Origin of the sequence: Kosakonia sp. 1610, assembly GCF_050435845.1 — a bacterium.
Taxonomy (GTDB): domain Bacteria; phylum Pseudomonadota; class Gammaproteobacteria; order Enterobacterales; family Enterobacteriaceae; genus Kosakonia; species Kosakonia cowanii.
Map to the genome: position 1 here is coordinate 400,651 of NZ_JBNDKZ010000002.1, position 57,671 is coordinate 458,321.

The 57,671-nt window shown below is 55.6% G+C and carries 48 protein-coding genes, 5 tRNA genes and 5 pseudogenes; 21 read left to right on the forward strand and 37 right to left on the reverse strand.

What is annotated here, in order from left to right; translation table 11 throughout:
* Window positions 1-77: 77 nt before the first annotated feature.
* From galE to gpmA, 5 genes are all read left to right on the forward strand, one after another.
* Window positions 78-1,094 (forward strand): UDP-glucose 4-epimerase GalE, encoded by a 1,017-nt coding sequence (gene galE, locus ABIC80_RS09835; RefSeq protein WP_042712011.1) that lies wholly within the window; start codon window positions 78-80, stop codon window positions 1,092-1,094.
* An 11-nt stretch (window positions 1,095-1,105) separates the two neighbouring features.
* Window positions 1,106-2,152, forward strand: a complete 1,047-nt coding sequence (galT, locus tag ABIC80_RS09840) for a galactose-1-phosphate uridylyltransferase (protein WP_094420446.1) — start codon at window positions 1,106-1,108, stop codon at window positions 2,150-2,152.
* Between the two features lie 2 nt (window positions 2,153-2,154).
* Complete coding sequence (gene galK, locus ABIC80_RS09845) at window positions 2,155-3,303, forward strand: galactokinase (RefSeq protein ID WP_429176888.1); 1,149 nt, start codon at window positions 2,155-2,157, stop codon at window positions 3,301-3,303.
* On the forward strand, window positions 3,297-4,337 hold the full coding sequence (galM, locus tag ABIC80_RS09850) for a galactose-1-epimerase (RefSeq protein ID WP_429176890.1): 1,041 nt from the start codon (window positions 3,297-3,299) through the stop codon (window positions 4,335-4,337). Before galK ends, galM begins: the two co-directional genes overlap by 7 nt.
* A 207-nt stretch (window positions 4,338-4,544) precedes the next feature.
* The gene (gpmA, locus tag ABIC80_RS09855; RefSeq protein WP_023479514.1) at window positions 4,545-5,297 is read left to right on the forward strand and encodes a 2,3-diphosphoglycerate-dependent phosphoglycerate mutase; all 753 of its coding nucleotides are present in this window, start codon (window positions 4,545-4,547) and stop codon (window positions 5,295-5,297) included.
* A gap of 195 nt (window positions 5,298-5,492) precedes the next feature.
* Here gpmA and aroG read toward each other — a convergent pair whose 3' ends face one another.
* A complete protein-coding gene (gene aroG, locus ABIC80_RS09860; protein ID WP_242389719.1) occupies window positions 5,493-6,545 on the reverse strand; it encodes a 3-deoxy-7-phosphoheptulonate synthase AroG in 1,053 nt (350 codons plus the stop codon).
* Between the two features lie 318 nt (window positions 6,546-6,863).
* On the opposite strand from aroG, the gene ABIC80_RS09865 reads away from it, so the two are divergent.
* Window positions 6,864-7,247 (forward strand): YbgS-like family protein, encoded by a 384-nt coding sequence (locus tag ABIC80_RS09865; RefSeq protein WP_279792718.1) that lies wholly within the window; start codon window positions 6,864-6,866, stop codon window positions 7,245-7,247.
* Between the two features lie 115 nt (window positions 7,248-7,362).
* Entirely contained in the window at window positions 7,363-8,295 is a 933-nt protein-coding gene (gene zitB, locus ABIC80_RS09870; RefSeq protein WP_429176893.1) for a CDF family zinc transporter ZitB, read from the forward strand.
* Here the strand turns inward: zitB and pnuC are convergent.
* The 26 genes from pnuC to sdhC form a co-directional block, all read right to left on the reverse strand.
* The gene (gene pnuC / locus ABIC80_RS09875; RefSeq protein WP_076769566.1) at window positions 8,292-9,011 is read right to left on the reverse strand and encodes a nicotinamide riboside transporter PnuC; all 720 of its coding nucleotides are present in this window, start codon (window positions 9,009-9,011) and stop codon (window positions 8,292-8,294) included. The genes zitB and pnuC overlap by 4 nt on opposite strands.
* 45 nt (window positions 9,012-9,056) lie before the next feature.
* The gene (gene nadA, locus ABIC80_RS09880) at window positions 9,057-10,100 is read right to left on the reverse strand and encodes a quinolinate synthase NadA (protein WP_429176896.1); all 1,044 of its coding nucleotides are present in this window, start codon (window positions 10,098-10,100) and stop codon (window positions 9,057-9,059) included.
* A 542-nt stretch (window positions 10,101-10,642) separates the two neighbouring features.
* Window positions 10,643-10,718 (reverse strand) — tRNA-Lys (locus ABIC80_RS09885).
* 112 nt (window positions 10,719-10,830) lie between these two features.
* A tRNA-Lys gene (locus ABIC80_RS09890) sits at window positions 10,831-10,906 on the reverse strand.
* Window positions 10,907-11,048: 142 nt separating this feature from the next.
* Window positions 11,049-11,124, reverse strand: a tRNA-Lys gene (locus tag ABIC80_RS09895).
* A gap of 2 nt (window positions 11,125-11,126) precedes the next feature.
* A tRNA-Val gene (locus ABIC80_RS09900) sits at window positions 11,127-11,202 on the reverse strand.
* 124 nt (window positions 11,203-11,326) lie between these two features.
* Window positions 11,327-11,402: transfer RNA gene (locus ABIC80_RS09905), tRNA-Lys, on the reverse strand.
* Between the two features lie 164 nt (window positions 11,403-11,566).
* Entirely contained in the window at window positions 11,567-12,373 is an 807-nt protein-coding gene (cpoB, locus tag ABIC80_RS09910) for a cell division protein CpoB (RefSeq protein ID WP_094420453.1), read from the reverse strand.
* 9 nt (window positions 12,374-12,382) lie between these two features.
* Window positions 12,383-12,898: a peptidoglycan-associated lipoprotein Pal gene (gene pal, locus ABIC80_RS09915; protein ID WP_007373922.1), complete on the reverse strand. Its 516-nt coding sequence runs from the start codon at window positions 12,896-12,898 to the stop codon at window positions 12,383-12,385.
* Window positions 12,899-12,928: 30 nt separating this feature from the next.
* Window positions 12,929-14,221, reverse strand: coding sequence for a Tol-Pal system beta propeller repeat protein TolB (gene tolB, locus ABIC80_RS09920; protein ID WP_023478234.1), 1,293 nt, complete (start codon window positions 14,219-14,221; stop codon window positions 12,929-12,931).
* A gap of 130 nt (window positions 14,222-14,351) precedes the next feature.
* The gene (tolA, locus tag ABIC80_RS09925) at window positions 14,352-15,677 is read right to left on the reverse strand and encodes a cell envelope integrity protein TolA (protein ID WP_034811770.1); all 1,326 of its coding nucleotides are present in this window, start codon (window positions 15,675-15,677) and stop codon (window positions 14,352-14,354) included.
* A 39-nt stretch (window positions 15,678-15,716) separates the two neighbouring features.
* Entirely contained in the window at window positions 15,717-16,145 is a 429-nt protein-coding gene (gene tolR, locus ABIC80_RS09930; protein ID WP_042713646.1) for a colicin uptake protein TolR, read from the reverse strand.
* Between the two features lie 3 nt (window positions 16,146-16,148).
* Window positions 16,149-16,841: a Tol-Pal system protein TolQ gene (tolQ, locus tag ABIC80_RS09935; protein ID WP_023478229.1), complete on the reverse strand. Its 693-nt coding sequence runs from the start codon at window positions 16,839-16,841 to the stop codon at window positions 16,149-16,151.
* A complete protein-coding gene (gene ybgC / locus ABIC80_RS09940) occupies window positions 16,838-17,242 on the reverse strand; it encodes a tol-pal system-associated acyl-CoA thioesterase (RefSeq protein ID WP_429176899.1) in 405 nt (134 codons plus the stop codon). The genes tolQ and ybgC overlap by 4 nt, the downstream gene beginning before the upstream one ends.
* A 148-nt stretch (window positions 17,243-17,390) precedes the next feature.
* Window positions 17,391-17,684 (reverse strand): cyd operon protein YbgE, encoded by a 294-nt coding sequence (gene ybgE, locus ABIC80_RS09945; RefSeq protein ID WP_023478215.1) that lies wholly within the window; start codon window positions 17,682-17,684, stop codon window positions 17,391-17,393.
* Window positions 17,684-17,797, reverse strand: coding sequence for a cytochrome bd-I oxidase subunit CydX (gene cydX, locus ABIC80_RS09950; protein ID WP_071789428.1), 114 nt, complete (start codon window positions 17,795-17,797; stop codon window positions 17,684-17,686). Before cydX ends, ybgE begins: the two co-directional genes overlap by 1 nt.
* A 14-nt stretch (window positions 17,798-17,811) precedes the next feature.
* Complete coding sequence (gene cydB, locus ABIC80_RS09955) at window positions 17,812-18,951, reverse strand: cytochrome d ubiquinol oxidase subunit II (protein WP_094420456.1); 1,140 nt, start codon at window positions 18,949-18,951, stop codon at window positions 17,812-17,814.
* A gap of 15 nt (window positions 18,952-18,966) precedes the next feature.
* Window positions 18,967-20,535, reverse strand: coding sequence for a cytochrome ubiquinol oxidase subunit I (gene cydA / locus ABIC80_RS09960; protein WP_042712263.1), 1,569 nt, complete (start codon window positions 20,533-20,535; stop codon window positions 18,967-18,969).
* A gap of 811 nt (window positions 20,536-21,346) precedes the next feature.
* Window positions 21,347-22,216: a succinate--CoA ligase subunit alpha gene (sucD, locus tag ABIC80_RS09965; protein WP_042712262.1), complete on the reverse strand. Its 870-nt coding sequence runs from the start codon at window positions 22,214-22,216 to the stop codon at window positions 21,347-21,349.
* Window positions 22,216-23,382, reverse strand: a complete 1,167-nt coding sequence (gene sucC, locus ABIC80_RS09970) for an ADP-forming succinate--CoA ligase subunit beta (RefSeq protein WP_034811760.1) — start codon at window positions 23,380-23,382, stop codon at window positions 22,216-22,218. The genes sucD and sucC overlap by 1 nt, the downstream gene beginning before the upstream one ends.
* A 123-nt stretch (window positions 23,383-23,505) precedes the next feature.
* Window positions 23,506-24,732, reverse strand: a complete 1,227-nt coding sequence (odhB, locus tag ABIC80_RS09975) for a 2-oxoglutarate dehydrogenase complex dihydrolipoyllysine-residue succinyltransferase (protein WP_023478231.1) — start codon at window positions 24,730-24,732, stop codon at window positions 23,506-23,508.
* A 14-nt stretch (window positions 24,733-24,746) separates the two neighbouring features.
* On the reverse strand, window positions 24,747-27,554 hold the full coding sequence (sucA, locus tag ABIC80_RS09980) for a 2-oxoglutarate dehydrogenase E1 component (protein ID WP_042712261.1): 2,808 nt from the start codon (window positions 27,552-27,554) through the stop codon (window positions 24,747-24,749).
* A gap of 362 nt (window positions 27,555-27,916) precedes the next feature.
* A complete protein-coding gene (locus tag ABIC80_RS09985) occupies window positions 27,917-28,633 on the reverse strand; it encodes a succinate dehydrogenase iron-sulfur subunit (protein ID WP_094420457.1) in 717 nt (238 codons plus the stop codon).
* 16 nt (window positions 28,634-28,649) lie between these two features.
* Complete coding sequence (gene sdhA / locus ABIC80_RS09990; RefSeq protein WP_034811756.1) at window positions 28,650-30,416, reverse strand: succinate dehydrogenase flavoprotein subunit; 1,767 nt, start codon at window positions 30,414-30,416, stop codon at window positions 28,650-28,652.
* Window positions 30,416-30,763, reverse strand: coding sequence for a succinate dehydrogenase membrane anchor subunit (gene sdhD / locus ABIC80_RS09995; RefSeq protein ID WP_042712792.1), 348 nt, complete (start codon window positions 30,761-30,763; stop codon window positions 30,416-30,418). Before sdhD ends, sdhA begins: the two co-directional genes overlap by 1 nt.
* Window positions 30,757-31,161 (reverse strand): succinate dehydrogenase cytochrome b556 subunit, encoded by a 405-nt coding sequence (gene sdhC / locus ABIC80_RS10000; RefSeq protein ID WP_042712793.1) that lies wholly within the window; start codon window positions 31,159-31,161, stop codon window positions 30,757-30,759. The genes sdhD and sdhC overlap by 7 nt, the downstream gene beginning before the upstream one ends.
* A gap of 324 nt (window positions 31,162-31,485) precedes the next feature.
* Here sdhC and ABIC80_RS10005 point away from each other — a divergent pair, with 324 nt between their 5' ends.
* The gene (locus ABIC80_RS10005) at window positions 31,486-31,593 is read left to right on the forward strand and encodes a hypothetical protein (RefSeq protein ID WP_420028337.1); all 108 of its coding nucleotides are present in this window, start codon (window positions 31,486-31,488) and stop codon (window positions 31,591-31,593) included.
* A gap of 203 nt (window positions 31,594-31,796) precedes the next feature.
* Window positions 31,797-33,083, forward strand: a complete 1,287-nt coding sequence (locus tag ABIC80_RS10010) for a citrate synthase (RefSeq protein WP_042712794.1) — start codon at window positions 31,797-31,799, stop codon at window positions 33,081-33,083.
* A 224-nt stretch (window positions 33,084-33,307) separates the two neighbouring features.
* Here the strand turns inward: ABIC80_RS10010 and nei are convergent, their stop codons facing one another.
* From nei to ABIC80_RS10050, 8 genes are all read right to left on the reverse strand, one after another.
* Window positions 33,308-34,099, reverse strand: coding sequence for an endonuclease VIII (gene nei / locus ABIC80_RS10015; RefSeq protein WP_429176902.1), 792 nt, complete (start codon window positions 34,097-34,099; stop codon window positions 33,308-33,310).
* 12 nt (window positions 34,100-34,111) lie between these two features.
* The gene (gene pxpA / locus ABIC80_RS10020) at window positions 34,112-34,852 is read right to left on the reverse strand and encodes a 5-oxoprolinase subunit PxpA (RefSeq protein ID WP_305206584.1); all 741 of its coding nucleotides are present in this window, start codon (window positions 34,850-34,852) and stop codon (window positions 34,112-34,114) included.
* Complete coding sequence (gene pxpC / locus ABIC80_RS10025; RefSeq protein WP_429176905.1) at window positions 34,842-35,774, reverse strand: 5-oxoprolinase subunit PxpC; 933 nt, start codon at window positions 35,772-35,774, stop codon at window positions 34,842-34,844. Before pxpC ends, pxpA begins: the two co-directional genes overlap by 11 nt.
* Window positions 35,768-36,424 (reverse strand): 5-oxoprolinase subunit PxpB, encoded by a 657-nt coding sequence (gene pxpB, locus ABIC80_RS10030; RefSeq protein ID WP_429176907.1) that lies wholly within the window; start codon window positions 36,422-36,424, stop codon window positions 35,768-35,770. The genes pxpC and pxpB overlap by 7 nt, the downstream gene beginning before the upstream one ends.
* An 11-nt stretch (window positions 36,425-36,435) precedes the next feature.
* Window positions 36,436-37,179, reverse strand: coding sequence for a type 2 GTP cyclohydrolase I (locus ABIC80_RS10035; RefSeq protein ID WP_429176910.1), 744 nt, complete (start codon window positions 37,177-37,179; stop codon window positions 36,436-36,438).
* A gap of 8 nt (window positions 37,180-37,187) precedes the next feature.
* Window positions 37,188-38,600: a deoxyribodipyrimidine photo-lyase gene (gene phrB, locus ABIC80_RS10040; protein WP_200581441.1), complete on the reverse strand. Its 1,413-nt coding sequence runs from the start codon at window positions 38,598-38,600 to the stop codon at window positions 37,188-37,190.
* 7 nt (window positions 38,601-38,607) lie between these two features.
* A complete protein-coding gene (locus tag ABIC80_RS10045) occupies window positions 38,608-39,561 on the reverse strand; it encodes a YbgA family protein (protein WP_034811748.1) in 954 nt (317 codons plus the stop codon).
* 102 nt (window positions 39,562-39,663) lie between these two features.
* Window positions 39,664-39,870 (reverse strand): YbfA family protein, encoded by a 207-nt coding sequence (locus ABIC80_RS10050; protein WP_054803727.1) that lies wholly within the window; start codon window positions 39,868-39,870, stop codon window positions 39,664-39,666.
* An 872-nt stretch (window positions 39,871-40,742) separates the two neighbouring features.
* Here ABIC80_RS10050 and kdpF point away from each other — a divergent pair.
* From kdpF to ABIC80_RS10090, 8 genes and pseudogenes are all read left to right on the forward strand, one after another.
* On the forward strand, window positions 40,743-40,832 hold the full coding sequence (gene kdpF / locus ABIC80_RS10055) for a K(+)-transporting ATPase subunit F (RefSeq protein ID WP_042713160.1): 90 nt from the start codon (window positions 40,743-40,745) through the stop codon (window positions 40,830-40,832).
* Window positions 40,832-42,508: a potassium-transporting ATPase subunit KdpA gene (kdpA, locus tag ABIC80_RS10060; protein WP_288883674.1), complete on the forward strand. Its 1,677-nt coding sequence runs from the start codon at window positions 40,832-40,834 to the stop codon at window positions 42,506-42,508. The genes kdpF and kdpA overlap by 1 nt, the downstream gene beginning before the upstream one ends.
* A gap of 20 nt (window positions 42,509-42,528) precedes the next feature.
* Window positions 42,529-44,577, forward strand: a complete 2,049-nt coding sequence (gene kdpB, locus ABIC80_RS10065; RefSeq protein WP_139568543.1) for a potassium-transporting ATPase subunit KdpB — start codon at window positions 42,529-42,531, stop codon at window positions 44,575-44,577.
* A 12-nt stretch (window positions 44,578-44,589) separates the two neighbouring features.
* Complete coding sequence (kdpC, locus tag ABIC80_RS10070; RefSeq protein WP_429176913.1) at window positions 44,590-45,165, forward strand: potassium-transporting ATPase subunit KdpC; 576 nt, start codon at window positions 44,590-44,592, stop codon at window positions 45,163-45,165.
* A 3-nt stretch (window positions 45,166-45,168) separates the two neighbouring features.
* Window positions 45,169-47,856, forward strand: coding sequence for a two-component system sensor histidine kinase KdpD (kdpD, locus tag ABIC80_RS10075; RefSeq protein ID WP_429176916.1), 2,688 nt, complete (start codon window positions 45,169-45,171; stop codon window positions 47,854-47,856).
* Complete coding sequence (gene kdpE / locus ABIC80_RS10080) at window positions 47,853-48,530, forward strand: two-component system response regulator KdpE (protein WP_094420469.1); 678 nt, start codon at window positions 47,853-47,855, stop codon at window positions 48,528-48,530. Before kdpD ends, kdpE begins: the two co-directional genes overlap by 4 nt.
* Window positions 48,531-48,669: 139 nt before the next feature.
* Window positions 48,670-49,321: pseudogene (locus ABIC80_RS10085) on the forward strand (replication endonuclease); the annotation flags it as partial.
* 408 nt (window positions 49,322-49,729) lie between these two features.
* Window positions 49,730-51,337 (forward strand): protein kinase family protein, encoded by a 1,608-nt coding sequence (locus ABIC80_RS10090; protein ID WP_429176918.1) that lies wholly within the window; start codon window positions 49,730-49,732, stop codon window positions 51,335-51,337.
* Window positions 51,338-51,733: 396 nt separating this feature from the next.
* Here ABIC80_RS10090 and ABIC80_RS10095 read toward each other — a convergent pair.
* A pseudogene (locus ABIC80_RS10095) lies at window positions 51,734-52,444 on the reverse strand (phage portal protein); the annotation flags it as partial.
* Between ABIC80_RS10095 and ABIC80_RS10100 the strand changes: the two are divergent.
* The 4 genes and pseudogenes from ABIC80_RS10100 to ABIC80_RS10115 all read left to right on the forward strand — a co-directional run.
* Window positions 52,426-52,797: pseudogene (locus ABIC80_RS10100) on the forward strand (phage tail protein); the annotation flags it as partial. The pseudogenes ABIC80_RS10095 and ABIC80_RS10100 sit on opposite strands and share 19 nt — an antisense overlap.
* Window positions 52,794-53,962: pseudogene (locus ABIC80_RS10105) on the forward strand (phage late control D family protein). The pseudogenes ABIC80_RS10100 and ABIC80_RS10105, both read left to right, overlap by 4 nt.
* 76 nt (window positions 53,963-54,038) lie before the next feature.
* Window positions 54,039-54,259 (forward strand): annotated as a pseudogene (locus tag ABIC80_RS10110) (DNA-binding transcriptional regulator).
* 236 nt (window positions 54,260-54,495) lie between these two features.
* On the forward strand, window positions 54,496-55,728 hold the full coding sequence (locus ABIC80_RS10115; RefSeq protein ID WP_429176919.1) for a hypothetical protein: 1,233 nt from the start codon (window positions 54,496-54,498) through the stop codon (window positions 55,726-55,728).
* 282 nt (window positions 55,729-56,010) lie between these two features.
* On the opposite strand, the gene pgm is transcribed toward ABIC80_RS10115, so the two are convergent.
* Window positions 56,011-57,651, reverse strand: a complete 1,641-nt coding sequence (pgm, locus tag ABIC80_RS10120) for a phosphoglucomutase (alpha-D-glucose-1,6-bisphosphate-dependent) (RefSeq protein WP_023479953.1) — start codon at window positions 57,649-57,651, stop codon at window positions 56,011-56,013.
* Window positions 57,652-57,671 lie beyond the last annotated feature (20 nt).

Sequence of the window (57,671 nt, forward strand, 5' to 3'; positions counted from 1 at the left end):
ATTTTATCCCATGTCACACTTTTTACCGCTCTGTTATGCTAAGGTTAATTCATATCAAATGCTTGATGGAGTCAAATATGCGAGTTCTGGTTACTGGTGGTAGCGGTTACATAGGAAGCCACACCTGCGTGCAACTGCTGCAAAACGGTCATGACGTTATCATCCTCGACAACCTCTGCAACAGTAAGCGCAGCGTGCTTAACCAGATTGAGCGCTTTGGCGGTAAACGGGCGCTCTTCGTTGAGGGCGATATTCGCGATGAGGCGCTGCTGGCCGAGATCCTGCACGATCACGCCATCGAAGCGGTGATCCACTTTGCCGGGCTGAAGGCCGTCGGCGAATCCGTTGCCAAGCCGCTGGAGTATTACGACAACAACGTTAACGGCACGCTGCGCCTGATTAATGCTATGCGCGCCGCCAACGTGAAGAATTTTATCTTTAGCTCCTCGGCAACCGTTTATGGCGACCAGCCGAAAATCCCTTATGCCGAAAGCTTCCCGACCGGCACCCCGCAAAGCCCGTATGGCAAAAGCAAACTGATGGTTGAGCAGATCCTCACCGACCTGCAGAAAGCGCAGCCGGAGTGGAGCATCGCGCTGCTGCGCTACTTCAACCCGGTAGGCGCGCATCCGTCAGGTGAGATGGGTGAAGATCCGCAGGGGATTCCAAACAACCTGATGCCCTATATCGCGCAAGTGGCGGTGGGCCGCCGCGAATCGCTGGCGGTGTTCGGCAATGACTACCCGACAGAAGATGGCACCGGCGTGCGCGACTATATCCACGTGATGGATCTGGCCGACGGTCACGTTGCCGCCATGCAGCAGTTGGCAGGCAAACCGGGCGTGCATATTTATAACCTCGGCGCTGGCGTCGGCAGCAGCGTGCTTGATGTGATTAACGCCTTCAGCAAAGCCTGCGGCAAACCGATTGCCTGGCACTTCGCGCCGCGCCGCGACGGCGATCTCCCGGCTTACTGGGCGGATGCTACTAAAGCCGATAAAGAGCTGAACTGGCGCGTAACACGCACCCTTGATGAAATGGCAGAAGATACCTGGCGCTGGCAGTCACGCCATCCGCAGGGCTATCCCGATTAACAGGAGTGGTAATGTCGCAATTTAACCCGGTCGATCACCCGCATCGCCGCTACAATCCGCTGACGGATCAGTGGATTCTGGTCTCTCCGCACCGTGCGAAACGCCCCTGGCAAGGGGCGCAGGAGACGCCGTCTAAACAGACGCTGCCTGCGCACGATCCGGACTGTTTCCTCTGTCCGGGCAATACCCGTGTCACCGGGGATAAAAACCCCGACTACACCAGCACCTATGTCTTTACCAACGACTTTGCGGCGCTGATGACCGACACGCCGGATGCGCCAGAGAGTAACGACCCGCTGATGCGCAGCCAGAGCGCGCGCGGCACCAGCCGGGTTATCTGCTTCTCGCCGGATCACAGCAAAACGCTGCCGGAGCTGAGCGTAGCGGCACTGGAAGAGGTAGTAAAAACCTGGCAGCAGCAGACCGCTGAGCTGGGGAAAACCTACCCGTGGATCCAGGTGTTTGAGAACAAAGGCGCGGCGATGGGCTGCTCCAACCCGCATCCGCACGGACAGGTATGGGCCAACAGCTTCCTGCCGAATGAAGCCGAGCGCGAAGATCGCCTGCAAAAAGCCTACTTTGCCGAACACCACTCGCCGATGCTGCTCGATTATGTGCAGCGCGAGCTGAAAGATGGCAGCCGCACGGTGGTTGAAACCGAGCACTGGCTGGCGGTGGTGCCCTACTGGGCCGCCTGGCCGTTTGAAACGCTGCTGCTGCCAAAAGCCGCCGTTCAGCGCATTACCGGGTTAACCGACGCGCAGCGCAGCGATCTTGCGCTGGCACTGAAAAAACTGACCAGCCGCTACGACAACCTGTTCCAGTGCTCATTCCCCTACTCAATGGGCTGGCACGGCGCGCCGTTTAATGGCGAAGATAACGCCCACTGGCAGCTGCATGCGCACTTCTATCCGCCGCTGCTGCGCTCCGCCACGGTGCGTAAATTTATGGTCGGCTACGAGATGCTCGGCGAAACCCAGCGCGATCTCACGGCAGAACAAGCGGCCGAACGCCTGCGCGCGGTCAGTGATATCCATTTTCGCGAATCCGGAGAATAACAATGAGCCTGAAAGAGACAACAGACGCGCTGTTTGCTGAGACATTCGGCTACCCTGCCACCCACACCATCCAGGCCCCGGGCCGCGTCAACCTGATTGGCGAACATACCGATTACAACGACGGCTTTGTGCTGCCCTGCGCCATCGATTACCAGACGGTAATCAGCTGCAAAGCACGCGACGACCGCACCGTGCGCGTGGTCGCGGCCGATTACGACAACCAGCGCGATGAGTTTTCGCTGGATGCGCCGATTGTGGCCCACGACAGCCAGCAGTGGTCCAACTATGTGCGCGGCGTGGTGAAACATCTGCAACAGCGCGATGCCAGCTTTGGCGGCGCGGATCTGGTGATTAGCGGCAATGTGCCGCAGGGCGCGGGCTTAAGCTCATCGGCCTCGCTGGAAGTGGCGGTCGGTACCGTCTTCCAGCAGCTTTACCATCTGCCGCTGGACGGGGCGCAGATCGCGCTCAACGGCCAGGAAGCGGAGAACCAGTTTGTTGGCTGTAACTGCGGCATCATGGATCAGCTGATCTCTGCGCTTGGCAAGAAAGGCAGTGCGCTGCTGATCGACTGCCGCTCGCTCGGCACCAAAGCGGTTTCCATGCCGGAAGGCGTGGCGATTGTCATTATTAACAGCAACTTCAAACGTACGCTGGTGGGCAGCGAATACAACACCCGCCGCCAGCAGTGCGAAACCGGCGCGCGCTTCTTCCAGCAAAAAGCGCTGCGTGATGTCAGCCTCGATCAGTTCAACACTGTGGCGAATGAGCTGGATCCGCTGGTTGCGAAACGTGTGCGCCATGTGCTGACCGAAAACGCCCGCACCGTGGAAGCAGCTACCGCGCTGGAGAAAGGCGACCTGCAACGCATGGGCGAATTGATGGCGGAATCCCACGCCTCTATGCGCGACGATTTCGAAATCACCGTGCCGCAAATCGATACGCTGGTAGAGATCGTCAAAGCGACCATTGGTGATAAAGGCGGCGTGCGCATGACCGGCGGCGGCTTTGGCGGCTGCATCGTTGCGCTGGTGCCGGAAGCGCTGGTGCCGGAGGTCAAACAGGCGGTTGAGAGCCAGTACGAAGCGAAAACCGGCATCAAAGAGACCTTCTACGTGTGTAAACCTTCTCAGGGGGCAGGACAGTGCTAAATGAAACGCCTGCGGTAGCACCCGATGGGCTGCCGGTACGACTGATCACCCTGCGCAACGGCGCGGGGATGGTGGTGAGCTTAATGGACTGGGGCGCGACGCTGCTCTCTGCGCGCGTACCGATGAAAGATGGCAGCGTGCGCGAAGCCCTGCTCGGCTGCGCGACGCCGGAACACTACTGGGAGCAGACCGCCTATCTCGGTGCGTCTATTGGCCGGTATGCGAACCGCATTGCCAGGAGCCGCTTTACCCTTGATGGCGAGACCTGGTCCCTGACCCCAAGCCAGGGCGAAAACCAGCTGCATGGCGGCCCCGAAGGGTTTGATAAACGCCGCTGGCGCATTGAGCGCCAGAACGACAGCGAAGTGCTCTTCTCCCTCACCTCGCCGGATGGCGATCAAGGCTATCCGGGAACGGTTAACGCCACGGCGCACTTCCGTCTTGGTGATGATCATCGCATCACGATTGAGTACCGGGCGACCACCGACAAGCCCTGCCCGGTCAACCTGACCAATCACGCCTATTTTAACCTTGATGGCGCGCAGGGCGATGTCCGCAACCATACGCTGCAGCTGCTGGCCGATGCCTATCTGCCGGTGGATGAGATGGGTATTCCGACCGGCGATCTGAAAAAGGTGGCGCTGACCAGTTTTGATTTCCGTACGCCAAAAACCGTGGCGGAAGAGTTCCTCAGCGATGAGGATCAGCGCGTGGTGAAGGGTTACGATCACGCCTTTTTACTGCAGGCGCAGGGGGATGTGACTACACCTGCGGCGCACCTGTGGTCGACGGATAAGCAGCTGCAAATGTCGGTCTATACCAGCGCGCCTGCGCTGCAGTTCTACTCCGGTAACTACCTGGAAGGGACGCCTGCGCGCGGCGGGAAAACCTACAGCGCGTGGCAGGGCCTGGCGCTGGAGAGCGAGTTTTTACCCGACAGCCCGAACCGCCCGGACTTCCCGCAGCCGGATTGTACGCTGCAGCCTGGCGACGAATATGTCAGCCAGACGGAGTATCACATTATTCCGCTCTGAGCATGAGCCCTCCTGCGGGAGGGCTTTTTTTTGCCCTTTTTGCTGAAATATGCGCCACTTATCCTCAAAACAATAACCCTCGATTCACAAGCAGCTTACACTCTGCGCCTATTTTCGCTATGGTTAAGGGTAATCGTTGCCGGGTAGTGCGCTTCGGCAATACAATGAGAATCGTTATCATTAAATCAGGCTCACAGGAGTAAGTGTATGGCTGTTACTAAGCTGGTTCTGGTTCGTCATGGCGAAAGCCAGTGGAACAACGAAAACCGCTTCACCGGTTGGTACGATGTTGATCTGTCAGAGAAAGGCGTTGGCGAAGCGAAAGCGGCAGGCAAACTGCTGAAAGCTGAAGGCTACGCGTTTGATTTTGCTTATACCTCTGTGCTGAAACGTGCCATCCACACGCTGTGGAACGTTCTGGACGAACTGGATCAGGCATGGTTGCCGGTTGAGAAGAGCTGGAAACTGAACGAACGTCACTACGGTGCGCTGCAGGGTCTGAACAAAGCAGAAACCGCTGAGAAATATGGCGACGATCAGGTTAAACAGTGGCGTCGCGGCTTCGCCGTTACCCCACCGGCGCTGACCAAAGATGATGAGCGTTTCCCGGGCCACGATCCGCGCTACGCGAAACTGACCGAACAAGAGCTGCCGCTGACCGAAAGCCTGGCGCTGACCATCGATCGCGTGATCCCTTACTGGAATGAAACCATTCTGCCGCGTCTGAAAAGCGGTGAGCGCGTGATTATTGCCGCACACGGTAACTCCCTGCGTGCGCTGGTGAAATACCTCGACAACATGAGCGAAGAAGCGATCCTCGAACTGAACATTCCGACCGGCGTACCGCTGGTGTATGAGTTCGACGAAAACTTCAAACCGATTAAGCACTACTATCTGGGTAACGCGGATGAGATCGCCGCGAAAGCTGCTGCGGTAGCAAACCAGGGTAAAGCGAAATAATAAAAAAAAGCCGGATACGTTGATGCCCGGCTTTTGAGTCTAAGGCCCGGTACGCTTCGCGCTGCCGGGCTTTTTGCTGCGTTAAATTGCCGGATGGCGCGTAAACGCTTATCCGGCCTACGCGGTTTCAGCGGCTTCGTTACCGTAGGCCGGATAAGGCGTAGCCGCCATCCGGCATACAAAATAGAGGACCCGTTAACCGCGGCGCGCTTTAACGGCTTGCGCTAACTGGCGCAGCACCGCGTCGGTATCTTCCCAGCCGATACAAGCATCGGTCACGCTTTTGCCGTAAACCAGCGCATCGCCGCTCTCAAGGCTCTGGTTGCCTTCCACCAGGTGGCTCTCAATCATCACGCCCATAATCGCCTTGTCACCGCCCGCGATCTGCTGGCAAACATCGGCGCTCACCTCCATCTGCTTTTTAAACTGCTTGCTGGAGTTTGCATGGCTGAAATCAATCATCACCTGCGCCGGTAAGCCCGCTTTTTCCAGCCCTGCTTTCACGTCGGCGACATGCTTCGCGCTGTAGTTCGGCTCTTTGCCGCCGCGCAGAATAATGTGGCAATCGCCGTTGCCCGCCGTGTTGACGATGGCGGAGTGACCCCATTTAGTCACGGAGAGGAAGCAGTGCGGTGCGCCTGCGGCGTTGATGGCGTCAATCGCCACTTTGATGGTGCCGTCGGTGCCATTCTTAAAACCAACCGGGCACGAGAGGCCGGAAGCCAGCTCACGGTGCACCTGGGATTCGGTGGTGCGCGCGCCAATCGCGCCCCAGCTCATCAAATCCGCCATATATTGCGGGGTGATCATATCGAGGAACTCACCTGCCGCCGGCAGCCCGCTGTCGTTGATCTCCAGCAGCAGTTTGCGCGCAATGCGCAGGCCGTCATTGATGCGGAAGCTGTTATCCATATGCGGATCGTTAATCAGCCCCTTCCAGCCAACGGTGGTGCGCGGTTTTTCGAAATAGACGCGCATCACGATTTCCAGTTCGCCCTTCAGTTCGTCACGCAGTGCCAGCAGGCGCGAAGCATACTCTTTTGCCGCCACGGGATCGTGAATGGAACAGGGGCCGATGACCACTAACAGGCGGTCGTCGTTGCCGCGCAGGATTTGATGAATTGCCCGGCGCGCCTGGGAGACCGTTCTGGCAGCGGTTTCGGTAGCGGGGAATTTTTCAAGCAGCGCGACAGGAGGGAGTAACTCATTGATCTCTTTGATGCGTAAATCGTCGTTCTGATAAGTCATGATCTTTCCAGTGTGAACATGTTTTTTAGAAGAAAAGCAATCTGACCAATCTATCTCGCTCGCGCCGTAGTGTAAACGCGAACTTACACTACGCCCGGATAATTCCTGGAATCCAGCGAAAGTGGTGGGAAAAGTAGCAAGTCGCCACATCCGGACTACACTTTTTAACTGTAAATACCTTTGTTTTACATTTTTTCGTTATTCCATGCTGCTACTTATGGCACGTATGGCATCTTTCACCACTGAGCGTGCGATGGGTTCGCGCATATTCTGCCGGCGTCCCGCGCGGCATTAGACGACCAGCACAGGAGCATCATGATGAAAATGAATAAATTAGCGACGCTTTTACTGACCACCACACTGACTCTGGCAGGCGGCGCAGCGTATGCGGCGGACGCATCCTCTTCCAGCTCCAGCAACGGCGATGCAAACGCGGCAGCGAATGCAGGCCAGGTTGCGCCTGACGCTAAACAGAATGTAGCGCCAGGCAATGTTGATAACAGCAACATTAATACCGGCAATACCAACACTAATTCCACCTCTACGCAGATGGAGCACAAATCTGGCCATATGAGCAAAGAGGAAGTGCATAAAAACACCATGTGTAAAGATGGTCGTTGCCCGGACGTGAATAAAAAAGTTGAAACCGGTAGCGGCGACAACAGCAAAGTGAACACCAAAACTGATGGCACCACCCAGTAAGGCGTGATGCTGAAGTGAAGAGGGAGAGCTGAGGCTCTCCTTTTTTTATTCCTTAAAACTCAAAATCTGCAATGATGTAGGCGTTTTCTCAACGGTCAAAAGGATAGATCCCATCATGGCGCACGATCACTCGCATGGCTCATCGGATGCCAATGCCCGCCGTCTGCTACTGGCCTTTACGGTCACCGCTGTTTTTATGGTTATTGAGGTGGTGGGCGGGATTATTTCCGGCTCGCTGGCGCTGCTGGCCGACGCCGGGCATATGCTCACGGATGCCGCCGCCCTGCTCTTCGCTCTGCTGGCGGTGTGGTTTGCCCGCCAACCGCCGAGCGCCAAACGCACCTTCGGCTGGCTACGTCTGACGACGCTCGCCGCTTTTATTAACGCCCTCGCGCTGGTGCTGATAACAATCTGGATTGTCTGGGAAGCGATCCTGCGCTTTAGCCACCCGCAGCCGGTCGCCGGAATGACGATGATGGCGATTGCTATCGCTGGCCTTATAGCCAACCTGCTCTCCTTCTGGCTGCTGCATCGCGGTAGCGAAGAGAAGAACCTCAACGTGCGCGCCGCTGCGCTGCATGTGCTGGGCGATCTGCTTGGCTCCGTTGGCGCCATTGTCGCGGCGGTGGTGATTATGGTGACCAACTGGACGCCCATCGACCCGATTCTTTCGGTGCTGGTTTCTGCGCTGGTGCTGAAGAGCGCGTGGCGCTTGATGAAGGAGAGCGTCAATGAACTGCTGGAGGGGGTTCCCGCTTCGCTGGATATCGGTGCGTTACAACGCCATTTGCGCCGAGCGATTCCGGAAATCCGCGATGTGCACCATGTGCACGTCTGGCAGGTGGGTGAAAAACCGCTGATGACGCTGCATGTGCAGGTGATCCCGCCGCGCGATCACGATAAGTTGCTCGGCGAGATCCACCACTTCCTGGCGCACCATTATGAGATTGCTCATGCGACGGTGCAGATGGAGTATCAGCCCTGTAGCGGCTCAGACTGCCGTCTGGGCGACGTCACGGCCGATCCTCATCACGGACATCATCATTAATGTGAAAGCGCGCGAGAGCCACGCTCACGCGCGCTGTTAATCCACATCCGGCTGCCGTTCAGGGCAATAAAGGTGAGGATCATATACTCAAGCGACATCGCCCACACGCCCTGACGTGCAAAAATCACCACGCTTATCACGTTGATAATCACCCACAGCAGCCAATTTTCGACATATTTGCGCGTCATCAGGATCATCGCCACGATAGAAAGAACCATCATGCAGGAGTCCCAGAACGGGAAAGCATCAGGCTGCAGCGTTGGCATCGCCACGTTCAGCCCGACGGCCTGCATGATGTTGACGGCGATACGCGTCAGGAAGGCGAAGACCGGGTTGATAAACAGCGTCATCAGACCAATCGCCACCACGCAGGCGGCAAGCCAGCCGAGGGCTTTGCTGCGCGGCAACCAGCGTATTTGCAGCTCGGCCTCATTCTGCGAAGTCTGGCGCGACCAGGCATACCAGCCATAGATATTGGCGGCGAAGAAGAAGAGTTGCAGCAGCAGGCTGGCGTAGAGCTGAATCTGGAAGAAGATGATGGCGAAGAGCGTGACGTTAATCAGACCAAAGGCGTAATTGCTGATTTTCTCAAGGCTGGCGAGCCAGATACAGAGTAAACCCGCCAGCGTGCCTGCGGCTTCAATCCATGAAAGGTCATATCCCCCGGCACCGATCGGAATGTGCACGAGGATGTTTTGCGTACTAAAAAAGTCCATTCTTTCCCCAGAGCGTAGTGTTACGCATTGATGTCTATGAAAACGTTAAGGTCGAAGTGTAGCCGCAAAATCGAGCATGCGGTTAAGCGGCAGCAGCGCGCGTTCGCGCAGGCTGGCCTCCACTTCTATCTCATGCGCCGTTCCGCCCTGCTCCAGCCCGTCGGCAATGGCTTTCAGACCGTTCATCGCCATCCACGGGCAGTGAGCGCAGCTGCGGCACGTCGCCCCTTCGCCAGCCGTTGGCGCCTCGATCAGCGCTTTATGCGGCACAGCCTGCTGCATTTTATAGAAGATCCCGCGGTCGGTGGCGACAATCAGTTGCGAGTGAGGCAGCGTTTTTGCGGCCTGGATCAACTGGCTGGTCGAACCGACCGCATCGGCTAACTCTACCACCGCTTGTGGCGATTCAGGATGCACCAGTATTGCGGCGTCCGGATAGAGCGCCTTCATGCGACGCAGCGCCTGGGTTTTGAATTCATCATGGACGATGCACGCCCCCTGCCAGCAAAGTACGTCCGCGCCCGTTTGTTTCTGGACGTAATTGCCGAGATGGCGATCCGGTGCCCAGATAATTTTTTCGCCGAGGCTATCGACGTGCTCAATCAACTCGACCGCAATGCTTGAAGTGACCACCCAGTCGGCGCGGGCTTTTACCGCCGCCGAGGTGTTGGCATAAACCACCACAGTGCGATCTGGGTGTGCGTCGCAGAAAGCGTTGAACGGCTCGATGGGGCAACCAAGATCGAGCGAGCATTCGGCCTCAAGCGTCGGCATCAGGATCGTTTTTTCCGGGCTGAGGATTTTTGCCGTTTCCCCCATAAAACGCACGCCGGCTACCAGCAGCGTTGAGGCGGAATGTCGCGCACCAAAGCGCGCCATCTCCAGCGAGTCGGAGATGCAGCCGCCGGTCTCTTCCGCCAGCTGCTGGATCTCCGGGTCGGTGTAGTAGTGGGCGACCATCACCGCATTACGCTCTTTCAGCAAGCGTTTGATTTTATCGCGATAAAAGGCTTTTTCCGCAGGGTTCAGCGGCACGGGTTTGGCAGGAAAGGGATAGATTGCGGCTTCAGGATCAAACATTACGCTCATGATGCTCACTCGTTTTGCGTGCTTAACATGATAACCCCAACAGCGGCCTGATATGGATTATTAAGCAGCTGGTGTTTTATATACTAAACAAGATACCCGATCGCAGAGATATTGTCGCGGTGAATTTATTCACAGTGGAAAATGGATAGTGTGGATATTTTCCTGCTGGCGCTGCGCTTAGCAGGCCTGGGAAAACCAGGCGCGGAGAGATGTTGTAGGCCGGATAAGGCGTAGCCGCCATCCGGGAGTGCGTTCAGGGCCAAAACAGATTGCCTGCTGGCGCTGCGCTTAGCAGGCCTGGGAAAACCGGGTGCGGAGAGGTGTTGTAGGCCGGATAAGGCATAGCCGCCATCCGGCAGTGGGCTCAGGTCCAAAACAGAATGCCTGCTGGCGCTGCGCTTAGCAGGCCTGGGAAAACCAGGCGCGGAGAGGTGTTGTAGGCCGGATAAGGCGTAGCCGCCATCCGGCACGAAGAGCGCACGGATTTTTCAAATCGCAGATAGCAGATAGCAAAAAAGCGCCTTTAGGGCGCTTTTTTACATTGGTGGGTCGTGCAGGATTCGAACCTGCGACCAATTGATTAAAAGTCAACTGCTCTACCAACTGAGCTAACGACCCTTTGCAGGGATTCTTCGAAGTGGTGTGTCGTGCAGGAGGATTCGGCTTTCACCTCACCGTTGCTGACGCAACGTTATCCTTCACGTCTGACACCTTCACCAATTATCGAAATTGGTGGGTCGTGCAGGATTCGAACCTGCGACCAATTGATTAAAAGTCAACTGCTCTACCAACTGAGCTAACGACCCATACAGGGTAGCGACTTCGAAGATAAATCTTTAGAACCACTGAATTCGTGGCAATTGTGCAGGATGAGTCGGCTTTCGCCGGCGGGCCGTTGCTGACGCAACGTTATCCTTCACGTTAAAACGCTTCACCAATTATCAAAATTGGTGGGTCGTGCAGGATTCGAACCTGCGACCAATTGATTAAAAGTCAACTGCTCTACCAACTGAGCTAACGACCCGGTGGTGGGTGATGACGGGATCGAACCGCCGACCCCCTCCTTGTAAGGGAGGTGCTCTCCCAGCTGAGCTAATCACCCGATACTGCGCTGGATACTGCTAAGTGGTGGGTCGTGCAGGATGACTTGGCTTTCGCCTCGCCCTACGGGCCGTTGCTGTCGCAACGTTATCCTTCACGCTAAAACGCTTCACCAAACTTAATAGTGGTGGGTCGTGCAGGATTCGAACCTGCGACCAATTGATTAAAAGTCAACTGCTCTACCAACTGAGCTAACGACCCACTTTTGCGCTGCTTCCGGGTTAAGAGATATCCCGTGGCAACGGCGGCATATATTACTGATTTAAGAACTCAGCGCAACAACAATTTCGACGCGCACTGTTTAACTGCTTATGATTCATGCGACAAGACCAGAAAAACCGCGTTTTCTGGTCATGCGCTATGCATTACATCGAAGCAAGGCGTTTTTGCGCCTGTTTCGCACCATCGGTACCAGGGTATTTGCTAACCACCTGCTGGTAAACCGCTTTGGCTTTCGCAGTATCGCCCTTGTCTTGCATAATCACGCCGACTTTAAACATCGCATCTGGCGCTTTCGGCGACTTCGGGAAGTTCTTCACTACCGATGCGAAGTAGTAAGCCGCATCGTCTTTCTTACCCTTGTTGTAATTCAACTGACCGAGCCAGTAGTTGGCGTTCGGCACATAGGTTGAATCCGGGTACTTTTTGACGAAGTTCTGAAACGCAGCCAGCGCATCATCCTGGCGGGATTTATCCTGCACCAGGGCGATAGCCGCGTTGTAGTCGGTATTGGCATCGCCGCTTTGTACCGGTGCGCCTGAAGCTGCCGCACCGTTATTTGCGCCCGCATCCGCGGCCGGAGCCTGCGCTGCCGCACCGCTCTGATCGCCGGAAGCCTGCTGCGTCTGCCCTGCTGCTGCACCGCTGCTCAGATTGCCGATCTGCTGCAGAATTTGCTGCTGGCGTTCAACAACCTGATTGAGCTGATACTGGCTTTCCTGGATCTGTCCACGCAGGGAGTCAATATCGGCCTGATTATCAGAGAGCTGCTGCTGAAGTTGGGTTAAAAGCTGGCTGTGAGCATTGGAAATACGCTCAAGTTGAGTGACGCGGTCTTCGACCGAGCCTGAGCCGACACTACTGATTGGCGCCTGAGCATTAGCGGCCCAGGGGGCCGCTATGCCAACCAGTAACGACAGACTCAACAGATGATGTCTGAAGTTACTGCTCATGCAATTCTCTTAGTAAACCAGTACGGCGCGACGGTTTTTAGCGTAAGCCGCTTCGTCGTGACCCAGTACTGCAGGTTTTTCTTTACCGTAAGAAACGATGGAGATCTGGTCAGCAGAAACGCCTTTACCCTGCAGGTACATTTTAACGGCGTTAGCACGACGTTCGCCCAGGGAGATGTTGTACTCCGGGGTACCGCGTTCGTCAGCATGACCTTCTACGGTCACTTTGTAGGACGGGTTGCTACGCAGGAAGTTAGCGTGAGCATCCAGCATCGCTGCAAAGTCAGAACGGATGTCGTACTTGTCCAGATCGAAGTAAACGATGTTGTTCTGCTGCAGCTGCTGCATCTGCAGACGCGCCTGCTCTTCAGAGGACATGTTACCGCTACCGTTCATGCCAGTGCCGGCACCCATCATGCCTTCGCCGCTCTGGTCGCTGGTGTTGTTCTTGTGAGAAGAACATGCAGCGATTGCCATAACAGGCAGAGCCAGCATCAGGCCTTTCAGCACTTTGTTCAGTTGCATTTCTTTGATTCCTTTAATATTTATTTATTATCACAGATACGGAGACCAGGCAGGGAATTTAACCTGTCCATCAGTCGCCGGAATACGCGCTTTGAAACGCCCATCTGTAGAAACCAGGTTCAGCACGGAGCCCATCCCCTGAGAAGAGCTGTAGATGACCATAGTGCCGTTAGGTGCCAGACTTGGCGTTTCATCCAGGAACGTTGACGACAAAACTTGCACGCCACCCGCTTCCAGATCTTGTTTAGCAATGTGCTGCTGACCACCGTCAGAGCTAACCATCACCATAAATTTACCGTCGCTGCTGACATCCGCATCCTGGTTCTGAGAACCCTGCCAGGAGATACGCTGCGCTGCGCCGCCGTTGATATTGATTTTGTAAACCTGCGGACGACCGGCCTGGTCAGAGGTAAAGGCCAGGTTCTGGCTGTCCGGGAACCAGGTTGGTTCGGTGTTGTTGCTGCGACCGTCGGTAACCTGACGGATCTGGCCGGAACCGATGTCCATCACATAGATGTTCAGGCTGCCGGTTTTTGACAGGGCAAACGCCAGCTTGGTGCCATCCGGCGAGAAGGCCGGTGCGCCGTTGTGACGCGGGAACGACGCCACCTGACGAATGCTGGCGTTAGCCAGAGTCTGGATAACCAGCGCGGAACGACCGCTCTCAAAGGTCACGTATGCGACTTTTGAACCGTCCGGGGACCAGGCCGGGGACATCAGCGGCTGCGGCGATTTGTGGACGAGGAACTGGTTATAGCCGTCGTAATCAGAGACGCGCAGTTCATACGGGAACTGAGTGTTCGCAGTCTGCACGACATAGGCGATACGAGTACGGAACGCGCCTTTAATACCGGTCAGCTTTTCGAATACTTCGTCGCTGGCGGCATGGGCAGCATAACGCAGCCACTGCTTGTTCACTTTGAAGGAGTTTTGCGCCAGCACGGTACCCGGCGCGCCGCCGGTGTCGACCAGCTGGTAAGCGACGTTGTAGCTGCCATCAGGATTCGGTGTCACCTGACCTACGATGACCGCATCAATACCGAGCGCGGACCATGCAGCGGGCTGCACTTCCTGCGCGGTACCCGGCTGCTGCGGTAAACGGGAGCGATCCAGCGGGTTGAATTTACCGCTGTTGCGCAGATCCGCCGCAACGATACCGCCAGCGTCCTCAGGCGCAGCGCCTGGGCCTGCCCACTGGAACGGCACAACGCCAATCGGGCGTGCCGAGTCTACCCCCTGGGTGATCTCGATACGTACTTCTGCATGCAGCACCGCTGCCCACAGCATCAAAAAACCAAATGCAACACGTAATGCCTGCTTCATCATATCTCCCTTATCCGGGCAAAAAACCCGCGATAATTTAGCAGAATTTTAACAAACCAATAAGACAAAACTACCCGCGTTGGAACCGCCTTCGCATACTTTCCTCACGGGATCGCGAGGAAAGTGTACCTCAAGGTTTGAAGTCCAGCGGCGCATTTTTGAACACTTCATACACAGCCTGACTTGGTGGCTTCGGCATTTTCGCCTGTCGCGCCGCGGCCAGCGCGGCCTGACAGAGCGCCGGATCGCCTCCTTCAGACTGAATATCTAACAGCGTCCCATCAGGAGCCAGTTTGATACGTAACGTACAGGTCTTCCCGGTGTAGGAAGATGCATCATAGAAGCGGCTCTCAATCGCCGTTTTAATCTGCCCTGCGTAGTTACTGATATCGGCTCCGGATGCACCGTTGTTCTTAGTGTTACCCGAACCCGCCGGCGCTGCATTGTTGCCTTTCGCTCCGCCGCCCGTTTTCGGTGCATTCTTACCGGAGCTGAGATCGCCAAACAGATCGTCGACGCCTTCCGCGGCGGCGGCTTTCTCTGCTGCGGCTTTTTTGGCTGCCGCTTTCTTATCGGCGGCGGCCTTCTCGGCAGCAGCTTTCTTCTCAGCGGCGGCTTTTTCCGCAGCCGCTTTCTTCTCGGCTGCCGCTTTTTCCGCTGCAGCGGCTTTCTTCTCCGCTGCGGCTTTCTCTGCGGCAGCGGCCTTCTCAGCGGCAGCTTTTTCAGCTGCGGCGGCCTTCTCTGCTGCGGCTTTTTCAGCAGCAGCCTGCTTAGCCGCTTCCGCCTGCGCTTTCTTCTTCGCATCGGCTGCCGCTTTCGCAGCTTCTGCTTCCGCTTTCTTCTGCGCGTCGGCGGCGGCTTTCGCGGCCTCCGCTTCGGCTTTCTTCTGTGCATCGGCTGCGGCTTTGGCTGCATCCGCCTGCGCTTTCTTCTGCGCGTCCGCTGCGGCTTTCTTCGCCGCCTCTTCCGCCGCTTTTGCCTGCGCATCCGCTTTGGCTTTCGCGTCAGCTGCGGCTTTTGCTGCCGCTTCTTCAGCCTGTTTCTGCTGCTGTTGCGCCTGCTTTGCCGCCTCTTCCGCCTGCTTCTGCTGTTCGGCCTGCTCGCGCGCGGCTTCCTGCGCCTGCAGACGCTCTTTCTCGACCTGCTTCAGACGCTCCTGCTCGGCGGCCTGCTTTTCACGCATCTCCTCCGCCTGCTGCTGCGCCTGTTTTTCACGCTGCTCTTCCGCGCGTTTAGCGCTCGATTGCTGGTGCTGTTGGCGGTTGTAGTTCTCCACTACCGCGCCGGGATCGACCATTACGGCGTCGATCGACGAGCCGCCACCGCCGCCCGCTGACGCTTCAATATGCTCATCGAACGAACTCCAGATCAGCAGCGCCACCAGAATTACGTGCAGCACGGCTGAAATGAGTATCGCTCGCTTAAGCTTGTCGTTTTGTACGGTTGCCTTTGACACTCTCGGTTCCCAAAAACTGTCCGCCTGTTAAGCCGGTGATCAGATAGGCTGCGTCATCAAGCCAACCGATTTCACACCCGCGCTATGTAACAGGTTCAGCGCTTTAATGATTTCGTCGTACGGCACGTCCTTCGCCCCGCCGATTAAGAACACGGTTTTCGGATTGGTTTGCAGGCGACGCTGCGCCTCCGCAATAACCTGCTCCGGCGGCAGCTGATCCATACGATCTTTCTCTACCACCACGCTGTATTGCCCGACACCGGAAACTTCAATAATCACCGGAGGATCGTCATTGGTACTGACGGTCTGAGAATCCGTCGCATCCGGCAGATCGACCTCGACGCTCTGGGTGATGATGGGCGCCGTTGCCATAAAGATCAGCAGCAGCACCAGCAGCACGTCGAGCAGCGGCACAATATTGATTTCGGACTTCAGGGCACGCTTGCTCCGCCCACGGGATCTGGCCATGGCTTACTCCTTATTGCTGTCGCTGCTGGCAAACGCCTGGCGATGCAGAATAGCCGTGAACTCTTCCATAAAGTTGTCGTAATTCTGTTCCAGTTTATTCACGCGCTGGTTCAGACGGTTGTAGGCCATTACCGCCGGAATTGCCGCGAACAGGCCGATAGCGGTAGCGATCAGAGCTTCCGCGATACCCGGTGCAACCATTTGCAGCGTCGCCTGTTTCACCGCGCCCAGCGCGATAAAGGCGTGCATGATCCCCCAGACGGTACCAAACAGACCAATATAGGGGCTGATGGAACCAACGGTACCGAGGAAAGGAATGTGGTTTTCGAGGCTTTCCAGCTCGCGATTCATCGAGATACGCATCGCCCTGGAGGCACCTTCAACAATCGCTTCCGGCGCGTGGCTGTTGGCGCGATGCAGACGGGCAAACTCTTTAAAACCACTATAGAAAATCTGTTCAGAGCCGCTCAGATTATCGCGACGGCCCTGGCTTTCCTGATAGAGACGAGAGAGTTCAATGCCGGACCAGAACTTATCTTCGAACGCTTCCGCTTCACGCCCTGCGGCGTTAAGGATGCGGGTTCTCTGGATAATGATTGCCCAGGATGCGATTGAAAAACCAATCAAAATCAACATGATAAGTTTGACCAGAAGGCTCGCCTTCAGGAACAAATCAAGGATGTTCATGTCAGTCACTGCTTAAACTCCGCGACAATAGACTTGGGAAGCGCACGAGGCTTCATTAAGAGTGGATCAACACAGACAACCAGCACTTCAGCTTCGTTCAGCACTTTGTTCTCTGCGTTGACGATCCGCTGCGAGAACACCATAGACGTTCTACGCATTGATGTTATTTCCGTTTGGACGTCGAGCATGTCGTCGAGTCGGGCGGGTGCAAAATACTCCAGCGTAATTTTGCGCACCACGAACGCGACCTGCTCTGCCAGCAGAGCCTGTTGGCTAAAGTGATGGTGGCGCAGCATCTCGGTGCGGGCTCTTTCATAAAAAGCAACGTAGCTGGCGTGGTAAACCACACCACCGGCATCAGTATCTTCGTAATAGACACGAACCGGCCATCGAAACAGCGTTGTATTCACTTTACATCCCGGTAATGCAAAAAAGGTTAGAGCTTTTAAACTTCGCTACTATACGCGCGGGCAAGGTGCTTTGGAATGGGTTGTGGTAAACGGAGAGTAAAAATTTATGGGCTTTTGCAAGCCCATCGGGATAGCGGATATTTCTTATTCAAAAGAAGAAGAAAAGCAGGCCTGCAAGCAGCACAACATCAGCAATCAGCGGGCAAAACAGCCCCTGCCAGTGCAGCGCGCGAGGACGAAAACCGACGCCGTGGATCACACCGGCGCAAACGGCCCACATCAACAGCAGACCATGCCAGATCTCAAGCTCACTGGTTTTCGCCGCAAAGCGCGACGGGTCCCAGAAAATGCACCCTGCCAGCAGCAGCGCCATTATTAAGGAAAGGGCCCGTAACGGGCCCTTGTCCATTACCGCATAGAGCTTTGCGATAACCTTATCCATCAATGTTCTTCTTGACCGGCTTTGGTTGCTTCAACATGTTCCAGCGCCAGCGCGGTGATCACACCAAAAGCACAGGCAAGAAGCGTTCCTAAAATCCAGGCGAAATACCACATATTCAGCTCCTTACTTAGTACATAGAGTGGGTGTTGCTTTCGATCTGCTCTTTGGTAATACGACCGAACATTTTCCAGTAACACCAGCTGGTGTAGAGCAGAATGATCGGTACGAATACCGCAGCAACCCAGGTCATCAGGTTCAGCGTGCGCTGCGTCGAGGTCGCATCCCACATTGTCAGGCTGGCGTTCAGCATGGTGCTGGACGGCATGACAAACGGGAACATCGCGATACCTGCGGTCAGAATGATGCACGCCAGCGTCAGGGACGAGAAGACAAAGGCGAAGGCTGATTTATCCAGACGCGCGGTCAGGATAGTCAACAGCGGCAGCGCCACGCCCAGAGCCGGGATCGCCCACAATACCGGCGTATTGTTGAAGTTGGTCAGCCAGGCACCCGCCTGTAGTGCAACTTCTTTGGTCAGCGGATTTGAGGCCGCATGGTGATTCATCGCAGAGGTGATCACATACCCGTCAATGCCGTACACCACCCAGACACCGGCCAGCGCGAAGCAGACCAGGGTCACCAGGGCTGCAATCTGTACCGTGGCGCGTGCGCGCAGGTGCAGTTCGCCAACGGTACGCATTTGCAGGTAGGTCGCGCCCTGGGTCAGGATCATCGCCACACTCACTACACCGGCCAGCAGACCAAACGGGTTCAGCAGCTGGAAGAAGTTACCGGTATAGAAGAGGCGCATATCGCCATCCAGGTGGAACGGTACGCCCTGCAGCAGGTTACCGAACGCGACGCCAATCACCAGCGGCGGCACGAAGCTACCGATGAAGATGCCCCAGTCCCACATGCCGCGCCAGCGCACATCTTCAATTTTCGAGCGGTAATCAAAGCCAACCGGACGGAAGAAGAGAGAGGCCAGCACGAGGATCATCGCCACATAGAAGCCGGAGAAGGCTGCCGCGTAGACCATCGGCCAGGCGGCGAACAGCGCGCCACCGGCAGTGATAAGCCAGACCTGGTTGCCGTCCCAGTGCGGAGCGATGGAGTTAATCATCACGCGGCGCTCGGTGTCGCTACGCCCCAACACGCGGGTCAGCATGCCGACGCCCATGTCGAAGCCATCTGTGACGGCAAAACCGATCAGCAGAATGCCCACCAGCAGCCACCAGATAAAACGTAATACTTCATAATCGATCATTTCACGACTCCTGTCTTAGCGTGCCGGCTGAGTAGTCACGGTGGACTGCTCGTAGTGATAGCGACCTGTCTTCAGGCTGCTCGGCCCAAGGCGAGCAAATTTGAACATCAGGAACACTTCGGCCACCATAAACAGCGTATAAAGGCCGCAAATCAGAATCATTGAGAACAGCAGATCGCCGACGGTCAATGAGGAGTTGGCAACGGCAGTCGGCAGCACTTCACCAATCGCCCACGGTTGACGACCGTATTCAGCCACAAACCAGCCTGATTCGATCGCAATCCACGGCAGCGGAATGCCATACAGCGCGGCGCGCAGCAGCCATTTCTTCTCACCGATACGGTTACGGATCACCGTCCAGAAGGAGATGCCGATAATCAGCAGCATCAGCACGCCACTGGCTACCATCAGACGGAAGGCGAAGTAGAGCGGCGCAACGCGTGGAATAGAGTCCTGGGTCGCTTTCTGGATCTGCGCTTCCGTCGCGTCGGTGACGTTCGGGGTATAGCGTTTCAGCAGCAGGCCGTAACCGAGATCTTTCTTCACGTTATTGAACTGCTCACGTACTGCCGGATCCGCAGAGCCGGAGCGCAGCTGCTCAAGCAACTGGTACGCCTTCATGCCGTTACGGATACGCTCTTCGTGCTGCGCCATCAGGTCTTTCAGGCCGATAACCGGCGTGTCGACCGAGCGGGTAGCGATAATGCCGAGCGCAAACGGGATCTGGATAGCGAATTTGTTCTCTTGTTTATCCTGATCCGGAATACCAAACAGGGTAAACGCTGCCGGAGCCGGTTGGGTTTCCCACTCCGCTTCGATTGCCGCCAGTTTGGTTTTCTGCACGTCGCCCATTTCGTAACCGGACTCATCACCCAGCACGATAACGGAGAGGATGGCCGCCATACCGAAGCTGGCTGCGATAGCAAAGGAGCGTTTCGCAAAAGCAACGTCACGACCGCGCAGCAGGTAGTAGGAGCTGATACCAAGAATGAAGATAGCGCCGCAGGTGTAGCCGGAAGCCACGGTGTGCACAAATTTGACCTGCGCAACCGGGTTAAGCACCAGTTCAGAGAAGCTCACCATCTCCATACGCATGGTTTCGAAGTTGAAATCAGAGGCGATGGGGTTCTGCATCCAGCCGTTGGCGACGAGGATCCAGAGTGCGGACAAGTTGGAGCCCAGAGCAACGAGCCAGGTTACCGCCATGTGCTGAACTTTGCCCAGACGATCCCAACCGAAGAAGAACAGACCCACGAATGTGGATTCGAGGAAGAAGGCCATCAGACCTTCAATGGCCAGCGGCGCACCGAAAATATCCCCAACGTAGTGAGAATAGTAAGACCAGTTAGTCCCGAACTGGAACTCCATGGTCAGACCGGTCGCCACGCCCAGCGCGAAGTTGATCCCAAACAACTTGCCCCAGAACTTGGTCATATCTTTGTAGATCTGTTTGCCGGAGAGGACGTAGACCGTTTCCATAATTGCCAGCAGGAACGCCATACCAAGCGTCAGCGGCACAAACAGAAAGTGGTACATCGCGGTCAAGGCAAACTGTAAGCGTGACAGTTCGACTATATCTAACATCATGACTCCTTGCTCATCGCATGAAGACTCCGAGAGTAAACCCCCGTTAGCGAAGGTTCACACGCATGCCCCAATACAAATTTGCTGCACTGTTTTATTCACTATCCCAATGTCGGGACAATGAATAAAAAAAGTTACAACCAGGTTAATAAAAAATTCGAATTGATCTCGCGAATATATTACTCCGCAAAACCCTAACAATAAAAAGCATTTATTGATTATGTTTTACGTTTTACGACGGCGATCAATTAATCCCCAACTTTGCACTTCGCGGTCAATTTGATCCGCGACAATTTAGCGAGTTTTGACTGCTTTTCCAAGCTTTTAAATATTGATTTAAATCATTTACCATTGACGGTGTTAATTTTGTATTTAAGGTGTCCGGCGGGTAAAAGCAGTGTTAATAACATGTTTACTGTAACGCAATTTATGGTTATCAATTGGCGAATAAAGCGAAGAAAGGCAGGTTACTTTACGCGGTAAGTTAAAAACGTGAAAAGTGGGTAACTCTTAAGTGAAACAGCTCAACTATTTCCAGATTGATTTTACAAATATTTCACTTATCCAGTTAATATAATTAACACCGCTTCGTTATTATAAAAATAAGCATCTTTAAAAGGCGATGCTTAGCGCTATTATTCATAACTTTTATAACCTGCTTTCAGGTCGCCGGATAATGCTGCAAGCCCCCTCCCCTGCCTGCCTCCCTTTTTTTTACCACGCATAGATTCGGGCAATAAAAAAGGCCGCTCCAGGAGCGGCCAACCATGTCGAATTGCGCTGCTCCCCTGCGTGGGGGAGCGATGGTTTTTTATTTAATTACGGTTTTCAGCGCGTCGCCGATATCGGCCAGGCTGCGCACGGTTTTCACGCCAGCTGCTTCCAGCGCCGCGAACTTCTCGTCCGCCGTACCTTTACCGCCTGCGATAATGGCGCCTGCGTGGCCCATACGCTTGCCTTTCGGCGCGGTAACACCGGCGATGTAGCCAACAACCGGTTTGGTGACGTGCTCTTTGATGTAGGCTGCGGCTTCTTCTTCCGCGCTACCGCCGATCTCACCGATCATGACAATCGCTTCGGTCTGCGGATCTTCCTGGAACAGTTTCAGGATATCGATAAAGTTAGAGCCCGGGATCGGGTCGCCACCGATGCCCACACAGGTGGACTGGCCGAAACCGTAATCCGTGGTCTGTTTAACCGCTTCATAGGTCAGGGTGCCGGAGCGCGAAACGATGCCGACTTTACCCGGCTGATGGATGTGGCCCGGCATAATGCCGATTTTGCACTCGCCAGGGGTGATCACGCCCGGGCAGTTCGGCCCGATCATGCGCACGCCAGCTTCATCCAGCTTCACTTTCACCGTCAGCATATCCAGCGTCGGGATACCTTCAGTGATGGTGATAATCAGTTTGATACCTGCGTCGATCGCTTCAAGGATGGAGTCTTTGCAGAACGGAGCCGGAACGTAGATAACCGTTGCGGTCGCGCCAGTCGCGTCTACCGCTTCACGCACGGTGTTGAACACCGGCAGGCCGAGGTGCGTGGTGCCGCCTTTGCCTGGCGTTACGCCGCCAACCATCTGCGTACCGTAGGCAATCGCCTGTTCGGAGTGGAATGTACCCTGGCTTCCGGTGAAACCCTGGCAGATAACTTTGGTGTTCTTATCGATCAAAACAGACATTATTTCCCCTCCACTGCGGCAACAACCTGCTGTGCTGCATCCGTCAGACTTTTCGCTGCGATAATATTCAGGCCGCTGTCAGCCAGGCGCTTGGCACCCAGTTCAGCGTTGTTACCTTCCAGGCGTACAACTACCGGCACGTTCACGCCAACTTCTTCTACTGCACCGATGATGCCGTCTGCGATCAGGTCGCAGCGCACGATGCCGCCGAAGATGTTAACCAGGACGGCTTTCACGTTCTCATCGGAGAGAATGATTTTGAAAGCTTCGGTTACGCGCTCTTTGGTCGCGCCGCCGCCAACGTCGAGGAAGTTAGCCGGTTCGCCGCCGTGCAGTTTAACGATGTCCATGGTGCCCATCGCCAGGCCTGCGCCGTTAACCATGCAGCCGATGTTGCCGTCGAGAGCAACGTAGTTTAGCTCCCACTGCGCAGCCTGCGCTTCGCGCGGGTCTTCCTGAGACTGGTCGCGCATTTCGCGCAGATCCGGCTGGCGGAAGAGTGCGTTGCCGTCCGCGCCCAGTTTGCCGTCGAGGCAGATCAGGTCGCCCTGCTTAGTGATCACCAGCGGGTTGATTTCGATCAGCGCCAGGTCGCGCTCAAGGAAAATGGTCGCCAGACCCATAAAGATCTTGGTGAACTGCTGAACCTGCTTACCTTCCAGACCCAGTTTGAACGCCAGGTCACGACCCTGATACGGCATCGGGCCGGTCAGCGGATCGATAGTGGTTTTGTGGATCAGGTGCGGGGTCTCTTCCGCCACTTTCTCAATCTCAACACCGCCTTCGGTGGAGGCCATGAACACCACGCGACGCGAGCTACGGTCAACTACCGCGCCCAGGTAGAGCTCTTTGTCGATATCGGTCGCCGCTTCAACCAGGATCTGGTTAACCGGCTGGCCGTTAGCGTCTGTTTGGTAGGTTACCAGGCGTTTACCCAGCCAGTGCTCCGCGAATGCGCGGATCTCTTCTTTGCTGTTCACCACTTTTACGCCGCCCGCTTTACCGCGGCCGCCTGCGTGAACCTGGCATTTTACAACCCACGGGCCTGCGCCAATTTTTGATGCCGCTTCTTCGGCTTCACGCGGGGTAGTACAGGCGTATCCAACCGGAGTCGGCAGACCTGACCGGGCAAAAAGCTGTTTCGCCTGATACTCATGTAAGTTCATCTGTTCTATCCATCCTTCAGGTAATCATTATCAGGGTGTCTGCGGGTCGGGGTGCCCTGTTTGCCGGATCCGCCCACAGTCAGGTGATGACTTCAGGCCCGGCATCCGCCGGGCCCTGGCCGACTACACGTCCAGCAGCAGACGGGTCGGATCTTCCAGCAGCTCTTTGATGGCGACCAGATAGCCCACAGACTCACGGCCGTCGATCAGACGGTGATCGTAAGAGAGCGCCAGGTACATCATCGGCAGGATCTCAACCTTGCCATCAACCGCCATCGGGCGATCTTTGATGGCGTGCATGCCGAGGATCGCGCTCTGCGGCGGGTTGATGATCGGGGTGGACATCAGCGAGCCGAAGACGCCGCCGTTGGTAATGGTGAAGTTACCGCCGGTCAGATCTTCCACGGTCAGCTTGCCGTCGCGCCCTTTCAGCGCCAGCTCTTTAATTTTCTTCTCGATATCTGCCATGCCGAGGGTATCGACATCGCGCAGCACCGGGGTCACCAGGCCACGCGGCGTGGAAACAGCCATACTGACATCGAAATAGTTGTGGTAAACCACATCATCGCCATCGATAGAAGCGTTCACTTCCGGGTAGCGTTTCAGCGCTTCAACCACTGCTTTCACGTAGAAGGACATAAAGCCCAGACGGATGCCGTGACGCTTCTCGAACGCGTCGCCGTACTGCTTACGCAGATCCATAATCGGCTTCATGTTGACTTCGTTGAAGGTCGTCAGCATGGCGGTGGAGTTTTTCGCTTCCAGCAGACGCTCGGCTACGCGTTTGCGCAGGCGGGTCATCGGTACGCGTTTTTCCGTGCGGCCAGCCGGGGCCGGAGCCGGGGTGCTGGCAGCAGCCGGAGCTGCCGCTGGTGCAGCGCTCTGCGCCGGGCCTTTCGCCAGATGCTTCTCAACATCTTCACGGGTCAGACGACCACCAACACCGGTACCTTTGATGTCGCTGGCTTCCAGGTTGTGCTCGGCCAGCAGGCGACGGATCGCCGGGCTCAGGGCATCATTGTTCTGCTCTTCCAGCGAGGCCTGCTGGCGCTGCGCCGGTGTAGACTCTTTCTCTTCAGATTTAGCACTGCTCTCTTTGCCTGCGCTGTTGCCCTCTTTCAGACGGCCCAGAATCTGGCGGGAGGTAACGGTTGTGCCTTCCTCTTCCAGCACGGCATCAAGGATGCCGTCCGCTGACGCCGGCACTTCCAGTACCACTTTGTCAGTTTCGATTTCTACCAGCACTTCATCACGTTTAACGCTATCGCCTGGTTTTTTGTGCCAGGTTGCAACGGTCGCGTCAGCAACGGACTCAGGCAGATCGGGAACAAGAATATCTACGCTACTCATTATTTATCCTTTAATTAATTGACGTTCAGCGCGTCATTTACCAGATCTTGTTGCTGTTTCTGGTGAACGGAGAGGTATCCCACCGCCGGAGAGGCGGAGGCCGGGCGACCTGCGTAACGCAGACCAGCCCCAAACGGAATCACATCACGGAAGTGATGCTGGCTGCAGTACCATGCGCCCTGGTTCAGCGGCTCTTCCTGGCACCAGACAAAATCATGCACATGCGCGTACGGCTTCAGCGCTTCCTGCACCGCCTGATGCGGGAACGGATAGAGCTGCTCGATGCGGACAATCGCGACATCTTTCTGATCGTTCTTACGACGCTGTTCCAGCAAATCGTAATAAACCTTACCGGAACAGAGGATAACGCGTTTCACGCCCTGCGGATCGAGATCGTCCACTTCGCCAATCGCTGGCATAAAGGTGCCGTTCGCCAGCTCATCAAGCGTTGAGACCGCCTGCGGATGACGCAGCAGGGATTTCGGTGACATCACAATCAGCGGACGGCGCATACCGCGCAGCGCCTGACGACGCAGCATGTGGTAAACCTGCGCCGGGGTCGACGGCACGCAAACCTGCATATTCTGCTCGGCGCAGAGTTGCAGATAGCGCTCCAGACGCGCGGAGGAGTGCTCCGGGCCCTGCCCTTCATAGCCGTGCGGCAGGAGCATTACCAGGCCACACATACGGCCCCATTTCTGCTCGCCGGAGCTGATGAATTGGTCGATAACCACCTGCGCACCGTTGGCGAAGTCGCCGAACTGCGCTTCCCAGATGGTGAGCGTGCGCGGCTCAGCGGTGGCGTAACCATACTCAAACGCCAGCACCGCTTCTTCCGACAGTACGGAGTCCCAGACGCGGAACGCGCCCTGGCTGTTATGCACGTGTGCCAGCGGGGTGTAAGTCGAACCGTTAGTCTGGTTATGCACCACCGCATGACGATGGAAGAAGGTACCGCGACCGGAGTCTTCACCGGAGAGACGCACCGGAATGCCCTCATCTACCAGCGTGGCGTAAGCCAGCGTTTCCGCGCCGCCCCAGTCGAACAGCTTGTCGCCGTTCGCCATCAGCTGACGGTCAGCGTAGATTTTCGCTACGCGGGACTGCATCTCAATCGCGTCCGGTACGGTGCTGATGCGCTTCGCCAGCTCTTGCAGGCGCTTCATCTCCACCTTGTTCGGGTAGCTCTCATCCCACTCGTGGTTGAGGTACGGCGACCAGGTGAAGGAGTGCATATTCATCGGACGCCATTCAGCGACCACGCACTCACCGGCATCGAGCGCATCGCGGTAGACGTTAGCCATTTCGGTAGCGTCTTCAGCGGCGATGGTGGTTTCCTGCTCCAGACGGCTGGCGTAAATCTGACGCGGCGTCGGGTGCTTTTTGATCTTTTGGTACATCAGCGGCTGGGTTGCGCTCGGCTCATCGGCTTCGTTATGGCCGTGACGGCGGTAGCACACCAGGTCGATAAAGACATCGCGTTTGAAGGTATTACGGAAATCGAGCGCCAGGCGGGTAACAAAGGCCACCGCTTCCGGATCGTCCGCGTTAACGTGGAAAATCGGCGCCTGCACCATTTTACCGATATCGGTACAGTACGGCGTTGAGCGCGCATCCAGCGGGTTCGACGTGGTGAAGCCCACCTGGTTGTTGATAACGATACGCACGGTGCCGCCTACTTCGTAGCCGCGGGCTTTGGACATGTTGAGGGTTTCCTGCACCACGCCCTGGCCTGCGACCGCCGCGTCACCGTGAATGGTGATCGGCAACACTTTGTTGCTGCTCGGTTCGTCAAGGCGATCGAGGCGCGCGCGAACGGAACCGATAACTACCGGGCTTACGATCTCGAGGTGCGACGGGTTAAACGCCAGCGCCAGGTGAACCAGACCGCCTTCGGTTTCAACGTCGGACGAGAAGCCCATGTGATATTTCACGTCACCGGTGCCGAGATGCTCTTTATGCTTGCCGGCAAACTCGTCGAACAGATCCTGCGGCTTTTTACCCAGCACGTTAACCAGCACGTTCAAACGACCGCGGTGCGCCATGCCCAGCACCACTTCACGGGTGCCGCTTTTACCGGCGTGGCGGATCATCTCTTTCAGCATCGGCACCAGCGCATCGCCACCCTCAAGGGAGAAGCGTTTCGCACCAGGGAATTTCGCGCCCAGATAGCGCTCCAGCCCTTCGGCGGCGGTCAGTTCGCTTAAGAAGCGCTTTTTCTCTTCTGCCGAGAAGCTGGATTTACCGGTGGCCGACTCGATGCGCTGCTGGATCCAGCGTTTCTCTTCGGTGCTGGTGATGTGCATGTACTCCGCGCCGATGGAGCCACAATAGGTCTCTTTCAGCGCATGGAGCAGCTCGCCCAGCGGCATAGTGTCTTTGCCGATAGCAAATGACCCGACATTGAAGCTGTTCTGGAAATCGGCTTCGGTCAGGTCATGGAATGCGGGATCGAGATCGGCGACCCTCTCCTGCTGCCATAATCCCAGCGGATCGAGATTCGCATGCTGGTGACCACGGAAGCGGTAGGCGTTAATGAGCTGCAGGACTTTGACCTGCTTAACGTTGGTATCGGGGTCGGAAATCGAGGAGGAGTAACGTGAAGCGTCCTTCGCCAGTTGGCGGAAGTAATCACGCGTTTTGGAGTGGAACTGATCCGGTTTGACTCCGGTACCTGGTAACTGCTGGAACATAGATCGCCAGTTCGCATCTACCGAGTCAGGATCGGTTAAGAAGTCTTCATAGAGCTGTTCTATCCAGCTCTGGTTAGACCCAGAGAGGTAAGAAGAGTCCAGCCAGGCTTTCATTGCGCCGTTCTGCATCGTGATCCCTTAAGCATTGTTATGCTTACTTCGCCGTGGATAACTTCGACGTACACGTACGCGCACGTCCCAGGGTTCACCTGCGGGTTCTTTGACCCGCGAAGGAACCTTTAAAAACAGCCTAATCTTCGTTGTTCGGGCTGCGACGGCGTTGGCTGCCTTCACTCACCTGGGTCACATAGTTCACTATGCTGCCCCGGATGCGCTCAATTGCCGCCTTGTCTCGCGCCAAACATCTCAATTATGTTTCAATGGCGGTTTTTAGAGGTTTCTGCTGCTTTACTCGCCCGGCGCGCTTGCGCTTACCGGGCTTATCAATACTGTAGGCCGGATAAGCGCAAGTGCCATCCGGCTTTACCTTTTTATGCACTGCGTTGCAGCAACATTGACTTAATGTGGCCAATGGCGCGCGTCGGGTTAAGCCCTTTCGGACATACACTGACGCAGTTCATGATGCTGTGGCAGCGGAATACGCTGAAAGCATCGCTCAGGCCATCGAGACGCGCATCCGTTTCCGTATCGCGGCTGTCGATCAGGAAGCGGTATGCCGCCAGCAGGCCTGCCGGGCCGATGAATTTCTCCGGGTTCCACCAGAACGACGGGCAAGAGGTCGAGCAGCAGGCACAGAGAATACACTCATACAGACCGTCGAGTTTCTCGCGCTGTTCAGGCCCCTGTAGGTGCTCACGCGCCGGCGGATTTTGCCCATTATTCAACAGGTAAGGCTTAATTTTTTCATATTGGGCATAGAACTGCCCCATGTCCACCACCAAATCGCGAATTACCGGCAGACCTGGCAGCGGGCGGATCACAATCTTCTTCTTGCCGTTGCCAAGCGCGGAAATTGGGGTGATACAGGCCAGCCCGTTTTTGCCATTCATGTTCAGGCCATCGGAACCGCACACCCCTTCACGGCAGGAGCGGCGGAACGACAGCGTGGAGTCGGTCTCTTTCAGCTGCATTAACGCATCAAGCAGCATCATGTCGCGACCCTCTTCCGATTCGAGGGTGTAATCCTGCATACGCGGCGCGTCGTCGACGTCCGGGTTATAGCGATAAATCGAGAATTCGAGTTTCATCAATCCTGTCTCCGCATTAATAAGTACGAATCTTCGGCGGGAACGCCGGACGCAGTTTCGGTTCCATATTGACGCTGCGACGCGTCATAGATTCCGTCTCTGGCAGGTACAGGGAGTGACACAACCAGTTCTCATCGTCACGATCCGGATAGTCGAAGCGGCTATGCGCGCCACGGCTTTCGGTACGGAAGTTGGCAGAAACCGCCGTTGCATAGGCCGTTTCCATCAGGTTATCCAGTTCCAGACACTCAACGCGCTGGGTGTTGAACTCGCTGGAGGTGTCGTCCAGACGGGCGTTTTTCAGGCGCTCGCGGATCACTTTCAGCTGCTCCAGACCCTTGGCCATCGCATCGCCTTCACGGAAGACCGAGAAGTTGTGCTGCATACACTCTTGCAGCGCTTTACGAATGGTGACCGGATCTTCGCCATCGCGGTTGTTATTCCAGCGGTTAAGGCGCTCAAGGGAGGCGTCGATATCGGAATCGCTGGCATCACGCAGCGCGCCCTGCTCGGCGATAGACTCCTGCAGATGCAGACCCGCCGCGCGACCAAATACCACCAGGTCGAGCAGCGAGTTACCGCCCAGACGGTTGGCACCGTGTACCGATACGCAGGCGATTTCGCCTACCGCAAACAGACCCGGAATAACAACGTCTTCACCCTGGGCATTAACGGTCAGCGCCTGGCCGGTCACTTTGGTCGGAATACCGCCCATCATGTAGTGGCAGGTCGGAATAACCGGGATCGGCTCTTTTACCGGATCGACGTGGGCAAAGGTACGCGACAGCTCAAGGATCCCCGGCAGGCGCGATTCCAGCACCTCTTTGCCGAGGTGATCGAGTTTCAGCTTGGCGTGCGGGCCCCACGGGCCATCGCAACCGCGGCCTTCGCGAATTTCGATCATGATCGAGCGCGCAACCACGTCGCGGCCCGCCAAATCTTTCGCGTTCGGCGCATAACGCTCCATAAAGCGCTCGCCATGTTTATTCAGCAGGTAACCGCCTTCACCACGGCACCCTTCGGTGACCAGTACACCTGCGCCGGCGATACCGGTCGGGTGGAACTGCCACATTTCCATATCCTGCACCGGTACGCCGGCACGCAGCGCCATCCCAACACCGTCGCCGGTGTTAATGTGTGCGTTGGTGGTGGACTGGTAAATACGCCCCGCCCCGCCGGTTGCCAGCACGGTTGCACGCGCTTTGAAGTAGACCACTTCACCGGTTTCGATACAGAGCGCCGTACAGCCGACCACCGCGCCATCCTGGTTTTTCACCAGATCGAGCGCATACCATTCGGAAAAGATGGTGGTGTGGTTTTTCAGGTTCTGCTGATAAAGAGTGTGCAGCAGCGCGTGACCGGTACGGTCAGCTGCGGCCGCAGTACGTGCCGCCTGCTCGCCGCCGAAATCTTTCGACTGGCCGCCAAACGGACGCTGATAGATACGGCCATCTTCCAGACGGGAAAACGGCAGGCCCATATGTTCCAGTTCCAGAATCGCTTCCGGGCCGGTTTTACACATATATTCAATGGCATCCTGGTCACCGATATAGTCGGAGCCTTTTACCGTGTCATACATGTGCCATTCCCAGTTATCTTCATGGGTATTGCCCAGCGCAACGGTGATACCGCCCTGCGCAGAGACAGTGTGGGAACGGGTTGGAAAGACTTTAGAGAGCAGCGCACAGGTTTGCCCGCTCTGGGAAATTTGCAGCGCCGCGCGCATACCTGCGCCACCTGCGCCAATTACAACAGCATCAAATTCTCTGACTGGCAGTTTCATTACACACCCCACACCACAACGAATCCATAAATGACGTACGCGACCAGCGCAACAACAATCACCAGCTGCAGCAGCAGGCGCGTTGCAACGTGTTTAACGTAGTCGGTCAATACCTGCCACATACCAATCCACGCGTGGATCAGGATGGAAAAGAGCGCCAGCAGGGTAAAGACTTTCGTGAAGGCGGAGGAGAAGAAGCCCGTCCAGACACCCCAGGTCAGCTCGCTGTGCAACGCGAAAAAGCCGACCATATAGATGATGTATAACGTCAGGACAATAGCGGTAGCACGGACGAGAATAAAATCATGTACGCCGTTGCGTCCTAATGCGGAGGCGTTGCTTACCATACGAGGACTCCTGCGAGGATTGAAAGCACGACAGTGATCACAAAAGAAATATTAGCGGAACGTTTTCCTGCGGCGAGGTTCTCTTCCAGCCAGCCGAAATCCATAAACATGTGGCGAATGCCGCCGACAGCGTGATACGCCAGCGCGGTAAGGATGCCCCAGAAGATGAATTTGACGAAGAAACTGCTCATGATGGCAGAAGCGGCCTGGAAGCCCTCTTCAGATGACAGCGACAAGCCCAGTAACCACAACAGAATGCCGATCGCCACAAACGTGATGACGCCGGAAACGCGGTGGAGAATGGAAGCTATAGCCGTAACAGGAAACTGGATCGTTGTTAAATCCAGATTGACAGGTCTTTGTTTTTTCACATTTTTTATCATGAATAACGCCCACATGCTATTCTTATAGTTTCCTTCCTCCGGTCTGCGTGCGGGTCAGACAGCGTCCTTTCTATAACTGCTCGTCATGCAAAAAATGTGCTTCCATATGCTAAACGACAGGTTACAACGCTGGGTGGCTCGGGATGGCAGGGTATTCCGGAGACCTGGCGGCAGTATAGGTCGTTCACAAAATCATTACAATTAACCTACATATAGTTTGTCGGGTTTTATGCAGAACAGTGACCAAGGTCACGATAACAACATTATTTTAAAATTTAATCATCTAATTTGACAAAAGTTAAACATTCTTGTTACAAACTACGCCAGAAAGAACTTATAATGCTTAAAAGTTATGGGGTCTTGCTTTCACCTGAGAATAAGTTATGTAACAGTGTGATGGTATTGACCGATTTAATCAGGACAGTTATTAGTGATATACAGGTTTGATAAATTCGGACTGCTAAGACGCTGATTTGCTGTTTTTTCACTGTATTTTCAATGTGTATCTGCACGCGCCTATCGCTCTGTACCCTGGTATCTCCTCTTCGCAGAGCAGCGAGCTATATAACAATTCGTTAACATTGACGGTCAAGTGAAGGCAAACCCGGTGGCTGGCGGTCTTAAGCAATAAGGCGCTAAGGAGACCGTAAATGGCTGATAAGAAAGCAACCATCACCTACAATGGTGACGATGCTATTGAACTGGATGTGCTACAAGGCACGCTCGGTCAGGATGTTATTGATATCCGTAGTCTCGGTTCAAAAGGGGTTTTCACTTTTGACCCAGGTTTTACCTCAACCGCATCATGCGAATCGAAAATCACCTTTATCGACGGCGATGAAGGGATTCTGCTGCACCGTGGCTTCCCCATCGATCAACTGGCGACTGAGTCCAACTATCTGGAAGTGTGCTACATCCTGCTGTACGGCGAAAAACCGACTCAGGCGCAGTTTGAAGAGTTCACACTGACAGTGACCCGCCACACGATGATCCATGAGCAGATTACCCGTCTGTTCCACGGTTTCCGTCGCGACTCGCACCCGATGGCAGTGCTGTGCGGCGTGACCGGCGCGCTGGCGGCGTTCTACCACGACTCGCTGGATGTGAACAATCCGCGCCACCGTGAAATCGCTGCGTTCCGTCTGCTTTCCAAAATGCCGACCGTGGCCGCGATGTGCTACAAATACTCCATCGGTCAGCCGTTTGTTTATCCGCGCAACGACCTCTCCTATGCGGGCAACTTCCTGCACATGATGTTCTCCACGCCGTGCGAACCGTATGAAGTGAACCCGGTTCTGGAACGCGCCATGGATCGTATTCTGATCCTGCATGCTGACCATGAGCAGAATGCGTCCACTTCTACCGTGCGTACCGCAGGCTCTTCGGGCGCGAACCCGTTTGCCTGTATCGCGGCCGGTATCGCCTCCCTGTGGGGACCGGCGCACGGCGGCGCGAACGAAGCGGCACTGAAGATGCTGGAAGAGATCAGCACCGTTAAACACATTCCGGAATTCCTGCGTCGCGCCAAAGATAAGAACGATTCGTTCCGTCTGATGGGCTTCGGTCACCGTGTCTATAAGAACTATGACCCGCGCGCCACCGTGATGCGTGAAACCTGCCACGAAGTGCTGCGTGAACTGGGCACCAAAGACGATCTGCTGGAAGTGGCGATGGAGCTGGAGCACATTGCGCTCAACGACCCGTACTTCATCGAACGCAAACTCTACCCGAACGTCGATTTCTACTCTGGCATTATTCTGAAAGCGATGGGGATCCCGTCGTCGATGTTTACGGTGATCTTCGCGATGGCGCGTACCGTGGGCTGGATTGCGCACTGGAACGAGATGCACGATGACGGCATTAAGATTGCCCGTCCGCGTCAGCTCTATACCGGTTACGAAAAACGCGAGTTTTCGTCAGATCTGAAAAAAGATTAATCCCCGCTAATGCCCGGTGGCGCTCCGCTTACCGGGCCTGCAACTGCACTACCCCGTAATATTGCCCGATGGCGCTGCGCTTATCGGGCCTACAATTGCCCTTCCCCGCTCAATAACACAATCGCGCTGCGCTTATTGGGCCGACGATGGTTGCGGTGGCACGGTCCGTAGGCCGGATAAGGCGTAGCCGCCATCCGGCACATTCTCATTTGCCACTGACTTGTTTACCGCTGACACCCCGGGCACCAATAAAAGGGTCGTGAGGAGAGCGTCGTCTTCTCAATGATCCCGCCGCAGCGCTCGCACTTCTTCCCGGCACGGTGAAACACATTAAAGCGAAACAGCGCCCCGTGATGCTTCTTCTCATCGACGCGCCCACGGGTCTGATATGAAAGACGCGGGATCGCCAACAACGCCTCTGCCAGCAGATCCAGCTCGCTCTCGCTAAGCTGTTCGGCTTTACGCTGCCCGGTCAGCCCGCTGTGCCAGAGAATTTCGACGCGCAAATAGTTACCTAATCCTGCGAGAAACGCCTGGTCGAGCAGCAGCCCGGCAAACTGCCGACGCCGAAAGCGCGGTGAGAGCAAACGCGCTTTCACCTCCTCCACCGTTAAGCGCATATCCAGCACATCCGGCCCTACGCGCAGCAAAAAGGGGTGCTGCGCCAGTTGCTCCGGCGTCAGCAATGCAATCTCCGAGGCGCTGTAGAGCAAAATCGCTTTACCCGCCGCCTGCAAGCGCACGCGCAACACGCGGTTGGTTTCTGGCATCTCGCCCGCCTTCACCACGCGCCAGACGCCGTAAAGCTGATTGTGGCTATAAAGCGTTAACCCGCCGGAAAAGTGCGTTAACAGCGCTTTGCCGCGTGTCTCAATGGCATCGATCTGCTGCCCCACCAGCCCGGCGGCATAATCAGTAAGATGCGGCTGGGCAAACCAGACCTCGGTCAGCGGCTTACCCTTAATCGCGGCTTCCAGCGTGTCCGCCGCGCGGCGGATCTCCGGTCCTTCCGGCATGAAAACTCCTTATCAGCGTGATGAAACGGTAATGCCTTCGGCAATAAACGCGGCGCGTAAACGGCGGGCAAAAGCCAGCGCATGCGCGCCGTCCCCATGCAGACAGACCGTCTGCGCGTTAACGGGCGCATAGTCCCCCTCAACGCTTTTGACGCGCCCGCGCTGCACCATCTCCAGCGTCTGTGCCAGCGCCAGCTGCCCATCCTCAATCAGTGCGCCCGGCTCACCGCGCGGCACAAGCTGCCCACTGGCCTGATAACCGCGATCGGCAAACACCTCTTCCCGCGTCGCTAACCCCAGCCGCTCGCCTGCACGGATCAGCTCGCTGCCCGCCAGCCCGACCAGGATTAGAGCGGGATCGAGATCCCGCACCGCGCGGGCGATAGCCTCGGCAAGCGCTGAATCCTGTGCCGCCTGGTTGTAGAGCATGCCGTGGGGTTTCACATGCGAAAGGCTCGCACCGCGGGATTTCGCCAGCGCCGCCAGCGCACCACACTGGTAGAGCACCTCGCTATAGACCACTTCCGGCGCGGTGGACATTCTCTTGCGGCCAAAATTTTCGCGATCGAGAAACGACGGGTGCGCGCCGATAGCGACATCGTTCGCCAATGCCTGCTCAATGCAGGTGAGCATGGTGGCGGCATCACCGGCGTGAAAGCCGCAGGCGATATTCACCGAGCTCACCACCTGCATCAGCTCGCGGTCGTTCCCGGCAAAGCCTTCGCCGATATCGGCGTTTAAATCAATCCGCATCGCGCAGCCGCCACGCCAGTTGATCGAGGAACAGCCGCTGTTCGCGCCGCGCCTGCAGCGCCTCGTCGAGCGAGCACGGCACAAAGTGCACGGGCTGACCGAGGCGAATTTGCGCAAGACGGTAGAGATCGGCTTCGATAATGCAGGCAATACGCGGATAACCGCCGGTGGTCTGGCAATCATTCATCAACACAATCGGCTGACCATTTGCGGGCACCTGGATAACACCGGGCAGCAGCCCGTGGGAGAGCAGATCCCGCTCGGTCGTGCGCACCAGCGGCTGCCCCTGCAGGCGATAGCCCATGCGGTTGCTCTGCGGATTGATATGCCACGGCAGGCGCCAGAACGCCTCCTGGGAGGCGGCATCAAATTCGTGATACTCCGGCCCCGGCAGTGCGCGGATACGGTTGGTCCATAACAGCTGCTTCACGCCCTGTTGCGCGCTAAACGACCGCGAAGGAGTGCCAAGCGGCAGCGTGTCGCCATCGCGCAGCAAGCGCCCCTCCAGCCCGCCAATAGCGGTTTTCAGATCGGTACTGCCCGACCCCATCACCTCTGGCAGATCGAAACCGCCTGCGACCGCGAGATAACTGCGCACGCCAAAGCGCGGGCGATTCAGCACCAGCCGCTGCCCGGCTTTCGCCGCAAAGCGCCAGCCGGTCCAGACGTCAGTGCCATCAAGCGTCGCATCGCAGCCTGCGCCGGTAAGAGCAAACCAGCAGTCGCGGGCAAACTCCACTTCACACTGGCCGAGGGTTATCTCAAGTGCGGCAGCCTCCGGCGCGTTGCCAACCAGCGCATTGGCAATCTCCAGCGCCGGGCCATCGAGCGCGCCGCTGTAACTGACGCCGGACTGACGCAGGCCAATACGTTTCCCGCCCTGCAATGAGGTATACATCCCCGCGCGAAGAATTTTTAACATACGCCCTCCTTGCGCGGGATAAAGCGCAGCGTATCGCCAGGCCGCAGCAGCGACGGCTCCGCTAAACGCGAGTTAAATAGCGTCAGATCGGTGCGACCAATCAGGTTCCAGCCGCCGGGACTCGCCAGCGGGTAAATCCCCGTCTGCGCGCCGCCAATGCCGACCGACCCGGCAGGCACGCTAATGCGTGGCTCCGCCCGGCGTGGCGTGGTGAGCACCTCCGGCATGCCGCCGAGATAGGGGAAACCGGGCTGAAAACCGATAAACCACACTCGGTATTCGATAGAGGCGTGCAGCTCCACGACCTGCTTTTCGCTCATGCCGCAATGGTTGGCGACATGCGCCAGATCCGGCCCGGCCTCGCCGCCGTAAACCACCGGGATCTCAATAGTCCGTGACTCCGGCTCCAGCGCCTCGCTCTCTTCCCACCAGCGCTGCAGATGCTCAATCGCATCGAGCGCCAGCGTGGTGGGATCGCGCAGCACAACGGTTACGTTATTCATCCCCGGGATCGCTTCCACCACCTCCGGGAATGTCGCCAGCCGCTGCGTCAGCCGCCAGATACGCTTTTGCGTCGCCAGCTGCACCGGCGGCTCCAGCTCCAGCACGACGGCGGTTTCGCCTAACAGATAACAACGCGCTCGCTGCACTTGCCTGCTCCTTACGCCGGGTTAGGGATATCGATAAAGGTCACGTCCAGATCGGTGTTGGCGGTCAGCCACTCGCCGAGGGCGCGTATGCCACCACGCTCGGTGGCGTGGTGCCCGGCCGCGAAGAAGTGCAGACCCTGCTCGCGCGCGGAGTGAATGGTCTGCTCCGATACTTCGCCAGTGATAAAGGCATCGACACCGAAGGCCGCAGCTTTATCAATAAAGCCCTGACCGCCGCCGGTGCACCACGCAACGCGCTTGATGGTGGCAGGCCCGGTATCGCCGCACCACAGCGGTTTACGCCCGAGACGCGCTTCGATCCACGATGCCAGTTCGAGACCGGGAACCGGCATCGACAGCTCACCCCACGGCACCAGCGGTTCAATCTCCCCCTGCACCGTGATGCCAAGCAGTGCAGCAAGCTGCACGTTGTTACCCAATTCCGGATGGGCGTCTAGGGGCAGATGCCAGCCGTAGAGGTTGATATCGTTCGCCAGCAGGGTTTTCAGGCGGTTGCGCTTCATACCGCGAATGATCGGCGCTTCGTTTTTCCAGAAGTAACCGTGATGCACGATCACCGCATCGGCCCCCAGCCGCACAGCCTCATCCAGCAGTGCCTGGCTTGCGGTGACGCCGGTGACGATTTTGCGGATCTCTTCTCGCCCCTCAACCTGCAGGCCATTCGGGCCATAATCGCTGAACGCCGCACTGTTGAGTTTTTCGTTAATCAATTTTTCCAGTTCGGTATTTTTCATGCTCACTCTTACCCTTTTCGCGCGGCTTCATAGGCCGCCAGCGTGGCGCTTCGCGCCTGTTTATGATCGACAATCGGGCGCGGATAATCGAGCTTAACGCCCTGCTTATCTGCCCAGACCCAGGGTTGATGGATAGCCTTCGGCGGCACGGTTTTCAGCTCCGGCAGCCAGCGGCGAATAAACTCGCCGTCCGCATCGAAACGCTCCCCCTGGGTGGTCGGGTTGAAGATACGGAAGTAGGGCGCGGCATCGGTGCCGGTTGAGGCCGCCCACTGCCAGCCGCCGTTGTTCGCCGCGTAATCGCCATCCGCCAGTTGAGCCATAAAATAGCGCTCTCCTACCCGCCAGTCGATAAGCAGGTCTTTGATCAGGAAGCTGGCGGTAATCATACGCAGACGGTTGTGCATCCAGCCGGTCTCATTCATCTGACGCATTGCTGCATCGACAATCGGATAACCGGTCATCCCCTTTTTCCACGCTTCCAGATGCTGTGGGTTATCCTGCCACTGCACCTTTTCCGTCCACGTGATAAACGGGCGATGCTTGCACAGCGCCGGATGGTAGGTGATGAGGTGGCGATAAAATTCGCGCCAGATAAGCTCGCTCAGCCACACCGCGCCCGGCCCGCCCTCCAGCACACCCGGCTGCTCAGCGAGCAAGCGGTGCAGACACTGGCGCGGCGAGAGCGCGCCGATGGCGAGGCTTGCCGAGAGACGGCTGGTGCCCTCAATTGCCGGGAAGTCGCGCTGCTGCTCATACTCTGCCACCTGGTGCTGGCAGAAGTGGCGCAAGCGGGCGATGGCCTGCTTCTCATCCGGCGGGAAGAGTTTTTCGTCAAAGGGCTGTTGTGGGTAGTTGAGCGACAGCGGTTCTACCTTGATCGCCCCGCCTTCGCGCGGCTGCGGCGCAGCGACGCACTCCGGCAGATCCTCTTTTAAACGGCGCAAAAAGGCGTTTTTAAAGGGGGTGAAGACCTTAAACATCTCACGATTGCCGGTCATTACGCTGCCCGGTGCCAGCATCACGCTGTCATCGAACCCCTGGCAGGCGACGTTGGGCAGCGCCTTCTCCACCGCCGCATCGCGCTGGCGCTCATTAAGCTCGTATTGATAGTTATAAAAAAGGTGGCTGACCTGCTCCTGCTCGCAGACCTCAGTGACTGCCTGCACGCTGGCGGCAAAGTCATCCACTTCGCGGTAGATAAGTTCAATGCCGCGCTCGGCGAGCGCCTGTTGCAGCGCATTGAGATGGGACTCAATCAGCGCAGCCTGACGCGGTGCCATCAGGTGCTGCTGCCACTGTTTCGGCGTGGCGATAAAGAGGGCTTTTACTGTTGCGTTCGCGCTGCGGCAGGCCGCCGCCAGCGCGAGGTTATCGTGCACGCGCAAATCCGTGCGAAACCAGACCAGATGGGTGGTCATAATGCTCCTAATGTCCGTAACGTAAGCGCAGCGCTTCCGGCCAGGGGTCAAAATAGCGCTGTCCGGAGAGGTAAGCGTCCGGGAACTCAGCCATATAGTGTTTTAGTAAGGTAACGGGTGCCAGTAGCGGCTGAATGCCCTGGCGGTAGCTGTCGATCAGCTTCGACAGCTCTTCACGCTGGCGGGCATTGAGCTGCTTGCGGAAGTAGCCCTGCACATGCATCAGCACGTTGGTGTGGTTGCGGCGAGTTGCCTGGTGTGAGAGCAGATCCATCAGACGCTGGCGATACTCCACAAACCACTCGTCGAGAGAGGCCCACTCATGGATGGCGGCGACAAAGCGCCCCAGCTCGCGATACTTCGGCTGAGAGTGCGCCAGCAGCAACAGCTTGTAGCGGCTGTGGTAGGCGATTAGCTCCCCGCGCGTCAGGCCGCGCTCGCGCACGCTGTTAAGTTCATGCAGGGCGTAAATACGCTCAACAAAGTTCTCGCGGATATGGGGATCGTGCAGGCGACCATCCTCCTCCACCGGCAGCCACGGATGGGTCTCCATCAGAATGTCGGTAAAGATGCCGCGCCCGGCTTTACGATTGTTTTTGCCATCCGCGTCGTATACGCGCACCCGCTCCATGCCGCAGGAGGGGGATTTGGCGCAGACGATGTAGCCGCACAAATGGTCGAGACGGCTGACGCGCTCGCGGGAGAAGTGCGCCATCTGCTCGGTTAAATCTCCTTCCCGCTTGTCGCTAAAGCGCAGCGAAACTCCGCTCTCCTCTTTGACCAACCGCAGCGCCGGACGTGGCACCGGCAGGCCAATGGCCATCTCCGGGCAGACTGGCTCAAAACGCATCCACGGTGATAGCTCTTCAACTGCGAAGGCAAGCCGCTTATGGCCGCCGTCAAAACGGACTTGTTCCCCTAATAAACAGGCACTGATGCCGACAGGGATTTTCTCACTCATAGCGACTCCTTGATTAGACATAATCATTGTAGTCAAAGGCCGCAGGTAAAAAAAAGCCACCGCAAGTGCGGTGGCGCGATCGGGTTGCTGTGTGTAGCCCGATTAATAAAAGTCGCAGGTTGCTTTTTCTGCTTGATCCATCCATACCGGTTTCTCGCTGGTCTTCGCCCAGACGCGGTGCAGATAGCTGTAGAACCGTGCGCGATCCTTCCAGAACAACATCACCGGCAGTGCCAGCAGGCCCGCCGCAACGGCGAAAGCACGACGCATCAGCACAATGTGCGCTGGAAACATTTTGTATGTGTTCATAAATCTCTCCCCTTTGTCAGGCCGGTATCGGTCACCGGAAAAAAGTTACCGCAGCGGTAAGTGAGTAACGAAAAAACGCTGCGAGACTGAAATCTGCTCAAAATAATACCGGTTTGTTGGTAATTTTACTACTCATCCGACCACTATTTTTATCCGATTCGCATTTATTTACCTGCAATCCGTAAATAAGTTACAAAACGGTTAAATTAATAATAACCATCGGTTAAATAATGGTTTTGAATGTTGCATTTGCGAAACGGAGCCGCTGGAACAACTGGAACCTTGTAGGCCGGATAAGCGCCAGCGCCATCCGGCATTTTATCAGCGGCACCAATTGCCGGATGGCGGCTTCGCCTTATCCGGCCTACCAAAACGCAGTTCCAGCGACACCGTTTTGGCTTTTACCTGCGGTATCACAGCGGCGGTGTTGACCCCCGCTGAAATCGGCGAACCGAAGCGGGAATGACAAGGTCTGGACGCCATGGATGGCGGACAGAGGCGAACCGAGACAGGATGTCGAGTCGAGCCGGCCGCAGTCAGACACGCGGGAGGTGAGCGCAGTGCGCAGCACCGATTTCCTCGCGGGGCCGCGGGGATTGACAAGGGGGGAGCGGTCCCCCCCTTGTCCCGTTCACCGCATAAGAGGTCAATGAAACTCCGCCACGTATGGTGAACGGAACCCTTCTACCAATGCCATATGCCAGTCTCATTGCCTGATGGCGCTGCGCTTATCAGGCCTACAACGGCAAAAACTGCTTATTTGTTCGGCATTTTTATACTTTTTTTACACCCTGCCCGCCGATTTTTGCGAAATCTTTGCGCCTGAAAAATTAGCCTCTCTGCACATCCTTAAATCACCCCGGAGGTGAACTGTGAGTGCAGGCGTGCTAATCGGCATCGTGCTGGTTTTCCTGTTATTGGGCTATCTGATTTACGCCCTGATAAACGCGGAGGCATTTTAATGGCCGCTCAAGCGTTTCTTCTGGTTGCCGGCTTTTTGCTGGTGCTGTTCCTGCTGGCGCGCCCGCTTGGATCGCTGCTGGCGAAGCTGATTGCCGGGCAGCCGTTGCCGGGCGTTGGCGTGGTGGAAAACCTGCTCTGGCGCGGGTTGGGTATCGACACCCGTGAAATGAGCTGGCGACACTATCTGTTGGCGATCCTGTGGCTTAACCTGCTGGGCCTCGCCCTGCTGTTTGCCATGCTGATGCTGCAAGGCATCCTGCCGCTGAACCCGCAGAACCTGCCTGGCCTCTCCTGGCACCTAGCGCTTAACACCGCCGTCAGCTTTGTCAGCAATACCAACTGGCAATCCTACGCCGGTGAAAGCACGCTGAGTTACTTTAGCCAGATGGTCGGCCTGACGGTGCAGAACTTCCTCTCTGCCGCCACCGGCATCGCGGTGGTGTTTGCGCTGATCCGCGCCTTCGCCCGCCGCAGCATGGAGACGCTGGGCAACGCGTGGGTCGATCTGACGCGCATTACGCTCTGGGTACTGCTGCCGCTGGCGCTGCTGATCGCCCTCTTTTTCATCCAGCAAGGGACGCTGCAAAACCTGCTCCCCTACCAGCCCTACACCTCCCTTGAAGGGGTTCAGCACCTGATGCCGATGGGTCCGGTCGCCTCGCAGGAAGCGATTAAAATGCTGGGCACCAACGGCGGCGGTTTCTTTAACGCCAACTCCTCCCATCCGTTCGAAAACCCTACCGCGCTGACCAACTTTGTGCAGATGCTGGCGATCTTCCTGATCCCTGCCGCGCTCTGTTTCGCCTTTGGTGAAGCGGTGAGCGACCGCCGTCAGGGGCAGATGCTGCTGTGGGCGATGTCGATAATCTTTGTCGTTTGTGTGGCAATTGTGATGCGGGCCGAGTGGCTAGGTAACCCGCACTTCCTGACGCTCGGCGGCGACAGCACCATCAACATGGAAGGTAAAGAGAGCCGCTTCGGCATTCTCGCCAGCAGCCTCTATGCCGTGGTCACCACCGCCGCTTCCTGCGGTGCGGTCAACGCCATGCATGACTCCTTTACCGCACTCGGCGGCATGATCCCGATGTGGTTAATGCAGATTGGCGAAGTGGTGTTTGGCGGCGTCGGCTCCGGTCTCTACGGCATGCTGCTGTTTGTCCTGCTGGCGGTGTTTATTGCCGGGCTGATGATTGGCCGCACGCCGGAGTTCCTCGGTAAAAAAATTGATGTCCGCGAAATGAAGATGACCGCGCTGGCGATCCTTGTCACCCCGGCGCTGGTGCTGATCGGCACGGCGCTGGCGATGATGACCGACGCCGGACGCAGCGGCATGTTCAACCCCGGCATTCATGGCTTCAGTGAAGTGTTGTACGCCGTCTCCTCCGCCGCCAACAACAACGGCAGCGCCTTTGGTGGCCTGAGCGCCAACACGCCTTTCTGGAACTGTCTGCTCGCCTTCTGCATGTTTGTCGGCCGCTTCGGCGTAATTGTGCCGGTGCTGGCGATTGCTGGCTCGCTGGTGAGTAAAAAGATCCAGCCCACCAGCTCCGGCACCCTGCCGACCCACGGCCCGCTCTTTATCGGCCTGCTGATCGGCACCGTGCTGCTGGTTGGCGCATTGACCTTTATTCCTGCCCTGGCCCTTGGTCCGGTGGCGGAATACCTTCAGTTTTGAGTCTGGCGGAGACCACTATTATGAGTCGCAAACAACTGGCCCTGTTTGACGCGAACCTTGTTCGCCAGGCGCTGATGGGTTCCTTAACCAAATTAAGCCCGCAGGTGCAGTGGCGTAACCCGGTGATGTTTATCGTCTGGATCGGCAGCCTGCTCACTACTCTGCTGGCAATCGCTATGGCAACCGGTCACCTGGTCGGTAACGCGTGGTTTACCGGTGCGATCAGCCTCTGGCTGTGGGTGACGGTGCTGTTTGCCAACTTCGCCGAAGCGCTGGCGGAGGGGCGTAGTAAAGCGCAGGCCAACAGCCTGAAAGGGGTGAAAAAGACGGTCTTTGCCCGCAAACTGCGCGCGCCACAGCACGATGCACCGATGGATCATGTTCCGGCAGATGAGCTACGCAAAGGCGACGTGGTGCTGGTTGAAGCGGGCGATATTATTCCCTGCGACGGCGAGGTGATCGAGGGCGGCGCGTCGGTGGATGAGAGCGCCATTACCGGTGAGTCCGCGCCGGTGATCCGCGAGTCCGGCGGCGACTTTGCCTCCGTGACCGGCGGCACGCGCATTCTTTCTGACTGGCTGGTGATCCAGTGCAGCGTTAACCCAGGCGAGACCTTTCTCGATCGCATGATCGCCATGGTTGAAGGTGCCCAGCGCCGCAAAACGCCTAACGAGATCGCGCTGACCATTCTGCTGGTGGCGCTGACTATTGTCTTTCTGCTGGCGACCGCCACGCTGTGGCCCTTCTCCCTTTACGGCGGCACGGCGGTCAGCGTCACGGTGCTGGTTGCACTGCTGGTCTGCCTGATCCCGACAACCATTGGCGGCCTGCTGTCGGCAATTGGCGTGGCGGGGATGAGCCGCATGCTGGGTGCGAATGTGATCGCCACCAGCGGTCGCGCCGTCGAAGCGGCGGGCGATGTCGATGTGCTGCTGCTGGATAAAACCGGCACCATCACCCTCGGCAACCGCCAGGCGTCGGACTTTCTGCCCGCGCGCGGCGTCGATGAGAAGACGCTGGCCGATGCTGCCCAGCTCTCTTCCTTAGCCGATGAAACCCCGGAAGGACGCAGCATTGTGATCCTCGCCAAGCAGCGCTTTAACCTGCGCGAGCGGGATATGCAGAGCCTGCAAGCCACCTTCGTCCCCTTTACCGCGCAAACGCGCATGAGCGGGATTAATGTGCAGGATCGCATGATCCGCAAAGGCTCAGTGGATGCAATTCGTCGCCATATCGAGGCCAATGGCGGCACCTTCCCGGCAGATGTTGAGACGGTGGTGGAAAATGTGGCCCGCCAGGGCGCGACGCCGCTGGTGGTGGCGGAAGGGGCTAATGTACTGGGCGTGATTGCGCTGAAAGATATCGTTAAAGGCGGCATTAAAGAGCGCTTCGCCCAGTTGCGTAAGATGGGCATCAAAACGGTGATGATCACCGGCGATAACCGCTTAACTGCCGCAGCGATTGCTGCCGAAGCGGGCGTGGATGACTTCCTTGCCGAAGCGACGCCGGAAGCGAAGCTGGCGCTGATTCGTCAATACCAGGCCGAAGGTCGGCTGGTGGCGATGACCGGCGATGGCACTAACGATGCCCCGGCGCTGGCGCAGGCGGATGTCGCGGTGGCAATGAACTCCGGTACGCAGGCGGCGAAAGAGGCGGGGAACATGGTCGATCTCGACTCGAACCCGACCAAGCTGATTGAGGTGGTGCATATCGGCAAACAGATGCTGATGACGCGCGGATCGCTGACCACCTTCAGTATCGCCAATGACGTGGCGAAGTATTTTGCCATCATCCCTGCGGCGTTTGCGGCTACCTATCCGCAGCTCAATGCGCTGAATGTGATGCATCTGCACTCCCCCTCTTCGGCGATTTTAAGTGCGGTGATCTTTAACGCGCTGGTGATTGTGTTCCTCATCCCGCTGGCGCTGAAAGGCGTGAGCTACAAGCCGCTGACCGCCTCGGCGATGCTGCGCCGCAACTTGTGGATTTACGGGCTGGGCGGTCTGCTGGTGCCGTTTATCGGCATCAAAGCAATCGATCTGCTGCTCACGCTGTTCGGTCTGGTTTAAGGAGTGAAAAAGATGGCTTTATTACGTCCCGCCTTTCTGCTTTTAATACTGCTGACGTTTATTACCGGCGGGCTTTACCCGCTGCTGACCACCGCCCTTGGGCAGTGGTGGTTTCACGACCAGGCGAACGGCTCGCTGATCGAGCAAGGCGACACGGTGCGCGGCTCCCGTCTGCTGGGCCAGGATTTTACCGCGCCGGGCTATTTTCACGGTCGCCCTTCCGCGACTGCCGATGCGCCCTATAATCCGATGGCTTCGGGCGGCAGCAATCTGGCGGGCAGCAACCCGGAGCTGGATAAGCAGGTGGCCGAACGCGTGGCGCAGCTGCGCGAGGAAAACCCGCACTCACCCAAAGCGATTCCGGTGGAGCTGTTAACCACCTCCGCCAGCGGGCTGGATGGTCAGATTTCACCGCAGGCGGCCAGCTGGCAAATCCCGCGCGTGGCGCAAGCGCGCGGCTTATCGGTGCAGACGGTCAATGATTTGGTTAATAGATACACCGAAACACCGCTGGTTAACTTCCTCGGTCAGCCGGTGGTGAATGTGGTTGAACTTAATCTGGCGCTGGATGCGCTGAAGGATAAATAACGCATGAGTGATGAGCCGTTGCGCCCCGATCCCGACCGCTTGCTGGAGCATGCTGCAACGGCACACCGGGGCAAACTGAAGATCTTTTTCGGTGCCTGCGCCGGGGTGGGTAAAACCTTTGCCATGTTGCAGGAAGCGCAGCGGCTACGGGCGCAGGGGCTGGATGTGCTGCCGGGCGTGGTAGAGACGCACGGGCGCAAAGAGACCGCCGCGCTGATGGCGGGCCTGCCTCTGCAACCCGTGCGGCGCATCGCCCATCGCGGGCGCGTGGTGCATGAGTTTGATCTGGACGCCGCCCTTGCGCGGCGTCCGGCACTGATTTTGATGGATGAGCTGGCGCACAGTAACGCCCCCGGCTCGCGCCATCCGAAACGCTGGCAGGATGTGGAGGAGCTGCTGGAAGCTGGCATCGACGTTTTTACCACCGTCAACGTTCAGCATCTGGAGAGCCTGAATGATGTGGTCAGCGGCGTCACCGGCATTCAGGTGCGCGAAACGGTGCCCGATCCCTTTTTTGATAGCGCTGATGAGATTGTGCTGGTCGACCTGCCGCCGGACGATCTGCGCCAGCGGCTGCACGAGGGCAAAGTCTATATTGGCGGCCAGGCAGAGCGCGCCATTGAGCACTTCTTTCGCAAAGGTAATCTGATCGCGCTGCGCGAACTGGCGCTGCGGCGCACCGCCGACCGGGTCGATGATCAGATGCGTGCCTGGCGCGATCGCCTCGGCGAAGAGAAGGTGTGGCATACGCGCGACGCCATTCTGCTCTGCGTCGGTCACGGCGCGGGCAACGAGAAACTGATTCGCACCGCAGCGAGGCTGGCAGCCAAACTCGGTAGCGCATGGCATGCGGTCTATGTTGAAACCCCTACCCTGCACAAATTACCGGAGTCACAGCGGCGGGCGATCTTAAGCGCCCTGCGGCTGGCCCAGGAGCTGGGCGCCGAGACCGCAACCCTCGCCGACCCGGCGGAAGATCGGGCGATACTGCGCTACGCCCGCGAACATAACCTCGGCAAAATCCTGATTGGCCGCCGCGATAACCGCCGCTGGTGGCACCGCGAATCCTTTGCCGACCGCCTGGCGCGCCGCGCGCCAGATCTCGATCTGGTGATTATCGCCCTGCAAGAGAGCACCCAGCCGCTGCCGACGCGCAGCGGAGATTCCCGCCCCTTTTTCGACCGCTGGCGCGTGCAGCTTACCGGCTGCACGGTCGCGCTGGCGCTTTGCGCGGCGATTACCTTCATCGCTTTGCAGTGGCTGACGGCCTTTGAGCCTACCAACCTGGTGATGATCTACCTGCTGGGCGTAGTGCTGGTGGCGCTGTTCTATGGCCGCTGGCCATCGGCCTTCGCCACGGTGATTAACGTCATCAGCTTCGATCTCTTTTTTATCTCACCGCGCGGCACGCTGGCGGTGTCGGATGTGCAGTATCTGCTCACCTTCGGCGTGATGCTGACCGTCGGGCTGGTGATTGGTAACCTCACCGCTGGCGTGCGTTACCAGGCGAGGGTGGCGCGTTACCGTGAGCGGCGCACGCGTCATCTTTATGAGATGTCGAAAGCGCTGGCGGCGGGACGCAATAATCAGGATATCGCCGCTACCAGCGAGACCTTTATTCACTCCACCTTTGAGGCGCGCAGCAAACTGCTGCTGCCGAATAGCGAGGGTAAACTGGCGGCAGTAACGGAAAACCAGGGCATGACGCCGTGGGATGATGCCATCGCCCGCTGGAGTTTTGATAAGGGACAGCCTGCGGGCGCAGGCACCGATACGCTGCCCGGCGTGCCCTACCAAATTTTGCCGCTGAAAAATGACGATACGGTCTATGGCTTGCTGATTGTCGAGCCAGCGAATCTGCGCCAGCTGATGATCCCCGAGCAGCAGCGTCTGCTGGAGACCTTCACCCTGCTGGTGGCGAACGCGCTTGAGCGCCAGGCATTGGCGACGCGCGAAGAGCAGGCGCGGCTTGCCAGCGAGCGCGAGAGCCTGCGTAACTCACTGCTGGCCGCCCTCTCCCACGATCTGCGCACCCCGCTGACGGTGCTGTTTGGTCAGGCGGAAATCCTTACGCTGGATCTCGCCAGCGAAGGGTCGAAACATGCTCCGCAGGCCAACGAGATCCGCCAGCATGTGCTTAACACCACCCGGCTGGTGAATAATCTGCTGGATATGGCGCGCATCCAGTCCGGCGGCTTTAATTTAAAACGTGAGTGGCTGACGCTGGAAGAGGTGGTCGGCAGTGCGCTGCGTACGCTGGAGCCAGTGATGGGCGGGCGGCACATTGCGCTGTCGCTGCCCGATCCGCTGATGCTGGTGCATGTTGATGGCCCGCTGTTTGAGCGCGTGTTGATCAATCTGCTGGAAAACGCAGTGAAATATGCCGGATCCGGCGCGCAGATTGGTATTGAATCGCACAGCACACCGACCGACTGGACGCTGGAGGTGTGGGATAACGGGCCGGGGATCCCGCCGGGCCAAGAGCACGCCATTTTTGAAAAATTTGCGCGTGGCACCAAGGAGTCGGCCATCCCCGGCGTTGGCCTGGGGCTGGCGATTTGCCAGGCGATTGTCGAGGTACATGGCGGCACCATCGACGCGCAAAACCGTCCGCAGGGAGGCGCGCGCTTTTATGTTACACTCGCGCGGGAAACGCCCCCGCAACTGGATGAATTACCCGAGGATCTGTGATTAACGTTCTGATTGTCGAAGATGAACAGGCCATCCGCCGCTTTCTGCGCACCGCGCTGGAGGCTGAGGGGCTGCGCGTGCACGAAGCGGAGACGCTGCAGCGCGGGTTAATTGAAGCGGCAACGCGCAAGCCGGATCTGGCGATCCTCGACCTCGGTTTGCCGGACGGTGACGGTCTCGATTTTATCCGCGATGTGCGCCAGTGGAGCCAGATGCCGATTATTGTTCTGTCGGCACGCATCGAAGAGAGCGACAAGATCGCCGCGCTGGATGCTGGCGCCGATGATTACCTCAGTAAACCTTTCGGCATTGGTGAGTTGCAGGCACGGTTGCGTGTCGCGCTGCGCCGCCATGCCGCCAGCACGCCGGGCGAACCGGTGATCACCTTTGGCGATATCCGCGTTGATCTCGCCAGCCGCCGCATCCAGCGCGGCGATGAGGAGATCCACCTGACGCCGATTGAGTTTCGCCTGCTGGCGGTGCTGCTCAATAACCACGGCAAAGTGCTGACCCAGCGGCAGTTGTTAAGCCAGGTATGGGGGCCAAATGCCGTTGAGCACAGCCACTATCTGCGAATTTATATGGGGCATTTGCGCCAGAAGCTGGAGAGCGATCCGGCGCGCCCGCGTCATCTGTTGACCGAGACCGGGATCGGGTACCGGTTTATGTTGTGAGGCGTGATCTGCACGGCTGATTGCCGGATGGCGCTGCGCTTATCCGGCCTGCGGGTTAGGTGTTCCGTACCGTTTGATCGCCGGATGGTGCTGCGCTTATCCGGCCTACGGGTTACGTATTCCGCACTGTTTGATTGCCGGATGGCCAGCCGGTTACTTTGCAAAATACATCGCGAAGAATATCGATGGTTACGCGCTCGATGGTCAGGTCGATCATGACACCGGCAAGCCTCTAACCTATACCGCAGCAGCTGTAACCGCATGGGCGTCTACGTGGCGCATCCCGCAATTCAAATCTATTGGCCTGCCAACGATGGGCGCATATCGCGAGCTGCGCAAACTGCCTCGCGGTGTGAGCATTGCTGATGAATTCGATGAGCGTGTTGAAGCGACCAGAGTTGCAGCGGATGAAGGTGAATTTGACCTGTATATCGCAGCGCAGGCTGGGGCAAATGTTCCACGCGATAACCAGACCGTCCGTGTGGCTCGTAACGTGACAGATGAGGTCAACGCCTACGAAGAGGATAGAGAGAGAGTCGTGGGCATCTACGCTCCACACTTGGGCTCTGAGATGGTACGTGTTACCCGGACAGCCGAATGGCGGATCGTTCCAAAGCTTTTGGCCGTTGAGCCTTTGACTTTAAAAAGTGGCATTTCCGCGCCTCGGAGTCCTGTCAATAACTGTGGAAAGCTTACTGAAAACACGGCTCAAGTCATGGAGCCTACATCCTTTGATGTATGCAGATATGATGCTAAATCCGATTGATAACAGTATTTATTTGTTTGAGTGATATAGGAGTTAGGAAAAGGCTCAGAGTTGAGTTAAAAGGTAATATATTTTAGCAATATGGGTAACAAAGGCTCGGGAGACCCATGGAGTCTAAGAAAAACTCTTTGAAGGCGATTCATAGAATTTTAATTATTACTAATTAGTTATATTTGTAATGCCCTCAAGAAGCATAACCTTGAAAAAGCAAATGAAAACTAATAGTTTCTTTTTGAGATAATGTAGAGGCTCATAATTTAAGTTCGCATGATCACTATTAGTGATCAAAATGAATTTTAGTGATTACCATGCTAACTTATTTCTTGCGTGTTTTCCTATAACTCTTTGTTTGCTCATGGATATTTTGTGTTGTATATTTAAATTGAGATTGTTCTCTATTTATCATATTTCTAATAATTGATGGATTTTTTCAATGACTACACAAAGTTTACCGAAGCAACTAAAAACAGTTAGTTTTATAGATACCAATGTTGGCCGTTTTGATTACAAAGGGGTAATTGGTGAAGGTGGGAATAGTAATGTTTTTCTCTATTCTCATTTAAAGCACGAATTTGCGATTAAGTTTTTAAAGCAAGACAGTGACGATAGTAAAATAACAAGATTCAAAGATGAGTATTTTTGCGTTGCACAAATGCCTACTCATAAAAACGTGGTCAAATATTATCACCTAGACAAAATTAAAGTTGCTGAGATTGATTATTATGTCATTATTATGAAGCGTTATGCAAGGAGTGTGAAAAAAGATTATGCAAATCAAGAGTCAGTTGAAACGTACTATGACTCAATGCATAAATTTTTTACGGCCCTTTATAATGGGATTAGGTTCATTCATCATCATGAGATCATTCATAGAGACCTTAAGCCAGAGAATGTGTTTGTTGATGAGATTAATGATACATATGTTATTGGTGATTTCGGCATATCCAAATTTGACGATGATGTCTTTGCGCGGTTTTCAAGAACACAAGATGGCGAAAGGTTGGCAAACTTCAAATTCTCAGCACCTGAGCAATCGTCAAATACTTATGAAGTAACAAAATCTAGTGATATTTACTCTTTCGGACAATTGCTCCAGTACTTTGGTACAGGAGATGTTAGCAAAGGACCCGGTCGGGCACCTTTACTATTTCGCAATGAGTCAGAGTTCTTAACAATTCTGGATAAAGTTATTAATAAATGTATAATGCATAACCCTAGTGATCGATTTTCAAGCATGGAGGACATTAAAATATTCTTTGACACTGAATCCGAATCATTTAAAAATCAAGAAAAATGGCGTGAGCAGTCGAAAAGAGATTCAGAACGTTGGCTTTTTTTACATGACCTAGATGATGCTATAGTCCGCAGCATACCTCATATAAATAGATTGGCTAAAATTTCAATCGAAAATGATATAAGCCAGTTCTTATCGAATGTTAACGCTCTTATCATGGATGAAGAAAGAAAAGATCATCTTTGGATGATAGATTCTACTGGTGGTGATCTTAATTATCATGGGGCAATCCTTAAAAGCGGTCGTCTCTACAATGTCATGTACGGCGTTTTTGCACATCAAATTACTATTGATGAAATTTATGCCTATAATGATAGGAACTATCCGTATAAAAATTTCTTTATAGTTTTAACTCACGGCATGCCACAATTTGAATATTCTGATATAGGTGATCTTTCTAAGTATAAAACTCGAGGCAATACAACTTCTAAGGTGGATTACGCCATAGAGTGGCGTGGACATTACCTCGATCCAGACGATGTTAGGAACCAGTATGTTAGAATTGAAGGAGAAACGTACGCGGTAAATCGTGATGAGTTTAAAGATACATACCGATTTATCAAAAGAGATGCTTTTTTAGTCGTCCCAACTGGTACGCCATCATCACATATGAATGACCGATCGGTGGCAACAGATTTGATTGCAGCAAGTGTGATAAATCCTAGTGGTTTGACAATTTGTGATGTCGATTCTTATCTAAATAAAATTAGACGCTATTATGAATCGTGGATCCGTGACGCATTATAATCAAAATCCTTAAAAGTTTAAATTTAAACCGGTACCTTGCGTCCGGTTATTTTATTGCATTTTACCGTGACGCTTCAATTTTCGGGAATGCATGCATATGCATGCATGATTTTGCATGCGCTCGGTATGCCTTATCTGCAAAAATGCTTCCATAGCTGGTGGGGGCCAGGCGTGATTATGCTGCTGCATCAAAACCGCTCCATCAAGCAGGCAGGCGAGGCAGGGATAGCACTGCGCGCCAGACGTGGTGACAGGATTTATTTTGCGCGTCTGTGCGCGTCTTGGCGGCGCGCTGAGCGGTGAGGATGAATCGTGGGCGGTGTCGGGTTGCGTGGCGTGTGCGGCGTCTGGTGAGGTCTGAGGATGTGCCGCCCGCAGGCGGCATTTTAGGTGGGGCTACTCGGTATTGATGTTGTAATCCTTAAAGCGGATCACCTCCATTCCGAGCCAGTCGTTTATCTCTTTGAAACGCTCCTGCAGCGGCGTCAGCTCGTTACGGACAAATACCCGCGCCACCTTCTCGATATCCCCCATCGAGCCGATATTTTCAGGCTTGCCGCCCATGAGCTGAAACGACACGCGGTGTGCATCGAGCAGGTCAGCGGCGCTCACCTTCTTGATGTTAAAAAAATCATCCTTCGTGGCGACTTCACTCAGCGGCACGATCTTAATGCCATCCGGTTTCCCGTTCGGTGCGTAGAAAAACAGGTTTTTAAAATTCCCGAGCCCTTTCGAGTCACGCATCGCGGAGCGCAGCGCCTCAACGTCAGTGCTGCTTTGCGCCGCGTCGGTCACGTACATGATGTAGCCCGCGTGCGCGCCGTTCTGGTAATACTTTCGACGAAACAGCGTGGCGGATTCATTCAGCCAGGCGGAATTGAGCGCGCTCAGGTATTCCGGCATCCCGTAGAGCTCCTGATTGATATCGGGCTCAAGCAGATGAAACACCGAACCGGGGGCGAACTGGTGCGGGTGGGTAAAGCTCGACACGTACCAGTAAACGCCATCCTCGACACCACGGCGGGTGTATTTGGCCGGTGAGGTTTCCAGCTTCATGAGCTGGCCGGTCACGCTCATGCGCTTTTCGAGATAGCCGCGGCAAGCCACCGGCTTACCAGTATCTCGGGGAAGGGGAAACCACGCGCACGCTGTCTGGTGTTCTCTATCCCGAAATTACCGGCGGGCGTCTTTCGCTGACCGCCATCGAGCTGATGGCAGACGAGGGGCGAGCGTGGCTGCTGATTAACGGAACGGGCATGATCCACGGCATGTATGTCATCGGCAAAGTGACGCACACGCCCACCGAGTTATTCAGCGACGGGGCGGCGAGAAAAATCGAGTTTAGCCTTTCGCTTAAGCGGGTCGATAAATCGCTGGCGGCCATTTATGGCGACCTGAAAACGCAGGCCTACAATCTGGTCACGTCTGCCGGTGACTGGCTGGGAGGGCTGGCAGGATGATTACGGGAATGGATATTCAGGCCGGGGCGAAAATAGCCCCGGCGTTTATGCTCAAGCTGGATAACGAAGATATCACGCAGGATTTTAGTGACCGCCTTATCAGTCTGACCATAACCGACAATCGCGGATTCGAGGCCGACCAGCTCGATATCGAGCTCGATGACACTGACGGCCAGATAGCAATGCCACCGCGCGGCGCAACGTTGACGCTGTGGTTAGGCTGGCAGGATTCCGCGCTGATAAAAAAAGGGATGTTCACGGTCGACGAAATCGAGCACAGAGGCGCACCTGATACGCTGACCATCCGGGGGCGCAGCGCCGATTTTCGCGGGTCGCTGAACTCTCGCCGGGAACAGTCATGGCATGACACCACGCTCGGGCAAATTGTGGAGACGATTGCGGCACGCAATAAACTGACGGCCAGCGTGGCCGACACGCTCAAAGCCGTCGCCGTGCCTCACATTGACCAGTCGCAGGAATCTGACGCGGTGTTTCTGTCCCGCCTGGCTGACCGGAACGGTGCGGCGGTCTCGGTCAAAGCGGGGAGACTGCTATTTCTGAAAGCCGGAAGCGGCAAGACGGCCAGCGGGAAGCCCATTCCGCAGATGACGCTTGAGCGCGGCGACGGCGATCGTCATCAGTTTGCCATTGCTGACCGGGAAGCCTACACCGGCGTTACGGCGAAATGGCTGCACACTAAAGACCCGAAGCCGCAAATCAGAAGGTGAAGCTCAGACGTAAGCCCAAAGAGAAACACCTCCGCGCGCTGCAGCACCCGGAAGCGACCAAAGCCCCGGCAAAGGTCAAAGCCAAAAAAGAGCAGGAAGCGCGCGAGGATGAGTATATGGCCGGTGAGGCTGACAACGTGCTGGAGCTGACAACCATTTACGCGACAAAGGCGCAGGCCATGCGCGCCGCTCAGGCGAAGTGGGACAAGCTGCAGTGAGGTGTCGCGGAGTTTTCAATCTCGCTGGCGATTGGCCGGGCAGATTTATTTCCTGAAACACCAATCGCGGTGAAAGGGTTTAAGCGCGTCATAGACGATCAGGCGTGGATAATCAGCCGGGTGGTGCATAACCTCAACGGGAACGGCTACATGACGGGCTTAGAGCTTGAGGTTAGGGTTTCGGATGTGGAGTACGAAAGCGAAGAATTAGCGCAGTGATTTATATTTAATTATTTATTATGTAAGGATAAATTGAGTAAAACTAGCGCATCGGAAATTAAATGAGGTGCTCGCCATGTTTCACTGTCCAAAATGCCATTTTGCCGCTCACGCCCGCACAAGTCGCTATTTTACTGACACGACCAAAGAGCGATATCACCAGTGCACAAACATCAACTGCAGCGCGACGTTTGTGACCACTGAGGCGGTCGAGCGCTTTATCGTATCGCCGGGGTTGTAGCACCAGCGGCACCGCATCCGACGCAGTCAGGCCAGCAACAAATCACTTGGACGTGACCAAAATAAAGCCCCGTAAACACGGGGCTTTATTGTTTTACAATAGGCGACTAATATGTGTCAGTAATTGCATTATTATGAATAAAACCCTGCTATTTGTTACAGTTAAACAAGGAGCAATTGATGATAAATATCTTGCTAATTTAACAAGTATAATCAAACAAGGTTGACTTAGAATAAATCCGTGAAATTTCTAATGCAGATTCATAATTAAATATTTAAAGGGAATAATTTAAATGAACAAAAAACCATGGGAAAGAAGGCTTAAAGATCTCTCTCATCTTCTTCAAATTTGTGCTAAAACATATTTTGATCCTGAGCTGTTTAGGATAAATTTAAATCAGTTCCTACAAACATCCAGGACCGTTACTTTCATCATTCAAAAAAATAAAAGCGAGATAGAAGGTTTTGATAGTTGGTACCCAGAAAATATTGTCGATAAGTGGAGTAATGATCCCTTAATGACTTGGGCTAAAAATTCTCGAAACGTTATAGAAAAACAAGGCGATTTAGAGATGTTTAGTGAAGCAAAAGCTACTCTAATTTTCTCATATGTTGAAGAGCAAGATATTGAAATATCCACAAGGAATGAATTGTTAGGCATTGGCGTTAAAAAACTTGTTAGGTTAGCGCAAAAAAAATTACCATCAGGAATGACTGAATCTGCTGTTATTAAATCTGAAAGACGTTGGGTCGCTAACAGTCTCAAGGATTATGAGCTTTTACATGCACTAACTATTATTTATAGTCGAGTGTATGAATCGTGTAAATCTTTAGGATCCTTTATAAACAACCCTATAAGTGAGGAAATTACCACACCAAATGCCTTTGATTCATTACGCAATGAAGTTAGGCATGTAAACTATCTGAAGCTTAAGAATTTTTCAACTGGTAAGGTTTCCTACGAAACTATTTCTTATGATGAGTCAATTATACCCGACTCACTAAAGGAGGAGATTTCTGCTATTGAACAGCCATGTAAAGTTACCTCTGTGCATGAACTTGTAGAGCATCTAGGAAAATTAACTGAAATAAATTTCCTAAACTCAGGTTTTCATATTCAATGCCTGTTCTTTTTCAATGATAATTATCAGGTGATAGATATGATGAGTACTAGTTTTGAAGATCAAGGTGATAAGTACGTTTTTTGGAGAATAGTAGCTGATAGAGCAATGATGATTAATGCGTTTGGTTTTGTGTGGATATCAGAACTCTGGCTAAGAAATGCCAATCGTAATTACGCTCAGGCAATACACAAAATGCCAATTATTGATGAACGATTACAAATCATTGGTATCGATGCCAAAAATAACCAGAAGAGTATCACGTGGCGAATTATAAGGGAAAGCGAGGAAAGTAAACCAACTTTGGAGTTAATGAGTTCAGAATCACGCGATGAAAATGGAGCTTATTTCATGAGGCCTATTCTCAAAGCTATTGGTGGGGATATTAGTAAAGTTAGCTATTAATGAATGATATATAGAACCCAGCAGCTATTTTTTACTGGAAAAACTCTCTTTGAATTTGTATGTATGAATGGGAGTGGGCGGGGAAATTATGTTAAAAGCCGTAATCTTGTTCTACCTGTAGAGTAAAGATTTTTGATGTGCTGTAAGCCGCCCTCTCTTGCGGACGGCTTACAGCGTCGACGTGGTCAGCATGTGGACCTCCAATCAAATAAATCCTTTTATTTCATTATGTTAAGGTGTTCAAAAAAGGCTCCCGAGGGAACCTTTTTACTGTGCCGCGATTTACGCGTTTTTCAGCACTTCGCTGACAATTTCTACCGCTTCTTTCTCAATCAGCTTACGGTGTTCGTCGCCGAGGAAGCTTTCGCAGTAGATTTTGTAGGCGTCTTCGGTGCCGGACGGACGCGCGGCAAACCAGCCGTTGTCGGTCATCACTTTCAGGCCGCCAATCGACGCGCCGTTGCCCGGTGCTGCGGTCAGGCGAGCGGTGATCGCATCCCCCGCCAGCGTGCTGGCACTTACCATTTCAGGCGAGAGCTTAGAGAGCGCCGCTTTCTGTGCGGAAGAGGCCGCAGCCTGCAGACGGTTGTAGCTCGGCGCGCCAAAGCGGGCTGCCAGTTCGTCATAGTGCTGCTGCGGGTTTTTACCGGTCACCGCAGTGATCTCCGCTGCCAGCAGGCACATGATGATGCCATCTTTATCCGTTGACCACGGCGTACCGTCAAAGCGCAGGAAGGAAGCGCCCGCACTCTCTTCGCCGCCGAAGCCGAAGCTGCCGTCGTGCAGACCATCAACAAACCACTTAAAGCCCACCGGCACTTCCACCAGCTTACGACCAAGGTCGTTAACCACGCGGTCAATCATTGCAGAGGAGACCAGCGTCTTACCGACTGCAACATCTTTGCCCCACTGCGGGCGATGCTGGAACAGGTAGTTGATCGCTACCGCCAGGTAGTGGTTCGGGTTCATCAGACCAGCCGGGGTTACGATGCCGTGGCGGTCGTAATCCGGGTCGTTGGCGAAGGCCAGGTCAAACTTATCGCGCAGCGCCAGCAGACCGGCCATCGCACATTCGGAGGAGCAGTCCATGCGGATCGCGCCATCTTTGTCGAGGTGCATAAAGCGGAAAGTCTGGTCGACTTCATCATTAACGATGGTGAGGTCGAGCTTGTAGTGCTCGGCGATACGTTTCCAGTACTCAATACCGGAGCCGCCCAGCGGATCGACGCCCAGTTTCAGGCCCGCTTTCTGGATCGCCGCCATATCGACGATCTCCGCCAGCCCTTCAATAAACGGCTGCACCAGATCTTTTTCAGTGACGTGACCGGAGGCCATCGCCGCATCCAGCGAAATGCGTTTCACGCCTTTCAGACCGTCGGCCAGCAGCGCGTTAGCGCGATCTTCCACCACTTTGGTGACGTTGGTGTCGGCCGGGCCGCCGTTCGGCGGGTTGTATTTGATACCGCCATCTTCCGGCGGATTATGGGACGGCGTGATCACAATACCATCCGCCTGCGCGCCGCCGTTTTTGTTGTGCACAAGAATGGCGTTAGAGATGGCAGGCGTCGGCGTAAAGCCGTTATTTTCCTGCACGATGATATCAACGCCGTTGGCAGCCAACACTTCCAGCACGGAGATAAACGCCGGCTCAGAGAGGGCGTGGGTGTCTTTACCAACATAGCACGGCCCGGTGATGCCGTTTTTCGCACGCTCTTCGGCAATCGCCTGGGCGATAGCAAGAATGTGCGGCTCGTTAAAGCTGTGACGCCATGCGCTACCACGGTGACCTGAGGTACCAAATTTCACCGCATGGTCAGCATTGCCAACTTCCGGTTTCAACACATAGTACTGCGCAGTCAGCTGCGCGACGTTAATCAAATCGCCCTGTTGTGCAGGTTGCCCAGCACGCGGATGGTTTGCCATTGCTTCGTCCTTTTAATGCA

Bases quoted from the DNA above. Each gene is read 5' to 3' on its own strand.
- galE (WP_042712011.1), top strand. From the start codon at position 78: ATGCGAGTTCTGGTTACTGGTGGTAGCGGTTACATAGGAAGCCACACC.
- galT (WP_094420446.1), top strand. From the start codon at position 1,106: ATGTCGCAATTTAACCCGGTCGATCACCCGCATCGCCGCTACAATCCG.
- galK (WP_429176888.1), top strand. From the start codon at position 2,155: ATGAGCCTGAAAGAGACAACAGACGCGCTGTTTGCTGAGACATTCGGC.
- gpmA (WP_023479514.1), top strand. From the start codon at position 4,545: ATGGCTGTTACTAAGCTGGTTCTGGTTCGTCATGGCGAAAGCCAGTGG.
- aroG (WP_242389719.1), bottom strand. From the start codon at position 6,545: ATGACTTATCAGAACGACGATTTACGCATCAAAGAGATCAATGAGTTA.
- ABIC80_RS09865 (WP_279792718.1), top strand. From the start codon at position 6,864: ATGAAAATGAATAAATTAGCGACGCTTTTACTGACCACCACACTGACT.
- zitB (WP_429176893.1), top strand. From the start codon at position 7,363: ATGGCGCACGATCACTCGCATGGCTCATCGGATGCCAATGCCCGCCGT.
- pnuC (WP_076769566.1), bottom strand. From the start codon at position 9,011: ATGGACTTTTTTAGTACGCAAAACATCCTCGTGCACATTCCGATCGGT.
- nadA (WP_429176896.1), bottom strand. From the start codon at position 10,100: ATGAGCGTAATGTTTGATCCTGAAGCCGCAATCTATCCCTTTCCTGCC.
- cpoB (WP_094420453.1), bottom strand. From the start codon at position 12,373: ATGAGCAGTAACTTCAGACATCATCTGTTGAGTCTGTCGTTACTGGTT.
- pal (WP_007373922.1), bottom strand. From the start codon at position 12,898: ATGCAACTGAACAAAGTGCTGAAAGGCCTGATGCTGGCTCTGCCTGTT.
- tolB (WP_023478234.1), bottom strand. From the start codon at position 14,221: ATGAAGCAGGCATTACGTGTTGCATTTGGTTTTTTGATGCTGTGGGCA.
- tolR (WP_042713646.1), bottom strand. From the start codon at position 16,145: ATGGCCAGATCCCGTGGGCGGAGCAAGCGTGCCCTGAAGTCCGAAATC.
- ybgE (WP_023478215.1), bottom strand. From the start codon at position 17,684: ATGGATAAGGTTATCGCAAAGCTCTATGCGGTAATGGACAAGGGCCCG.
- cydX (WP_071789428.1), bottom strand. From the start codon at position 17,797: ATGTGGTATTTCGCCTGGATTTTAGGAACGCTTCTTGCCTGTGCTTTT.
- cydB (WP_094420456.1), bottom strand. From the start codon at position 18,951: ATGATCGATTATGAAGTATTACGTTTTATCTGGTGGCTGCTGGTGGGC.
- cydA (WP_042712263.1), bottom strand. From the start codon at position 20,535: ATGTTAGATATAGTCGAACTGTCACGCTTACAGTTTGCCTTGACCGCG.
- sucD (WP_042712262.1), bottom strand. From the start codon at position 22,216: ATGTCTGTTTTGATCGATAAGAACACCAAAGTTATCTGCCAGGGTTTC.
- sucC (WP_034811760.1), bottom strand. From the start codon at position 23,382: ATGAACTTACATGAGTATCAGGCGAAACAGCTTTTTGCCCGGTCAGGT.
- odhB (WP_023478231.1), bottom strand. From the start codon at position 24,732: ATGAGTAGCGTAGATATTCTTGTTCCCGATCTGCCTGAGTCCGTTGCT.
- sucA (WP_042712261.1), bottom strand. From the start codon at position 27,554: ATGCAGAACGGCGCAATGAAAGCCTGGCTGGACTCTTCTTACCTCTCT.
- ABIC80_RS09985 (WP_094420457.1), bottom strand. From the start codon at position 28,633: ATGAAACTCGAATTCTCGATTTATCGCTATAACCCGGACGTCGACGAC.
- sdhA (WP_034811756.1), bottom strand. From the start codon at position 30,416: ATGAAACTGCCAGTCAGAGAATTTGATGCTGTTGTAATTGGCGCAGGT.
- sdhD (WP_042712792.1), bottom strand. From the start codon at position 30,763: ATGGTAAGCAACGCCTCCGCATTAGGACGCAACGGCGTACATGATTTT.
- sdhC (WP_042712793.1), bottom strand. From the start codon at position 31,161: ATGTGGGCGTTATTCATGATAAAAAATGTGAAAAAACAAAGACCTGTC.
- ABIC80_RS10005 (WP_420028337.1), top strand. From the start codon at position 31,486: ATGCTTAAAAGTTATGGGGTCTTGCTTTCACCTGAGAATAAGTTATGT.
- ABIC80_RS10010 (WP_042712794.1), top strand. From the start codon at position 31,797: ATGGCTGATAAGAAAGCAACCATCACCTACAATGGTGACGATGCTATT.
- nei (WP_429176902.1), bottom strand. From the start codon at position 34,099: ATGCCGGAAGGACCGGAGATCCGCCGCGCGGCGGACACGCTGGAAGCC.
- pxpA (WP_305206584.1), bottom strand. From the start codon at position 34,852: ATGCGGATTGATTTAAACGCCGATATCGGCGAAGGCTTTGCCGGGAAC.
- pxpC (WP_429176905.1), bottom strand. From the start codon at position 35,774: ATGTTAAAAATTCTTCGCGCGGGGATGTATACCTCATTGCAGGGCGGG.
- ABIC80_RS10035 (WP_429176910.1), bottom strand. From the start codon at position 37,179: ATGAAAAATACCGAACTGGAAAAATTGATTAACGAAAAACTCAACAGT.
- phrB (WP_200581441.1), bottom strand. From the start codon at position 38,600: ATGACCACCCATCTGGTCTGGTTTCGCACGGATTTGCGCGTGCACGAT.
- ABIC80_RS10045 (WP_034811748.1), bottom strand. From the start codon at position 39,561: ATGAGTGAGAAAATCCCTGTCGGCATCAGTGCCTGTTTATTAGGGGAA.
- ABIC80_RS10050 (WP_054803727.1), bottom strand. From the start codon at position 39,870: ATGAACACATACAAAATGTTTCCAGCGCACATTGTGCTGATGCGTCGT.
- kdpA (WP_288883674.1), top strand. From the start codon at position 40,832: ATGGCCGCTCAAGCGTTTCTTCTGGTTGCCGGCTTTTTGCTGGTGCTG.
- kdpB (WP_139568543.1), top strand. From the start codon at position 42,529: ATGAGTCGCAAACAACTGGCCCTGTTTGACGCGAACCTTGTTCGCCAG.
- kdpC (WP_429176913.1), top strand. From the start codon at position 44,590: ATGGCTTTATTACGTCCCGCCTTTCTGCTTTTAATACTGCTGACGTTT.
- kdpD (WP_429176916.1), top strand. From the start codon at position 45,169: ATGAGTGATGAGCCGTTGCGCCCCGATCCCGACCGCTTGCTGGAGCAT.
- ABIC80_RS10090 (WP_429176918.1), top strand. From the start codon at position 49,730: ATGACTACACAAAGTTTACCGAAGCAACTAAAAACAGTTAGTTTTATA.
- ABIC80_RS10115 (WP_429176919.1), top strand. From the start codon at position 54,496: ATGAACAAAAAACCATGGGAAAGAAGGCTTAAAGATCTCTCTCATCTT.
- pgm (WP_023479953.1), bottom strand. From the start codon at position 57,651: ATGGCAAACCATCCGCGTGCTGGGCAACCTGCACAACAGGGCGATTTG.